Origin of the sequence: Streptomyces sp. D2-8, assembly GCF_023184515.1 — a bacterium.
Lineage (GTDB): Bacteria > Actinomycetota > Actinomycetes > Streptomycetales > Streptomycetaceae > Streptomyces.
In genome coordinates this window covers 110,995-167,101 of record NZ_JAAHBP010000004.1, presented here as the reverse complement: position 1 = coordinate 167,101, position 56,107 = coordinate 110,995, and the positions used below count along the sequence as shown (strand labels likewise).

Annotated in this window: 55 protein-coding genes and 3 pseudogenes (1 of these 58 cut by a window edge); 34 read left to right on the top strand and 24 right to left on the bottom strand. The window is 71.1% G+C overall.

The genetic code is table 11. From position 1 onward, the window contains the following. Together G3I77_RS11810 and G3I77_RS11805 are read left to right on the top strand one after the other, a co-directional pair. Positions 1-626: the final stretch of a glycoside hydrolase domain-containing protein gene (locus G3I77_RS11810; protein WP_248502956.1), read on the top strand. 1,609 nt of this gene lie to the left of the window's left edge; 626 of the gene's 2,235 nt are visible here — the last part of the coding sequence; the start codon falls outside the window, past its left edge; its stop codon occupies positions 624-626. Positions 627-674: 48 nt separating this feature from the next. Beyond that, positions 675-1,490: a twin-arginine translocation signal domain-containing protein gene (locus tag G3I77_RS11805; protein WP_248502933.1), complete on the top strand. Its 816-nt coding sequence runs from the start codon at positions 675-677 to the stop codon at positions 1,488-1,490. 49 nt (positions 1,491-1,539) lie between these two features. Here G3I77_RS11805 and G3I77_RS11800 read toward each other — a convergent pair whose 3' ends face one another. Further along, on the bottom strand, positions 1,540-2,439 hold the full coding sequence (locus G3I77_RS11800) for a D-alanyl-D-alanine carboxypeptidase family protein (protein ID WP_248502931.1): 900 nt from the start codon (positions 2,437-2,439) through the stop codon (positions 1,540-1,542). A gap of 208 nt (positions 2,440-2,647) precedes the next feature. On the opposite strand from G3I77_RS11800, the gene G3I77_RS11795 reads away from it, so the two are divergent. Next, a complete protein-coding gene (locus tag G3I77_RS11795; protein ID WP_031137501.1) occupies positions 2,648-3,298 on the top strand; it encodes a GntR family transcriptional regulator in 651 nt (216 codons plus the stop codon). Next, positions 3,295-4,590, top strand: coding sequence for a nitrate/nitrite transporter (locus tag G3I77_RS11790; protein WP_248502929.1), 1,296 nt, complete (start codon positions 3,295-3,297; stop codon positions 4,588-4,590). The genes G3I77_RS11795 and G3I77_RS11790 overlap by 4 nt, the downstream gene beginning before the upstream one ends. Positions 4,591-4,596: 6 nt before the next feature. Here G3I77_RS11790 and G3I77_RS11785 read toward each other — a convergent pair whose 3' ends face one another. Beyond that, positions 4,597-5,331 carry a cyclopropane-fatty-acyl-phospholipid synthase family protein gene (locus G3I77_RS11785; protein WP_248502927.1) on the bottom strand — a complete coding sequence of 245 codons (735 nt, stop codon included), beginning with the start codon at positions 5,329-5,331 and terminating at the stop codon, positions 4,597-4,599. A gap of 109 nt (positions 5,332-5,440) precedes the next feature. Beyond that, positions 5,441-6,265, bottom strand: a complete 825-nt coding sequence (locus G3I77_RS11780) for a maleylpyruvate isomerase family mycothiol-dependent enzyme (RefSeq protein ID WP_248502925.1) — start codon at positions 6,263-6,265, stop codon at positions 5,441-5,443. Between the two features lie 181 nt (positions 6,266-6,446). Between G3I77_RS11780 and G3I77_RS11775 the strand changes: the two genes are divergently transcribed. After that, a complete protein-coding gene (locus G3I77_RS11775; protein ID WP_248502923.1) occupies positions 6,447-7,244 on the top strand; it encodes a carbon-nitrogen family hydrolase in 798 nt (265 codons plus the stop codon). A 19-nt stretch (positions 7,245-7,263) separates the two neighbouring features. On the opposite strand, the gene G3I77_RS11770 is transcribed toward G3I77_RS11775, so the two are convergent. Further along, positions 7,264-7,755: an LURP-one-related/scramblase family protein gene (locus tag G3I77_RS11770; protein WP_248502921.1), complete on the bottom strand. Its 492-nt coding sequence runs from the start codon at positions 7,753-7,755 to the stop codon at positions 7,264-7,266. Next, positions 7,752-8,099: pseudogene (locus G3I77_RS11765) on the bottom strand (helix-turn-helix domain-containing protein); the annotation flags it as partial. The pseudogene G3I77_RS11765 and the gene G3I77_RS11770, both read right to left, overlap by 4 nt. 62 nt (positions 8,100-8,161) lie before the next feature. Here G3I77_RS11765 and G3I77_RS11760 point away from each other — a divergent pair. Then, positions 8,162-8,620: pseudogene (locus tag G3I77_RS11760) on the top strand (alkyl hydroperoxide reductase); the annotation flags it as partial. 10 nt (positions 8,621-8,630) lie between these two features. Here the strand turns inward: G3I77_RS11760 and G3I77_RS11755 are convergent. From G3I77_RS11755 to G3I77_RS11740, 4 genes are all read right to left on the bottom strand, one after another. Then, positions 8,631-8,876, bottom strand: a complete 246-nt coding sequence (locus G3I77_RS11755; protein WP_248502919.1) for a DUF6458 family protein — start codon at positions 8,874-8,876, stop codon at positions 8,631-8,633. A gap of 88 nt (positions 8,877-8,964) precedes the next feature. Beyond that, entirely contained in the window at positions 8,965-10,263 is a 1,299-nt protein-coding gene (locus G3I77_RS11750; protein ID WP_248502918.1) for a M18 family aminopeptidase, read from the bottom strand. Positions 10,264-10,339: 76 nt separating this feature from the next. After that, entirely contained in the window at positions 10,340-12,166 is a 1,827-nt protein-coding gene (locus G3I77_RS11745; RefSeq protein WP_248502916.1) for an acyl-CoA dehydrogenase, read from the bottom strand. Positions 12,167-12,300: 134 nt separating this feature from the next. Further along, positions 12,301-13,122, bottom strand: coding sequence for an intradiol ring-cleavage dioxygenase (locus tag G3I77_RS11740; protein WP_248502914.1), 822 nt, complete (start codon positions 13,120-13,122; stop codon positions 12,301-12,303). Positions 13,123-13,301: 179 nt separating this feature from the next. On the opposite strand from G3I77_RS11740, the gene G3I77_RS11735 reads away from it, so the two are divergent. Continuing rightward, the gene (locus G3I77_RS11735; protein ID WP_248502912.1) at positions 13,302-13,769 is read left to right on the top strand and encodes an SseB family protein; all 468 of its coding nucleotides are present in this window, start codon (positions 13,302-13,304) and stop codon (positions 13,767-13,769) included. Positions 13,770-13,772: 3 nt separating this feature from the next. On the opposite strand, the gene G3I77_RS11730 is transcribed toward G3I77_RS11735, so the two are convergent. Continuing rightward, positions 13,773-14,513 carry a TetR/AcrR family transcriptional regulator C-terminal domain-containing protein gene (locus G3I77_RS11730; protein ID WP_248502911.1) on the bottom strand — a complete coding sequence of 247 codons (741 nt, stop codon included), beginning with the start codon at positions 14,511-14,513 and terminating at the stop codon, positions 13,773-13,775. Positions 14,514-14,650: 137 nt separating this feature from the next. On the opposite strand from G3I77_RS11730, the gene G3I77_RS11725 reads away from it, so the two are divergent. From G3I77_RS11725 to G3I77_RS11715, 3 genes are all read left to right on the top strand, one after another. Continuing rightward, a complete protein-coding gene (locus tag G3I77_RS11725) occupies positions 14,651-16,150 on the top strand; it encodes an MFS transporter (RefSeq protein ID WP_248502909.1) in 1,500 nt (499 codons plus the stop codon). 180 nt (positions 16,151-16,330) lie between these two features. After that, entirely contained in the window at positions 16,331-17,308 is a 978-nt protein-coding gene (locus G3I77_RS11720) for a pirin family protein (protein WP_248502907.1), read from the top strand. 82 nt (positions 17,309-17,390) lie between these two features. Next, on the top strand, positions 17,391-18,473 hold the full coding sequence (locus G3I77_RS11715; protein ID WP_248502905.1) for an AI-2E family transporter: 1,083 nt from the start codon (positions 17,391-17,393) through the stop codon (positions 18,471-18,473). A gap of 173 nt (positions 18,474-18,646) precedes the next feature. Here G3I77_RS11715 and G3I77_RS11710 read toward each other — a convergent pair whose 3' ends face one another. Then, positions 18,647-20,785, bottom strand: coding sequence for a SpoIIE family protein phosphatase (locus G3I77_RS11710; RefSeq protein ID WP_248502904.1), 2,139 nt, complete (start codon positions 20,783-20,785; stop codon positions 18,647-18,649). A 178-nt stretch (positions 20,786-20,963) separates the two neighbouring features. Between G3I77_RS11710 and aspS the strand changes: the two genes are divergently transcribed. The 3 genes from aspS (at position 20,964) to G3I77_RS11695 (ending at position 25,346) form a co-directional block, all read left to right on the top strand. Next, positions 20,964-22,727, top strand: coding sequence for an aspartate--tRNA ligase (gene aspS, locus G3I77_RS11705; protein WP_248502902.1), 1,764 nt, complete (start codon positions 20,964-20,966; stop codon positions 22,725-22,727). Positions 22,728-22,844: 117 nt separating this feature from the next. Next, positions 22,845-23,831 carry an intradiol ring-cleavage dioxygenase gene (locus G3I77_RS11700; protein ID WP_248502900.1) on the top strand — a complete coding sequence of 329 codons (987 nt, stop codon included), beginning with the start codon at positions 22,845-22,847 and terminating at the stop codon, positions 23,829-23,831. Between the two features lie 159 nt (positions 23,832-23,990). Further along, entirely contained in the window at positions 23,991-25,346 is a 1,356-nt protein-coding gene (locus G3I77_RS11695) for an MFS transporter (RefSeq protein ID WP_248502898.1), read from the top strand. A gap of 67 nt (positions 25,347-25,413) precedes the next feature. Here the strand turns inward: G3I77_RS11695 and G3I77_RS11690 are convergent, their stop codons facing one another. Continuing rightward, complete coding sequence (locus G3I77_RS11690; RefSeq protein ID WP_248502897.1) at positions 25,414-25,659, bottom strand: hypothetical protein; 246 nt, start codon at positions 25,657-25,659, stop codon at positions 25,414-25,416. A gap of 187 nt (positions 25,660-25,846) precedes the next feature. On the opposite strand from G3I77_RS11690, the gene G3I77_RS11685 reads away from it, so the two are divergent. Together G3I77_RS11685 and G3I77_RS11680 are read left to right on the top strand one after the other, a co-directional pair. Then, positions 25,847-26,374: a sigma-70 family RNA polymerase sigma factor gene (locus G3I77_RS11685; protein WP_248502895.1), complete on the top strand. Its 528-nt coding sequence runs from the start codon at positions 25,847-25,849 to the stop codon at positions 26,372-26,374. Then, positions 26,371-27,018, top strand: coding sequence for a hypothetical protein (locus G3I77_RS11680; protein ID WP_248502893.1), 648 nt, complete (start codon positions 26,371-26,373; stop codon positions 27,016-27,018). Before G3I77_RS11685 ends, G3I77_RS11680 begins: the two co-directional genes overlap by 4 nt. Before the next feature lie 68 nt (positions 27,019-27,086). Here the strand turns inward: G3I77_RS11680 and G3I77_RS11675 are convergent, their stop codons facing one another. Next, complete coding sequence (locus tag G3I77_RS11675) at positions 27,087-27,740, bottom strand: hypothetical protein (protein WP_248502891.1); 654 nt, start codon at positions 27,738-27,740, stop codon at positions 27,087-27,089. Further along, positions 27,737-28,465 carry a hypothetical protein gene (locus tag G3I77_RS11670; RefSeq protein ID WP_248502890.1) on the bottom strand — a complete coding sequence of 243 codons (729 nt, stop codon included), beginning with the start codon at positions 28,463-28,465 and terminating at the stop codon, positions 27,737-27,739. The genes G3I77_RS11675 and G3I77_RS11670 overlap by 4 nt, the downstream gene beginning before the upstream one ends. Positions 28,466-28,734: 269 nt before the next feature. Between G3I77_RS11670 and G3I77_RS41165 the strand changes: the two genes are divergently transcribed. After that, the gene (locus G3I77_RS41165; RefSeq protein WP_374385385.1) at positions 28,735-28,911 is read left to right on the top strand and encodes a DUF397 domain-containing protein; all 177 of its coding nucleotides are present in this window, start codon (positions 28,735-28,737) and stop codon (positions 28,909-28,911) included. Here G3I77_RS41165 and G3I77_RS11655 read toward each other — a convergent pair. The 3 genes from G3I77_RS11655 to G3I77_RS11645 form a co-directional block, all read right to left on the bottom strand. Then, positions 28,908-29,273 (bottom strand): PH domain-containing protein, encoded by a 366-nt coding sequence (locus G3I77_RS11655; RefSeq protein WP_248502888.1) that lies wholly within the window; start codon positions 29,271-29,273, stop codon positions 28,908-28,910. The two genes, G3I77_RS41165 and G3I77_RS11655, sit on opposite strands and share 4 nt — an antisense overlap. Before the next feature lie 112 nt (positions 29,274-29,385). Beyond that, positions 29,386-31,101, bottom strand: coding sequence for a methionine--tRNA ligase (gene metG, locus G3I77_RS11650; RefSeq protein WP_248502886.1), 1,716 nt, complete (start codon positions 31,099-31,101; stop codon positions 29,386-29,388). Positions 31,102-31,249: 148 nt separating this feature from the next. Continuing rightward, positions 31,250-33,292 (bottom strand): VWA domain-containing protein, encoded by a 2,043-nt coding sequence (locus tag G3I77_RS11645; RefSeq protein WP_248502884.1) that lies wholly within the window; start codon positions 33,290-33,292, stop codon positions 31,250-31,252. Between the two features lie 280 nt (positions 33,293-33,572). Between G3I77_RS11645 and G3I77_RS11640 the strand changes: the two genes are divergently transcribed. Together G3I77_RS11640 and G3I77_RS11635 are read left to right on the top strand one after the other, a co-directional pair. After that, entirely contained in the window at positions 33,573-35,666 is a 2,094-nt protein-coding gene (locus tag G3I77_RS11640; protein WP_248502882.1) for a PhoX family protein, read from the top strand. Continuing rightward, a pseudogene (locus G3I77_RS11635) lies at positions 35,662-35,792 on the top strand (snapalysin family zinc-dependent metalloprotease); the annotation flags it as partial. The gene G3I77_RS11640 and the pseudogene G3I77_RS11635, both read left to right, overlap by 5 nt. Before the next feature lie 86 nt (positions 35,793-35,878). Here the strand turns inward: G3I77_RS11635 and G3I77_RS11630 are convergent. Both G3I77_RS11630 and G3I77_RS11625 read right to left on the bottom strand, forming a co-directional pair. Beyond that, complete coding sequence (locus tag G3I77_RS11630; protein WP_248502880.1) at positions 35,879-36,880, bottom strand: endonuclease/exonuclease/phosphatase family protein; 1,002 nt, start codon at positions 36,878-36,880, stop codon at positions 35,879-35,881. A gap of 43 nt (positions 36,881-36,923) precedes the next feature. After that, a complete protein-coding gene (locus G3I77_RS11625) occupies positions 36,924-37,733 on the bottom strand; it encodes an alpha/beta fold hydrolase (RefSeq protein WP_248502878.1) in 810 nt (269 codons plus the stop codon). 79 nt (positions 37,734-37,812) lie between these two features. On the opposite strand from G3I77_RS11625, the gene G3I77_RS11620 reads away from it, so the two are divergent. Further along, entirely contained in the window at positions 37,813-39,159 is a 1,347-nt protein-coding gene (locus tag G3I77_RS11620; protein WP_248502876.1) for a PLP-dependent aminotransferase family protein, read from the top strand. On the opposite strand, the gene G3I77_RS11615 is transcribed toward G3I77_RS11620, so the two are convergent. Beyond that, positions 39,056-40,024 (bottom strand): hypothetical protein, encoded by a 969-nt coding sequence (locus G3I77_RS11615; protein ID WP_248502874.1) that lies wholly within the window; start codon positions 40,022-40,024, stop codon positions 39,056-39,058. The two genes, G3I77_RS11620 and G3I77_RS11615, sit on opposite strands and share 104 nt — an antisense overlap. A 149-nt stretch (positions 40,025-40,173) precedes the next feature. After that, a complete protein-coding gene (locus G3I77_RS11610; protein WP_248502872.1) occupies positions 40,174-40,614 on the bottom strand; it encodes a hypothetical protein in 441 nt (146 codons plus the stop codon). A gap of 319 nt (positions 40,615-40,933) precedes the next feature. Here G3I77_RS11610 and G3I77_RS11605 point away from each other — a divergent pair, with 319 nt between their 5' ends. The 5 genes from G3I77_RS11605 to G3I77_RS11585 all read left to right on the top strand — a co-directional run bounded on the left by G3I77_RS11605 (position 40,934) and on the right by G3I77_RS11585 (position 47,009). After that, complete coding sequence (locus G3I77_RS11605; protein ID WP_248502870.1) at positions 40,934-41,995, top strand: hypothetical protein; 1,062 nt, start codon at positions 40,934-40,936, stop codon at positions 41,993-41,995. A 124-nt stretch (positions 41,996-42,119) separates the two neighbouring features. Further along, a complete protein-coding gene (locus tag G3I77_RS11600; RefSeq protein WP_248502869.1) occupies positions 42,120-42,455 on the top strand; it encodes a hypothetical protein in 336 nt (111 codons plus the stop codon). 4 nt (positions 42,456-42,459) lie between these two features. Beyond that, positions 42,460-45,003: a substrate-binding domain-containing protein gene (locus G3I77_RS11595; protein ID WP_248502867.1), complete on the top strand. Its 2,544-nt coding sequence runs from the start codon at positions 42,460-42,462 to the stop codon at positions 45,001-45,003. Further along, on the top strand, positions 45,000-46,409 hold the full coding sequence (locus tag G3I77_RS11590; RefSeq protein WP_248502865.1) for an extracellular solute-binding protein: 1,410 nt from the start codon (positions 45,000-45,002) through the stop codon (positions 46,407-46,409). Before G3I77_RS11595 ends, G3I77_RS11590 begins: the two co-directional genes overlap by 4 nt. A gap of 117 nt (positions 46,410-46,526) precedes the next feature. Next, complete coding sequence (locus G3I77_RS11585; protein WP_248502864.1) at positions 46,527-47,009, top strand: hypothetical protein; 483 nt, start codon at positions 46,527-46,529, stop codon at positions 47,007-47,009. A 190-nt stretch (positions 47,010-47,199) separates the two neighbouring features. On the opposite strand, the gene G3I77_RS11580 is transcribed toward G3I77_RS11585, so the two are convergent. Then, a complete protein-coding gene (locus G3I77_RS11580) occupies positions 47,200-47,634 on the bottom strand; it encodes an ATP-binding protein (RefSeq protein ID WP_248502862.1) in 435 nt (144 codons plus the stop codon). Between the two features lie 86 nt (positions 47,635-47,720). Between G3I77_RS11580 and G3I77_RS11575 the strand changes: the two genes are divergently transcribed. The 6 genes from G3I77_RS11575 (at position 47,721) to G3I77_RS11550 (ending at position 50,449) form a co-directional block, all read left to right on the top strand. Then, on the top strand, positions 47,721-48,569 hold the full coding sequence (locus G3I77_RS11575; protein WP_248502860.1) for a helix-turn-helix transcriptional regulator: 849 nt from the start codon (positions 47,721-47,723) through the stop codon (positions 48,567-48,569). Continuing rightward, entirely contained in the window at positions 48,529-48,723 is a 195-nt protein-coding gene (locus tag G3I77_RS11570) for a DUF397 domain-containing protein (RefSeq protein ID WP_248502858.1), read from the top strand. Before G3I77_RS11575 ends, G3I77_RS11570 begins: the two co-directional genes overlap by 41 nt. Before the next feature lies 1 nt (position 48,724). Then, positions 48,725-48,955, top strand: a complete 231-nt coding sequence (locus tag G3I77_RS11565; RefSeq protein WP_248502856.1) for a DUF397 domain-containing protein — start codon at positions 48,725-48,727, stop codon at positions 48,953-48,955. Between the two features lie 180 nt (positions 48,956-49,135). Then, on the top strand, positions 49,136-49,453 hold the full coding sequence (locus tag G3I77_RS11560) for a hypothetical protein (protein WP_248502854.1): 318 nt from the start codon (positions 49,136-49,138) through the stop codon (positions 49,451-49,453). A gap of 90 nt (positions 49,454-49,543) precedes the next feature. Continuing rightward, complete coding sequence (locus G3I77_RS11555) at positions 49,544-50,140, top strand: DUF3592 domain-containing protein (protein WP_248502853.1); 597 nt, start codon at positions 49,544-49,546, stop codon at positions 50,138-50,140. Positions 50,141-50,167: 27 nt separating this feature from the next. Next, entirely contained in the window at positions 50,168-50,449 is a 282-nt protein-coding gene (locus G3I77_RS11550) for a hypothetical protein (protein ID WP_248502851.1), read from the top strand. Between the two features lie 128 nt (positions 50,450-50,577). On the opposite strand, the gene G3I77_RS11545 is transcribed toward G3I77_RS11550, so the two are convergent. After that, a complete protein-coding gene (locus G3I77_RS11545) occupies positions 50,578-50,730 on the bottom strand; it encodes a hypothetical protein (RefSeq protein WP_179878914.1) in 153 nt (50 codons plus the stop codon). Between the two features lie 128 nt (positions 50,731-50,858). Here G3I77_RS11545 and G3I77_RS11540 point away from each other — a divergent pair, with 128 nt between their 5' ends. The 4 genes from G3I77_RS11540 to G3I77_RS11525 all read left to right on the top strand — a co-directional run bounded on the left by G3I77_RS11540 (position 50,859) and on the right by G3I77_RS11525 (position 55,113). Beyond that, positions 50,859-52,202, top strand: a complete 1,344-nt coding sequence (locus G3I77_RS11540) for a helix-turn-helix transcriptional regulator (RefSeq protein WP_248502849.1) — start codon at positions 50,859-50,861, stop codon at positions 52,200-52,202. 70 nt (positions 52,203-52,272) lie between these two features. After that, entirely contained in the window at positions 52,273-53,280 is a 1,008-nt protein-coding gene (locus G3I77_RS11535; RefSeq protein ID WP_248502847.1) for a permease, read from the top strand. Beyond that, complete coding sequence (locus G3I77_RS11530) at positions 53,277-54,068, top strand: TIGR03943 family protein (protein ID WP_248502954.1); 792 nt, start codon at positions 53,277-53,279, stop codon at positions 54,066-54,068. The genes G3I77_RS11535 and G3I77_RS11530 overlap by 4 nt, the downstream gene beginning before the upstream one ends. A gap of 253 nt (positions 54,069-54,321) precedes the next feature. After that, positions 54,322-55,113: a GAF and ANTAR domain-containing protein gene (locus tag G3I77_RS11525; RefSeq protein WP_248502845.1), complete on the top strand. Its 792-nt coding sequence runs from the start codon at positions 54,322-54,324 to the stop codon at positions 55,111-55,113. Positions 55,114-55,130: 17 nt separating this feature from the next. On the opposite strand, the gene G3I77_RS11520 is transcribed toward G3I77_RS11525, so the two are convergent. Further along, positions 55,131-55,916 (bottom strand): hypothetical protein, encoded by a 786-nt coding sequence (locus G3I77_RS11520; protein ID WP_248502844.1) that lies wholly within the window; start codon positions 55,914-55,916, stop codon positions 55,131-55,133. Positions 55,917-56,107: the final 191 nt, after the last annotated feature.

Genomic DNA, 56,107 nt, shown 5'->3' with positions numbered 1-56,107 from the left:
TGGGCGGCATCGGCAGCGAGGCGCGGCTCTACACCAACGCGCAGGCCGTCGCGGCGATCCAGGACCAGGACGGGCTGATCACCGAGCTGTCGACGACGTACACGATGCGCAAGGCACTGATCCAGACGGTGGTCTACTGGGCCATGCGCGACTACGGCCTCGCCGGCCAGTCCGCCGACCAGCAGGTCGCCGACCACCACCTCACGGGCTCCGGCTCCGTCAGGGACTCGCACACCGGCATCGGCGAGATCAGCGCGAGCGACGCCATCCAGGCCTGGAACCACTGCATCGGCTGGGGCTTCACCAGCGGCGACCACCGCGACCCGGCCAAGGACGCCGACCTGTGGACCGTGTGGCAGCAGCTGAACAAGGACAACGCGTTCAGTGTGCGCACCGCGGCCCTGATCCACCTGTGGGGCACCCGGGGCAGGCCCGGCGGCCGGCTGCCCCCCGGCGACCGTGTCACCACCCCGCGGTCCATGCGCCTCGACCTCGCCGAGTTCGAGATCACCGAACTCCTGCGCCGCTACCGGGCCTGGGACCCCGACGTGGAGTCCCAGACGCACCAGAGCCTGGCCGTCTACCAGATCTTCGAGACGTACAACAGCATCGTCCGCAATGCCTGAGCGCGTGTGCGCAGAGAACTTCAGCAAGAACTTCAGGAAGAGACTCCGTTGAAGCTCAGCCTCCCCCGCATCCCCCGCAGACCGTCAGCGCCCGGTGCCGCGCACCGTCGCGGCCTGTCCCGCCGTGCCCTGCTCGGCCGGATCGCCGCCGTCGGCGGTGCCGTGGGCGTCGCCGCCCTGCCCCTGTCCCATTTCCTGTCCCAGGCGTACGCCGACGCGAACAACCCCATCCCGGCCCGCGTACGGGACGCCCTGCGCAGCGCGCAGGACCGGACCCGGCGGGTGCTGGCGGGCTCGCGCTCCCACAACGGCTGGGAGACGGAGAGCGTCGCCGACGACGGCGGCACCGTCTACACCCGTCCCGTCCCCGGCACCCCGCTCAAGGGAGTCGCCGTGCGGATGGGCGACGTGGAGACTGTTCTCGTCCACCTGGTACGCCGGTTCCACTACGAGGTCGACCCGCTGCGCCGCGGCGACGTCGTCGGATGGCACGACCCCGCCGGCCTCGCCAGGAACGGGCCCGAGTCCAATCTGGCGTCCGGCACGGCCGTGCGGATCCGGCCCGGCTTCTACCCGCGCGGCGCCCGGGGCGGCTTCTTCCCGCAGCAGGAGGTCGTGATCCGCGACATCCTCGCCGAACTCGACGGCGTGGTCCGCTGGGGCGGCGACGACCGTACGCCCGACGAGTCGCTGTTCTGCGTCGACGTACGGCCGGGCGACCGGAGGCTGGCGCAGGTCGCGGCGCGGATCCGCGGCTGGCGGCTGGAGCCGGGAGCCGGTGCGGGCTCCCCGGTGAACGTGCTGTCGGGCGGCCGGCGCAAGGCGGCCCGGGCGGTGGAGCGCCGTCAGCGCACCACCGCGTGACAGACGAGGGGGCCCTGCCGCGGTGTGCGGCAGGGCCCCCTCGGTCGTCCTACTTGGTGAAGCCGTAGTTGAGCAGCTTCGTCGCGTCCGACTTGCGTGCGGACAGGCCGGTCGAGGCGAGGACCGTGCCGATGACCGTCTTGCCGTTGCGGGTGGCGGCGAAGACCAGGCAGTACTTGGCCTCCGGGCCGGAGCCGGTCTTCACGCCGATCGCGCCGGTGTAGCTGCCGAGCAGCGGGTTGGTGTTCTCCCACGGAGCCATCGTCCGCGTGCCACCGGTCTTGGTGGTCGTCTTCGCCGTGTACTTCTTCGTCTTGACGACCGTGCGGAACATGGAGTTCTTCATCGCGGAGCTGGCGAGCTTGGTCAGGTCGCGCGGCGTGGAGTAGTTGGCGCCCTTGCCGATGCCGTCGAACGAGTCGAAGTGGGTGTTCTTCAGACCCAGGTTCTTGGCGGTGGTGTTCATCTTGCCGATGAACGACTTCACGCGGGCCGAGCGCGTCGAGCCCGAGCCGAACTTGTCGGCGAGCGCGTACGCCGCGTCGCAGCCGGACGGCAGCATCAGCCCGTAGAGCAGCTGGCGGACGGTGACCTTGTCGCCGACGATCAGCTTCGCGTTGGACGCGTAGTTGTTGTCGACGATGTAGTCGCTGTACGCCTTCTGGATCGTGACCTTGCTGTCCAGGTTGAGGTTCGACTGCTTCAGCACCACCAGGGCGGTCATGATCTTGGTGGTCGAGCCGGTCGAGCGGCGGGTGTCGGCCGCCTTGGTGTAGAGCGACTTGCCGGTCGCGTTGTTCATCGCGTAGCCGCCCTTGGCGGCGATGGAGGGCGCCGAGGCGGCCTGCGCCGGCGCGACGGTGAGGGCACCGGTCGCGAGCATGGCGCCGGTGGTCACGGCGACGGCCGCGGCTCTGCGGAGGCGAGTGCCCTGAATGCCGGTTATCAAGTGAAGTACCCCGATTACGTCGAATGCCCCAACGGTGCGGCCGAGTTGAGGACGAGGGGAAAGGGGCCGCACGTGTCTGACTCGTAACTAGCACACGTGGTTGTGCTGTTGCCGAGCGGGACCCCCGCATTGCCACAGATGTGTGACATTCAAGTCCGCATATTGGACGTATCCATCCATGCGTACCTGTTGTATCTATGCTGTCGGCATGACTCTGGCAGTGAAGCAACCGCCCGCCGCCGACCGCGTCTACGCCCATGTCAAACAGGGCGTCCTGGAGCGCCGCTACGAGGGCGGGACCCTCCTCACCGAGGGCGAACTCGCCGAAGCCGTGGGGGTCTCCCGCACACCGGTCCGTGAGGCGCTGCTCCGGCTGGAGGCCGAAGGGCTGATCCGGCTCTACCCGAAGAAGGGCGCCCTCGTCCTGCCCGTCTCCGCGCAGGAGATCGCCGACGTCGTCGAGACGCGGCTGCTCGTCGAGGAGCACGCGGCCCGCAAGGCCGTACCCGCGCCCGCCGGGCTCATCGAGCGCCTGGAGGAGCTGCTGGCCCGGCAGAAGAAGCAGGCCGCCGCCGGGGACCTCGCCGGGGCCGCCGTCACCGACCGCTGCTTCCACGCCGAGATCGTCCGCAGCGGCGGCAACGAGATCCTCTCCCGCCTCTACGACCAGCTGCGCGACCGCCAGCTGCGCATGGGCGTCGCCGTCATGCACTCCCACCCCGACCGCATCGCCAAGACCCTCGCCGAGCACGAGGAGATCCTCGACGCGCTGCGCTCCGGTGACGCGGAGGCGGCCGTCGGCCTCGTTCACCGGCACATCGGCTGGTTCTCGCACCTGGCCCGGGGGGAGGTCCGATGAGCGCCACCGCGATACCGGGCGATCCGCCGGGCGGCCGCAGGGCACTGGCCGTCTGGGGCACGGGCGTCTCGGTCTACTTCGTCGCGGTCATCTTCCGCACCTCCCTGGGCGTGGCCGGCCTCGACGCCGCCGACCGCTTCCACGTGAACGCCTCCGCCCTGTCCACCTTCTCCATCCTCCAGTTGATGGTCTACGCGGGCATGCAGATCCCCGTCGGCCTGCTGGTCGACCGGCTCGGCACCAAGAAGGTGCTGGCCCTCGGCGCGGTGCTGTTCACCGCCGGGCAGCTGGGCTTCGCCTTCTCCCCCTCGTACGGCACGGCGCTCGCCTCCCGGGCGCTGCTCGGCTGCGGTGACGCGCTGACGTTCATCAGCGTGCTGCGCCTCGGCAGCCGCTGGTTCCCGGCCCGGCGCGGGCCGATGGTCGCCCAGTTCGCGGGACTGGTCGGCATGGCGGGCAACCTGGTCTCCACGCTCGTCCTGGCCCGGCTGCTGCACGGCATCGGCTGGACGGCGGCCTTCGCGGGCAGCGCGGCGGCCGGGGTCGTGGTGTTCGTCCTGGTGCTGCTGTTCCTCAGGGACCACCCGGAGGGCCACGAGCCGGAGCCGCTCCCGCACCAGGGCGCGGCCTACGTACGCCGCCAGATCGCCGCCTCCTGGCGGGAGCCCGGGACGCGACTGGGCCTTTGGGTGCATTTCACCACCCAGTTCCCGGCGATGGTGTTCCTGCTGCTGTGGGGTCTGCCGTTCCTCGTCGAGGCGCAGGGGCTGTCCCGGGCGGCGGCCGGTGAACTGCTCACCCTCGTCGTCCTGTCGAACATGGTGGTGGGCCTGGTCTACGGCCAGATCGTCGCCCGGCACCACGGGGCGCGGCTGCCGCTCGCGCTCGGGACGGTCGGCACGTCGGCGGCCCTGTGGGCGGCGACGCTCGCCTACCCGGGCGCGCACGCCCCGATGTGGCTGCTGATCGTGCTGTGCACGGTGCTCGGGGCGTGCGGACCGGCGTCGATGATCGGCTTCGACTTCGCCCGCCCGGCCAACCCGCCCGAACGGCAGGGCACCGCCTCCGGCATCACCAACATGGGCGGCTTCGTGGCCTCCATGACCACGCTGTTCGCGATCGGTGTGCTCCTGGACGCCACCGGCGACGACTACTCCCTGGCCTTCTCGGTGGTGTTCGTGCTCCAGGCGGTCGGGGTCTCCCAGATCCTGCGGCTGCGCGGGCGGGCGGCACGACGGGAGCGGGAGCGGCTGGTGGCCAGCCGGGTGGAGACGGTGCACGTGCCGGCGTGACGTACGTCAGGCGGTCGGTACGAGGGTGAGGTAGGCGAGGCCGAGGACACCGCGGTAGGTGAGCCACCTGGCGCGGTGCCGGTCGGCGCGCTCACGGGTCTGGGCCGCCAAGGGGTGGTCGGGGTGCTCGGCGAGCCACACCTCGGTGTCCGCGAGGTATCCCGACTCGAACTCCTCCCACTCGTCGAGGCTCGCGGTCTCCGTCCACTCCGGCCTGAACCCCGCGTCGACGGCCAGGCCGATGAGGGTCGCGAGGTCGGGGTGGTCCGTCACGGCGGCGTCCGGCCACATGCGGGACAGTTCGGCGGGGGTGGGGGTGCGCTGCCAGAAGCCCTCGCCGAGCAGGACGCGGCCGCGGCCGGTGACCAGGCGGCGCAGTTCCCCGAGGGCCTCGGGGAGCCGGTCGCCGAGGGCCTGGCTCGCTCCGACGCAGAGGACGAGGTCGGCGGGGCCGTGGGTGGTGCCCGTGGCGGACTCTTCCGCGAAACGGGTGCGGGACGCCAGGCCGCGGTCTTCGGCGGCCTTCCGCCCTCGCGCCAGGTCGTCGGCGTTCAGGTCGATGCCGGTGCCGGTCGCCTCCGGCGTGGCGGCCAGGATGCGGAGTATCAGTTCGCCCGAGCCGCAGCCGATGTCCAGAACCGAGGTGGGGCGGTGGCGGGTGAGGCGTTGTACGAGGGCGTCTGCCCGGGTTTCGGACAGCGGGCCGTGGAAGGTGAGGCGGGTGCGGTGCGGTGGGGTCATGCCGAGGGACGCTACGGGTGGGGGCGGGGCCGCGGCACGGGGTTTTCGCCCGGCACCGGCGCCCGCCCTGCCGCCCCGGGCGGCACGATCCCCCGCAGCCGGGTGACTCCTACTGCGTCACCGTGAAGTTGCGCAGGATCGCCGCCGTCAGTTCCGGGTCGCCCTCCGTCTTCAGGCGGTCGGAGACCGACTCCGGGCTCACACGGCCGCAGGCCAGGCGGACGTACATCTCCCAGTCGAGGGTGAGGGTCGCGGCGGGGCCGAGGGCGGGGGCCGTCTCGAGGCTGCCGCGGCCCTGGATGTCGACGCGGATCGTGCGCAGGAACTCGACGGGCCCGTGCACGTCGAAGACGATCGCCGAGCTGCGCGGTGCCTGCGCGTCCTCGGCCACCACGCGCGGGAGTTCGCCGAGCAGCACGTCACGGGCGATCAGCGCGCCGGGGGAGTCGAGGTTGCCGGGCCGGCCGAGAGCCGTGCGCAGGTCCTGCTCGTGCACCCACACGTCGAACGCGTGCCGCCGCATCGACTCCTCGAGGGTGAGCTCGCTGCCGAGCGGCCCCCGCACCTTCGTGCCCGGGTCGCGCGACTCGTTCCGCAGCTGCCGGTTGCGGCGGATGATCACGTACTCCAGCTCGGAGGTCATCTCCGGCGCCGTGTGGTGGCGGCGGACGTCGACCTGCATCTCCATGTAGCGCTGGTGCTCGTTGGTGACGTGGAACAGGTCGCGCGGGAGGCTGTGGATGGGGCGCGGGTCGCCGAGCATCTCGCAGTCCAGACCGATGACATGGGAGACCACGTCCCGCACCGACCACCCGGGGCACGGCGTCCGCCGGTTCCATTCGGCCTCCGCGAGCGGCTGGAGCAGCTCGGCTATCGCTTCGACGGAGTGGGTCCAGGCATCGGCGTAGGGCTGGAGGGTGGGATGCAGACTCACGGAACGGGACCCCTCGGCGGTTCGGTCACGGGCAGGTGGTGGCGGCGTTGCCAGTGGGAGGTGGCGGCTGTCGGCGGGCGTCTTGCGAGCTAAGTTACGCTGCTGTGAGGCACCCCGGCAGTGCTTTCGTGTGACGATCGTAGGCCCGTGTGGACGGCTCGAATGCCAGGACGGTGGTAGTGTGCGCGCCTCTGTGATCCAGATCGCCGTAAACGAGGACGAATCGGTTGAAGCGCGCCGCCGACGCGTGGCGGCGATGGTCCGGGAGCAGGCCGGGGCCGATCTCGTCGTCCTGCCGGAGCTGTGGAGCACGGGCGCCTTCGCCTACGAGGAGTTCGGGCGCGAGGCCGAGCCGCTCGAGGGGCCGACGTACGAGGCGATGGCGAAGGCCGCGAGCGACGCGGGCGTGTGGCTGCACGCCGGATCCGTCCCGGAACGGGACCCTGACGGGCCGCTCTACAACACCTCCCTGGTCTTCTCCCCCTCCGGCGACCTGGCCGCCGCCTACCGCAAGATCCACCGCTTCGGCTTCGACAAGGGCGAGGCCGTGTTGATGGGCGCGGGCACCGAGCTGGTGACGGTGCGTCTGCCCGAGACGACCCTGGGCCTGTCCACCTGCTACGACCTCCGCTTCCCCGAACTCTTCCGCGGTCTCGTCGACGCCGGTGCCGAGACGCTCGTGGTGGCGGCGGGCTGGCCGGAGCGCCGCCGGTCCCACTGGACGCTGCTGGCCCAGGCACGGGCCGTGGAGAACCAGTCGTTCGTCCTCGCCTGCGCAACGGCCGGGACGCACGCCGGAGTCCCCCAGTCCGGCCACTCGATCGTGGTCGACCCGTGGGGCGAGGTGCTGGCTCAGGCCGGTGCCGGCGAGGAGGTCCTCACGGTGGAGTTCGACCCGGGGAAGGTCGCGACGACCCGGGAGCAGTTCCCGGCGCTGAAGGACCGGATGCTGGGACTCCGGCCCCCTCGCCGGCCCTGAGAGCGCACCCGCGGGCGGTTCAGTCCTCCCGCTCCTTCTCCGCCAGATGGATCACACACACGGCCACCGCGATCAGCAGCGCGGGATCCGCGTCCTCGTGGACGACGTCCACCCCGTAGGTGTCCCGGACGGTCAGCCACCGCCGGGAGATCACCGCCAGCAGCTCCCCGTCGTACTCGACGGCGAACTCCCGGTCGAGGATCTTGCCGCTGACGTCCAGCTCGTTGCCGTCGGCCAGGGACACCCGGTAGTGGTTGCGCAGCAGGGACAGCCGTTTCCGCCGGATCGTCGCCAGCGGCTCCCCGCTCCGCTGGAGCACCATGGTGTCGCGCAGGGCGAGCATCTTCTGGTGGATGTCGACGAGGACGCGCCCCTGGGTGTCCTTCAGTTCCCAGGTGTCCCGCAGCCGCAGGGCCTTTCCGTCGACGAGGAACACCTTGCTGCCGCGGTCGTCCTCGATCCAGTAGTCGTCGCCGAAGCCGAGGAGCCGGTCGTACACGAGGAATCTCATGACACCAGGGCTTCCCCGCCGCCCGGTCCGAAACGCCGTCTGTAGGCCGACGGGCTGAGGCCGGTCGCCCGCCGCAGGCGCGTGCGCAGGTTGGCGGCGGTACCGAGCCCGCTCCGGGCCGCCACCACGTCCAGCCGTTCCTCACCGCGCTCGATCAGCCGGCAGGCCAGTGCCACCCGCTCCCCGATCAGCCAGGCGAGGGGTGTCGTGCCGAGCTGGTTGCGGAAGCGCCGGTGGAGCGTGGAGGGGCTGACACGCGCGCGTCCGGCCAGGTCCGCCACCGTCAGCGGCTCGCCCAGCCGCTCCTGCGTCCACCTGTCCTCCCCTGGGACGTCGCCCACCGGCAGGGCAAGCTCTGGATCGCCATGGCCGGTGTCCATCAACCGTGGGCGTACGCCCCGGAACGTCATTCGTGGTCGTGGAGTCGGCCCGGCACCGGCTGACCCGGCTGCGGCTGCCGGAGGAGGCGGTGACGGTGCCGGACGTGGCCCACCGTACGCGGCGGGAAGCGACCGAAGTCGCGCCCGGGCGGCTCCGGTTGGACGTGATCTTCCAGGCGCCGCCCGGGCAGAAGCCGGACACCCGGTACGGCCCCTCGACCCGCCTGCTCGTCTCGTCCACCCCGCCGGAGCTGCTGCGCAGCGGCGAGGGCGCGGGAACCGATCCGTCCCGCGCCCTCGAACTGGACCCTGCCGTACCGGAGGGCGTGCTGCATGTGTCCGCGATGGCCGCCTCCTGCGACGACGACCCGTCGAACGAGTACCCCGCCTGTCATGTCCACCAGCAGGACTGGGGCGTGCCCGTCCGCCTCACCGAGGCGGGGTCGGACCGGCTTCCCCTGGTGCCGGCAGGGATGGACGCCTGATCGTCAGGCGTCACACTCCGTATCCGCCGTGGTAGCCGTCGCGGCGTGCCGCCGGGTCGTCCACGACCGGCGTCGTGGGGGGTACCACCACACGCCTGCGCCGGTAAATGCTGCTGAAGACCGTGACGCCAATCAGTCCGACAATCATGAAGATGACTCCGACCAGGTCGAGGTTGACCCCCTGCATGTCCCAGTCGGTCGCGAACGTGAGGATGGCTCCCACGGCGATGAGGATGATGCATCCGCCGAGGCCCATGTGTGTCGCCTCCCTGTACGGTCCGGTCGTTCCGGTCCCGGAACACCGGGTACCCCCGAGGGGAACACCCATGCGGTGACGGCCTGTTCTACCTCTCCAGGAACGCGGTCAACGCGTTGGCGAGCAGGAACGGGTCGTCCGCGCCGCACAGTTCGCGCGCGCTGTGCATCGACAGGATGGCCACACCGATGTCGACGGTCCTGATGCCGTGCCGCGCGGCGGTGATCGGGCCGATCGTGGTGCCGCAGGGCATGGAGTTGTTGGAGACGAACGACTGGAAGGGCACGTCGGCCGCCTCGCAGGCCGCCGTGAACTCCGCGCGGCCCGAACCGTCCGTGGCGTAGCGGTTGTTGACGTTGACCTTGAGGATCGGGCCGCCGTTGACGCGCGGGTGGTGCGTCGGGTCGTGCCGCTCCGCGTAGTTGGGGTGGACGGCGTGGCCCGTGTCCGAGGACAGGCAGACCGTGCCGGCGAAGGCGCGGGCCCGGTCCTCGTAGGAGCCGCCGCGGGCGAAGACCGAGCGCTCCAGCACGTTGCCCAGCAGCGGCCCGTCCGCGCCGGTGTCCGACTGGGAGCCGTTCTCCTCGTGGTCGAAGGCGGCCAGGACCGGGATGGAGGCCGGCTGCGACGACGACGAGGCGACGGCCGCGAGGGCCGCGGTGCCGGCGTGCACCGACAGCAGGTTGTCCATGCGCGGCCCGGCCAGCAGTTCGCGGTCGCGGCCCAGGTACGCGGGCGGTTCCACGGAGTGCGTCATCAGGTCCCAGCCGGTGACCTCGCCGGCCGGGATGCCGGCCGTCTCCTCCAGGAAGGCGATCAGGTCGCCGTCACGGACGTCGCGGCCGAGGCCCCAGACCGGCTGCATGTGCCGCTGCTTGTCGAGCTTGAGGCCGTCGGCCGTCACCGAGCGGTCCAGGTGGATGGCGAGCTGCGGGACGCGCAGCAGCGGCCGGTCGACGTTGACCAGGCGCGTCGAGCCGTCGCGCAGGGTCAGCCGGCCCGCGAGGCCCAGATCGCGGTCCAGCCAGGAGTTGAGCAGCGGTCCGCCGTAGATCTCCACGGCCACCTGGCGCCAGCCGTGCGCCCCGCTGTCGGGGAGCGGCTTGACGCGCAGGTTGGGGGAGTCGGTGTGGGCGCCGACGATCCGGAACGGCGTGTGGGGTGCGGCGCCCTCCGGCACGTACCAGGCGATGATCGCGCCGCCGCGCAGCACGTACTTGCCGCCGCTCGTCCCGTCCCAGGCGTCCGTCTCGGCGACCTGCTTGAAGCCTGCCTTCTCCAGTCGCTCGGCGGCTGTGGCCACGGCGTGGTACGGCGACGGACTCGCCGCCAGGAAGGTCATCAGGTCGTCGGTGTGGCCGCGGTCGAAGCGGGCGGGTTCGGTCATGGGGACACCTTAACGACGGACGAGGGCCCGTTCCCCTGGGAAGGGAACGGGCCCTCGAACAGCGGACGTGGGAGATCTAGAACGCGGCCTCGTCCAGCTCCATCAGGTCCAGCTCGACGCCCTCGGCGACCTTGCGGGCCAGAGTGACGCCCGGCAGGACGTTGGCGGCGAAGAACTTCGCGGCGGCGATCTTGCCGGTGTAGAAGGCCTTGTCCTTGGCGGAGGCCGTCTCCAGCTTCTCGGCGGCGACCGTGGCGCCCTTGAGCAGCAGGTAGCCGACGACGACGTCACCGGAGGCCATCAGCAGGCGGGTGGTGTTCAGGCCCACCTTGTAGATGTTCTTGACGTCCTGCTCGGTGGCGGCGAGGTCGGTGAGCATCAGGCCGACGATGGCCTCCAGCTCGACGGCGGCCTTGGCGAGGTGCTCGCGGGCACCGGCCAGCTCCTCGCCGCCCGTGCCGAGCGCCAGGAACTTCTTGATGTCCTCGGCGAGGGAGTTCAGCGCGGCGCCCTGGTTGCGGACGATCTTCCGGAAGAAGAAGTCCTGGCCCTGGATCGCCGTGGTGCCCTCGTAAAGGGTGTCGATCTTGGAGTCCCGGATGTACTGCTCGATCGGGTACTCCTGCAGGAAGCCGGAGCCGCCGAAGGTCTGCAGCGACTGGGCGAGCTGCTCGTAGCCCTTCTCGGAGCCGTAGCCCTTGACGATGGGCAGGAGCAGGTCGTTCAGGGCCTCCAGGGCGGAGATGTCCTCGCCCGCCGCTTCCTTGACCTGGATCTCGTCCTGGATGGAGGCCGTGTAGAGGACCAGCGCGCGCATGCCCTCCGCGTACGCCTTCTGCGTCATGAGCGAGCGGCGCACGTCGGGGTGGTGGGTGACGGTGACCTTGGGCGCGGTCTTGTCCATGAAGTTCGCCAGGTCGGGGCCCTGGACGCGCTCCTTGGCGTACTCCAGCGCGTTCAGGTAGCCCGTGGAGAGCGTGGAGATCGCCTTCGTGCCGACCATCATGCGGGCGAACTCGATGATGCGGAACATCTGGCGGATGCCGTCGTGCTTGTCGCCGATCAGCCAGCCCTTGGCGGGGTGCTGGTCGCCGAAGGTCATCTCGCAGGTGTTGGAGGCCTTCAGGCCCATCTTGTGCTCGACGTTCGTGGCGTAGACGCCGTTGCGCTCGCCCAGCTCGCCGGTCTCGAAGTCGAAGAGGTACTTCGGGACGAGGAAGAGGGACAGGCCCTTGGTGCCGGGGCCGGCGCCCTCGGGGCGGGCCAGCACGTAGTGGAGGATGTTCTCCGACATGTCGTGCTCACCGGACGTGATGAAGCGCTTCACGCCCTCGATGTGCCAGGAGCCGTCCTCCTGCTGCACGGCCTTGGTGCGGCCGGCGCCCACGTCGGAGCCCGCGTCGGGCTCGGTGAGCACCATCGTGGAGCCCCACTGCTTCTCCGTGGCGAAGGTGGCTATGTGCTTCTGGACCTCGTTGCCCTCCTCGAAGAGGATGCCGGCGAACGCCGGGCCCGAGGAGTACATCCACACGGCCGGGTTGGCGCCCAGGATGAGCTCGGCGTACGCCCAGATCAGGGAGCGGGGCGAGGTGGTGCCGCCGATCTCCTCGGGCAGGCCGAGGCGCCAGTACTCGGAGTCCATGAAGGCCTGGTAGCTCTTCTTGAAGGACGCGGGGACCGGCGCGGTGTTGGTCTCCGGGTCGAAGACCGGCGGGTTGCGGTCGGCGTCGATGAAGGATTCCGCCAGCTCGTTCTCCGAGAGGCGGGTCAGCTCCTCCAGGATGCTCTTCGCGGTCTCGACGTCCATCTCCGCGAACGGGCCGGTGCCGTACACCTTGTCGCGCCCGAGTACTTCGAAGAGGTTGAACTCGATGTCGCGGAGATTCGACTTGTAGTGCCCCATGGCGACGGCTCCCGGCTCCCTAGAGAGATCGGCGAGGCACTGGATCCTCGCGCTAGTTCACGTACCAACAAGTAGCTACGATGATGCTACCCGTCGGTAATAAGAAGCAACCCCGATCCCTCATCTGTGACAGGTCACACCGGAACGGTCAGTGTCGCCGTGTAGCCCTCCGTCGCGCTGCCCTTCATCGCCGCCAGTTGCCGGCCGTAGCCGTCGCTGAAGATGTTGTCCGTCTCCAGGGAGACCCGGTCGAGGTTCGTCACGCTCTGGCTGTAGCCCTCCGCGGCGTACACCTCCTCGCAGCTGTCCTTCGGGAAGGCGAGCTGCGAGGTGTTCGTGATGGAGGTGGCCGCCGTGGCGTCGGCCAGGCTGCCGTAGACCTCGAAGTGAATGTGCGGCCAGCGGCCGTCGTAGCAGCCGGGGAAGACGCTCTTGAACGTGACCTGGCCCTTGTCGTCCGTCTCCTGCACGCCCCGCAGGTAGTTCTCGTCCGTGACACCGTCCGAGTACAGGGAGTACTTGCCGTCCCGGTCGGCGTGCCACAGGTAGACGGCGGCGCCCTTCTTCGGCGTGCCGCAGCCGGAGGCGGCGTCCACGACCGTCAGCGTGACCGTCAGGGGCACACCCTCGGCGGTGCCGCCCGCGGAGTCGCCGAAGCTCTTGGTGATGTCGCTGCGGACGACACCGCTCTCCTTCAGGACGTTCACGCCGTTCGAGCCGTCGCCGGGGTAGGGGCCCGCGGTCTCGCTCGGGATGGTCGCGCACTCGGCGGACGAGGCGGACGAAGAAGACGAGGAGGAGGACGCCGAGGTGCCCTCGTCCGAGGTGCAGCCCACCAGCGGGACCAGGCTCGCGCCGGCCAGCAGCCGGATCATGCGGCGGCGGGCGAGGACGGGAAGGTCGTAGGAGAGACCTCTGTCGTGCTCGTGGACCTCGTCGTCGTGGTGTCGGTGCATGGCTGTCTCCTTGCTGGTGTGCTGCCGTGTCAGGTGCTCGCCCGTGCACGGCAGACGCTAGGAGCGGCAACTGTGGGAAGCCAGGGCAGCGGCTGTCGGTTCGCTGTCGAGCCGCTGTCGGTTCTGCCAGGGTGCCCGTCCCGGCCCGGCGCCCGGTCGCTCTCGGTACGCTTACGCCCATGTACGGCTACGACCAGACAGCGGGCCCGCAAGGGCAGTACGCCCCTCCGCAGCAGCCGATGTCCGGCGGGTACGGGCAACAGCCGCCGCTGTACCCCGAGCCGTCCCCGCCGTCCCTGACGGACGCGGTGCGCGCGTTCACCACCGGGCAGGTCACGGCCGAGGACTTCCAACAGGTCTTCGCCACGTCGAAGGTGTACTGCCCGCGCGGCGACAACCCCGGCTTCCTCGCGCTGCACAACACCCAGCAGCCGGTGATCCCGATGTTCAGCACGCTCAAGGAGCTGCGCCGGTACGCGGGCAAGGAGTCCAAGTACTTCGTGATCACCGGCGCCGAGGTGCTGGACCTGCTGCCGACCGGCTACGGCTTCGTCCTCGACATGGAGGGCGAGCACCGCATGGTGTTCGACGCGAAGGCCGTGGAGCAGATGGTCGAGTTCGCGATGCGCCGGATGTATGGCGGCTGACCTCTACTGCTTCGGCAGCCGCAGCGCCAGGCCGTCCAGGACGACCTCCAGGCCGTAGGCGAACTTGTCGTCGCGGAGCTTGACCGGGTCCCCTGCCTGGGCGGCGGTCCCGGCGTCGGCGGCCGCCAGGTGGTCGTAGCCGGCGGAGACCTGCCGGGCCGTGGGCAGCAGCCGGGCGACGAACTCCGACTCGCTCTCGCCGGAGCGGGCGACCGTGGTGAGCCAGGCCGCCTCCGTGGTGCTCATGCCGATGACGTACGAGAAGACCGCGTCGATCGCGCGGCTCGGCTCGGGGAAGCCCGCGGCGGTGAACAGGGCCGCGAGGCGCTCGGAGAAGGTCATGTAGTTGGGCCCGAGGTAGGCGAGCCCGGCTTGGCCGAGGACCAGGGTCAGCCAGGGGTGCCGCAGCGCCGTCGTACGGAACGATCCGGCCGCCTCGGTGACGGCCGCGCGCCAGTCCGGGCTGCCGGCCGGCGGGACGTGGATCTCGGCGGCGACCTCGTCCACCGCTAGCTCCATCAGCTCGTCCTTCGTGGCGACGTGCCGGTACAGCGAGGTCGCGCCGGCGTTCAGGCGGGCGCCGAGTTTGCGCATGCTGAGCGCCTCGATGCCCTCGGCGTCGAGCATCGCGATCGCCTCGCGCACGATCGCGTCCCGGCTGAGCGCGGGCTGGTCGGTCCGGCGCTGCTCACGGGCCCAGACGGAGGGGATCGGGTTCTTGTCCGTCGTCCTGTTCCTGCTCATGAGCGCTCCTCCTGAATGACCCTCTGCGTGCGAACAGCGTGCGCAATCAGCGTACAGAACCCAAGCATTGCGCACACTGTTCCTCTGTGCGTACAGTGTGCGCATCGCGGGAACGGTGTTCGCAGGAGGGGAACGGAATGGATACTCGCAACCCACGCCGCTGGTGGATCCTGATCGTGCTGTGTCTGAGCACGCTGGTCCTGGTCGTCGACAACATGGCGCTGACGGTCGCGGTGCCCGCGCTGACCGAGGACCTCGGGGCGAGCGCCCAGGACATGCAGTGGATCCTCGACTCCTACACCCTGGTCTTCGCCGGGCTGCTGCTGACCTCGGGGAGCCTCGGGGACCGCTTCGGGCGCCGGAAGGTGATGCTGATCGGGCTGCTGCTGTTCGGGGCGGCCTCGCTGGGGGCGGTGTTCTGCTCCACTCCGGGTGAGCTGATCGCCGTGCGGATCGCGATGGGCGTGGGCGGGGCGCTGATCATGCCCTCGACGCTGTCGATCCTGATCACCGTCTTCGACGAGGACGAGCGTCCCAAGGCGATGGCCGCGTGGGGCTCGGTGTCGATGCTGGGGCTGGTCGGCAGCCCGGTGCTCGGCGGCGTGCTGATCGACCACTTCGCCTGGCAGGCCATCTTCCTGATCAACGTCCCGATCGTCGCTCTCGCGCTGCTGGCCGGGGTGCTGCTGATGCCGGAGTCGAAGGCGCCGTGGCAGAAGCCGGACCCGCTGGGCGCGGTGCTGTCGGCGGTGGGCATGACGGCCCTGGTGTGGTGGATCATCGAGATCCCGCAGCACGGCGCGTTCGAAGGCCGCTCCCTCCTCGTCCTGGCCATCGCGGTGGCCGCCCTGGCCGGTTTCGTGATCTGGCAGAACGTGACGCCCTCGCCGATGGTCCCGCTGGTCCTCTTCAAGCACCGCGACTTCAGCGGCGGCTCGCTCTCCCTGGCCCTCGTCCAGATCGGCAACGCCGGCCTGCTGCTGGTGCTGACCCAGTACCTCCAGTTCGTCCTCGGCTGGTCCGCGGTCAAGGCGGGCCTGGCCTTCCTGCCGCTGGCCGTGGCCGCGCTGGCCGGCAACGCGGCCGGGGCGCAGCTCGCCGTGAAGGCGGGCAACCGGTTCGTCATCCTCGGCGGGATGCTGCTGATGGCCGCGTCCTTCGGGCTGCTGACCACGCTCAGCGCCGACAGCGGGTTCACGGTCCCGGCCGTGGCGCTGGGGATCCTGGGGCTGGGGGCAGGCCTCGCCATGCCGGCCGCGGTGGCCGCGCTCATGGGCACCATCCCGGAGGACAAGGCGGGCGTCGGCTCGGCCCTCAACGACACCATCCAGCAGTCCGGCACAGCCCTCGGCATCGCGATCCTTGGCTCCCTGCTCTCCGGCGGCTACACGGACGAGATGCCGGCCGGCGCCCCCGAGCAGGCCAGGGAGTCCATCGGCGGGGCGCTGGCGGTCGCCGGTGGCGACACGGGCCTGGCGCGGGCGGCCCGGGAGGCCTTCACCGCCTCGATGTCGACGACCTTCACGATCAGTGCGGCGGGCGTCCTGGCCGCGGCGGTCGTGGCCACGCTGGTGATGCGGGACCGCAAGGCCGGGCCCGCCGGGGCGGAGCGCGAGGAGCGCGAGCTGGCCGCCTGACCTGTCCCGGACGTCCGAGGGCCGTCACCCTGCTGCGGGGTGACGGCCTTCCGCCGCGCCGGTCTCCCGTGATTCGCTGCGCCGTCCCCCGGGGCGGGAATGCCCTCCGGCTTTTCTCTGTTGGGGGTGGCAGGAAGTTCAACGCTCAACTAAACTGGGCGTACACGAGGAGGAACCGACATGCCTGCAGTGACCGTCGAGAACCCGTTGACGCTGCCCCGCGTGACCGCGCCGGCCGAAGCCGTGGCACGTCCCGTGCTCGCCGTCACGACCGCTCCGAGCGGTTTCGAGGGCGAGGGCTTCCCGGTACGCCGGGCGTTCGCGGGGATCAACTACCGCCATCTCGACCCGTTCATCATGATGGACCAGATGGGTGAGGTGGAATACGCGCCGGGCGAGCCCAAGGGCACACCGTGGCACCCGCACCGCGGCTTCGAGACCGTCACCTACATCATCGACGGCATCTTCGACCACCAGGACTCCAACGGCGGTGGCGGCACCATCACCAACGGGGACACCCAGTGGATGACCGCGGGCTCGGGCCTGCTGCACATCGAGGCGCCACCGGAGCATCTCGTCGTGTCCGGCGGGCTCTTCCACGGCCTGCAGCTGTGGGTGAACCTCCCGGCCAAGGACAAGATGATGGCCCCGCGCTACCAGGACATCCGCGGCGGCTCCGTCCAGCTGCTCAGCACCCCCGACGGCGGCGCGCTGCTGCGGGTCATCGCCGGTGAGCTGGACGGGCACGCGGGCCCCGGCATCACGCACACCCCGATCACGATGGTCCACGCGACCCTCGCGCCGGGTGCGGAGCTCACGCTGCCGTGGCGCGAGGACTTCAACGGACTCGCGTACGTCCTGGCCGGCCGGGGCAGTGTCGGCCCCGACCGCCGCCCGGTCCACATGGGCCAGACGGCCGTCTTCGGCGCGGGCTCCGCGCTGACCGTCCGTGCGGACGAGAAGCAGGACTCCCACACGCCGGACCTCGAGGTGGTCCTGCTCGGCGGACAGCCCATCCGCGAGCCCATGGCCCACTACGGCCCGTTCGTCATGAACACCAAGGAAGAACTCATGCAGGCCTTCGAGGACTTCCAGAAGGGCCGCCTGGGCACGGTGCCGGCGGTGCACGGGATGACGCCGAGCGGTCCGCAGGACTGACGCGGCACCGGGGCTGACGCCCCGTCACCCTGGCGGGCCTCCCTGACGGGACGGCCCGCCGGGACCGTGGTCGGGTGGAGAGGTGCAGGTCTCCACCCCGCTGCTTCCCGAAGCCGCCCGGCGTTTCGCCGCCTGGTGTGCCGTACTGCTGCTCGCCGCCGGGGTCGTCTACGTCGGGATCCGGCTGGTCGTGGAGTTCCGGACCGCCGTCGTGCCCGTGCTGCTCGCGTTGCTCGGGACGGCGTTGCTCGGGCCGCTGCACCGGCGGCTCGTGAAGGCCGGGGTGCATCGGTCGGTCGCGGCCGGGCTGACCTGTGTCGCGGTGGTCGCCGTGGTCGGCGGGGCCGTGTACATCGTGGTCGCCGCGCTCATCGACACCGGTGACGACATCGTCGCGTCGCTCAGACAGGCCGCCCGGGGCCTCTCCACCCACTTCGGGGCGGCCGGGACCTCGCTGGACGACCTCGCCTCCAACGCCCGGGAGCTGCTGGGCAAGTTCGGCGGTACGGCCGCCTCCGGCGTGATCAGCGGCGTCAGCGTGGTCGGCGAGTCCATCGCCATGGCCGTCCTCGCGCTGCTGCTCGTCTTCTTCTTCCTGCGCGACTCCGACAAAGCCGCCGGGACACTGCGGTCCCTGTCGCCCCGCGGGTCAGCCGACACCCTGGAGGCCATGGCGCGGCGGGCCCTGAGGGCCGTCGAGGGATTCATGCGCGGCACGACCTTCATCGCCCTCATCGACGCCCTGCTCATCACCCTGGGACTGCTCGTCCTCGACGTGCCCGGCGCGGCCGGGCTGGGCGCGCTGGTCTTCGTCGGCGCGTACATCCCCTACCTCGGCGCCTTCATCTCGGGAGCCCTGGCCGTGCTGGTCGCGCTCGCCGACCGGGGGTTCGTCATCGCGCTGTGGGCGCTCGGCGTGGTCCTCGCGGTGCAGGTACTGGAAGGGCACGTGCTCCAGCCGATGATCCAGAGCCGGACCGTGCAGATGCACCCGGCGGTGGTGATGGTGACGATCACGGCCGGGGCGTCCGTCGCCGGCGTGCTCGGCATGCTGCTCGCCGTCCCGCTCACCGCCGCCGCCTTCGGCGTCGTCCAGGAGCTGCGCATCCGCTACGGGGACCAGGAGGCGTCACCGTCCGGGACGTCGCCGACCGGGCAGTCGTGATCCGCTGCGGCCTTCCGGGGGCGTCGCCGGGTGGGGGCGTGGCTTCTGCGGCGCCTCGTGTGCGTTTGCTGACGGGGGCCGCGTGACCGCTGCGACGCCCGGTGCGCGTAGCCAAGCGGGGGTCGTGATCCCCTGCAGCGTCCCGGTGCGGGGCCGGTCGGGGTGCCGGCCCGCTACGGCGACCAGGAGCCGTCGCCCGAGCCGTTCACGGACTCGTAGAGCTCGAACCAGATGCTCTTGCCCTGGCCGCGCGGATCCACCCCCCAGGCGTGCGCGAGGAGTTCGGTCAGCACCAGGCCGCGGCCGGAGGACGCCAGCTCCCCGGGGCTGCGCCGGTGCGGCAGGTCGTCGCCGGCGTCGGTGACCTCGATCCGCAGCCGCCGCTCACCCACCTCGCCCGTGATCTCGGCGACCAGCAGCGCGTCGGAGTCGGTGTGCACGAGGACGTTCGTCAGCAGCTCGGACAGCAGCAGCACCGCCGAGTCGACCTGGTCGGGCGAGGCCCAGTCGTGGAGCAGCTCGCGCAGTTGCTGCCGGGCGACCGCGACCCGCTCGGGCTCGGCCTGCGCGACGGTCAGCACCGAACGCCGCACCGGAGGCCGTACGGTCATCGCGTCACCGCAGCCGCAGCCCCCGCCCTCCCGGCTCAGCAGCAGCATCGCTATGTCGTCCTCGCGGCGGTCCGCCAGCGGGCCGGTGGTGTGGTGCGAGGACGGCCCGTGCACGGCCTGCACCAGGGTGTCGGCGAGTTCTTCCAGATCGCCCTTGTGGTCCTCCAGGATCAGGCGCAGCCGCCGCCAGCCGGTGTCCAGGTCGTGGCCGCCGGTCTCCAGCAGGCCGTCCGTGCAGATCAGCATGGTCTCGCCGGGTTCCAGCGCGAGCCGGGTCGTGGGGTAGTCGGCGTCCGGGTCGATGCCCAGCGGCAGACCGCCCGACGTCGGCCGTGTCAGCACCGTGCCGTCGGCCATCCGGATCGCCGGGTCCGGATGCCCGGCACGGGCGATGTCCAACACCCCCGTCGCCGGGTCGACCTCGACGTAGACGCAGGTCGCGAAGCGTGCGTCGGCCGGGTCCTCGTCGCTGATGCCGTGCAGGAAGCGGGAGGCACGCGTCAGCACCGCGTCCGGGCGGTGGCCCTCCGAGGCGTAGGCCCGCAGGGCGATCCGCAGCTGGCCCATCAGCCCCGCCGCCCGTACGTCATGGCCCTGGACGTCACCGATGACCAGCGCGAACCGCCCGCTGGGCAGCGGGATCACGTCGTACCAGTCGCCGCCGACCTGGAGTCCGCCACCGGTGGGGACATAGCGGGCGGCGACGCTCATGCCCGGGATGCGCTGCGGCCCGAGCCTCGGCAGCATCGTGCGCTGCAGGCCGTCGGTCAGGGCCCGCTCGCTCTCGGCCACACCCGCCCGGGTCAGGGCCTGCGCCAGCATCCGTGCCACCGTCGCCAGCACGGACCGCTCGTCCGGGGTGAACGCGACCGGGTAGGTGAACGCCGCCATCCACGCGCCCATGGTGCGCCCGGCCACGGTCAGTGGCAGGAACGCCCAGGAGTGGCGGCCGAAGCGCTCGGCGAGCGGCCAGGTCAGCGGATAGCGGGCCTTGTACTGCTCGGCGGAGGACAGGTACACGGCCCGGCCGGTCCGCACCACCTCGGCGGCCGGGTAGTCCGTGTCCAGCGGCATGTCCGAGAAGGGGCTCTCGGTGCCTCGCTGCTGCCCGTGGTGGCCGATGATCGTCAGGTGGTCGCCCGAGATTCCGAACACCGCCAGCCCGTCCGGCGAGAACCCGGGCATCGACAGATTCGCCGTGACCCGCAGGACCTCCTGTGTGGAGCGCGCCTCGGCCAGGGCCCGGCCCGCGTCCAGCAGGAACGCCTCCCGTGAGCGCCGCCAGTCCCCGGTGACCGCGCTGCGCCCGGCCGGGGTGCCCGGCGTCGGCTCGGTGACCTCCTGGAGGGTGCCGATCAGCCGGTACGCCCTGCGGGCCCGGTCGAAGGACGGTTTGGAGCGGCTGCGGACGACCCGGACGACCCGGCCCTGCTCGTCCATGATCCGGATCCGGACCTCGGCGAGGGTGCCCTCGGCCACGGCCAGCTGGATCACGCCGGTGATCTCGTTCCAGTCGACCGGGTGCAGCCGGGCCCGGGCCTGGGCCTCCGTGAGGCTGACCTGCTCGGCGGGCAGCCCGAGCAACCGGGCTGCCTCGGCATCGACCGTGACCAGCCCGGTGGCGGTGTCCCAGTGCCACAGGCCGGTCGCGAGGGCGGCGAGAGCCTCCCCCACGGCGGGCAGAGGCTCGCCAGTGCGCATTGCCCTACTTTAAGAAGACGCGCTCGAACGCTGCCACCCATAGCGGACGTGTGCCCGAACGACGGTGGTGCGTGCTCGATCGATAACTGTGGAGAGCCGATCTTCGCCTGCCCGGTACGCTGGGGAGGCGTTTCACGTGAAACACAGACCCCGATCAGCGAAGACTGGATGAACGACGATGCATCGGTACAGGTCCCACACCTGCGGCGAGCTCCGCTCCTCTGACGTCGGCAGCGACGTCCGGCTGAGTGGCTGGCTGCACAATCGGCGCGACCTGGGCGGCATCCTCTTCATCGATCTGCGCGATCACTACGGCATCACGCAGCTCGTGGCCCGTCCTGGCACCCCCTCCTACGAGGCTCTCGACAAGCTCTCCAAGGAGTCGACCGTCCGTGTCGACGGCAAGGTCGTCTCCCGGGGCGCCGAGAACATCAACCCCGAGCTGCCGACCGGTGAGATCGAGGTCGAGGTCGGCGAGGTCGAGCTGCTCGGCGCGGCCGCCCCGCTGCCGTTCACGATCAACACCGAGGACGGTGTCAACGAGGAGCGGCGCCTGGAGTACCGCTTCCTGGACCTGCGCCGCGAGCGCATGCACCGCAACATCCTGCTGCGCACGTCGGTCATCTCGGCGATCCGGCACAAGATGACGGCGCTGGGCTTCAACGAGATGGCGACGCCGATCCTGTCCGCGACCTCCCCCGAGGGCGCCCGCGACTTCGTCGTCCCCTCTCGCCTGAACCCGGGCAAGTTCTACGCCCTTCCCCAGGCGCCCCAGCAGTTCAAGCAGCTGCTGATGATCTCCGGCTTCGACCGGTACTTCCAGATCGCGCCCTGCTTCCGTGACGAGGACGCCCGCGCCGACCGCTCGCCGGGCGAGTTCTACCAGCTCGACATCGAGATGAGCTTCGTCGAGCAGGAGGACGTCTTCCAGCCCGTCGAGAAGCTCATGACCGAGCTGTTCGAGGAGTTCGGCGGCGGCCGCCACGTCACCTCGCCGTTCCCGCGGATCCCGTTCCGCGAGGCGATGCTGAAGTACGGCTCGGACAAGCCCGACCTGCGCGCCCAGCTCGAACTCGTCGACATCACCGACGTCTTCGAGGGCTCGGAGTTCAAGGCGTTCGCCGGTAAGCACGTGCGGGCCCTGCCCGTGCCGGACGTCTCCGGCCAGCCCCGCAAGTTCTTCGACCAGCTCGGCGACTACGCCGTCTCGCAGGGCGCGAAGGGCCTGGCCTGGGTCCGTGTCGCCGAGGACGGCTCGCTGACCGGCCCGATCGCGAAGTTCCTCACCGAGGAGAACGTCGGCGAGCTGACCAAGCGCCTGTCGCTGGCGGCCGGCCACGCGGTCTTCTTCGGCGCGGGCGAGTTCGACGAGGTCTCCAAGATCATGGGCGCGGTGCGGGTGGAAGCCGCCAAGCGTGCCGGGCACTTCGAGGAGGGCGTCTTCCGGTTCTGCTGGATCGTCGACTTCCCGATGTACGAGAAGGACGAGGACACCGGCGCGATCGACTTCTCGCACAACCCCTTCTCGATGCCGCAGGGAGGCCTGGAGGCCCTGGAGACCCAGGATCCGCTGGACATCCTCGGCTGGCAGTACGACATCGTCTGCAACGGTGTCGAGCTGTCCTCGGGCGCGATCCGGAACCACGAGCCCGAGATCATGCTCAAGGCCTTCGAGATCGCCGGGTACGACCGTGAGACCGTCGAGGAGAAGTTCGCGGGCATGCTGCGCGCCTTCCGCTTCGGCGCCCCGCCGCACGGCGGCATCGCCCCGGGCGTCGACCGCATCGTCATGCTGCTCGCCGACGAGCCCAACATCCGCGAGACCATCGCCTTCCCGCTCAACGGCAACGCCCAGGACCTGATGATGGGCGCGCCGACGGAGCTGGAGGAGACGCGGCTGAAGGAGCTGCACCTGTCGGTGCGCAAGCCGCAGCCGAAGTAGACGATCCCTCGGGAGTGGCTCGGAACCGGCACCGGTTCCGAGCCACTTTCGTACCCAGGGCTCTCACCCAGCTCTTCCCCAGGTTCCTGACAGCCGCGCTCCCTAGCTTCCTTTCCCATGACGGGACACGAGACGGCTCAAGGGCCGAAACACAAGCGGGATCTGACACGCCGTAAGGTCGTCGTCGCGGGCGCCGGTGCGGTGGTGGCTGCGGGCGTCGGCGGTTCGTTCGCGGCGGGCGCGTTCGCCGGCGAGGGGACGACGGCCGCCAAGGGGACGACGGCCGGTACCTCCGGTGAGACCTCCGGTGAGACCTCCGGTGAGGCCTGCTACAAGCTGACCTCCGAGACGACCGAGGGCCCCTACTACATCGACGCGGACAAGCTCCGCCGGGACGTCACCGAGGACCAGGAGGGCATCCCGCTCACCCTGCGTCTGAAGGTGATCGACTCCGACACCTGCAAGCCGCTCGCCAACGCCGCCGTCGACATCTGGCACTGCAACGCGCTGGGCGTGTACTCCGGGTACGAGTCGATGGGCAGCGGTGGCGGGGGCGGCGGCGGTACGCCCCCCTCCGGCACGCCGACCGGGACCCCCACGGGCGCACCTCCGGGCGGCGGAGGCGGAGGCGGTGGCGGGGTGCACGAGGGGCCAACCGACGACAAGCGCTATCTGCGCGGCACGTGGCGGACGGACAAGAAGGGCGAGGTCGTGTTCCGCACGGTCTTCCCCGGCTGGTACCAGGGCCGCTGCGTGCACATCCACACCAAGGTGCACGTGAACGGCACCTGGACCGACGCGGGTTACGAGGGCGGCACGACCTGCCACACCGGGCAGCTCTTCTTCGACGAGGCGTCCGTGCTGGCCACGGCCGAGGTCGAGCCGTACTCCACCAACACCGCGGCGCGCACCACCCTCGACGAGGACACCATCTACCCGGGCAACGGCACCGAGGGCGGGCTGCTGAAGCTGAAGTACAAGAAGGGCGCCATCGCGAAGGGCGTCGTCGCCACGCTCACCATGGGCGTCGATCCCGAGGCGACGCAGGACGGCACGGGGGACTCGGTCCAGCCGGGCGCCTCGGCGTCGGCCTCCGCGAGCTGAGGGAGACGGGTGGGGCGGACGCGTACATGTCGTCCGCCCCTATTCACATACATGGACTTCGATCCAACCCGTTGACCCGGAAGATGAGCCTCCATAAGGTCCCTTCGAGAACGCGTACGTGATTGCTGTTCATGTACGCGTACAGCAAGGGAGACAACGATGTCAGACACCGCGACAGCGATACCCGAAGCCGAGCAGCGTGCGGTGGGCAAGTTCCTGCGCCGCATGCTGCCGATCCTGGTCCTGATGCTGCTGGTCAACCAGATGGACCGGACGAACGTGGGCTTCGTCCAGGACGAACTGCGGGCCGACGTCGGCGTCAGCGCCACGGCCTACGGGCTCGGCGCCGGCCTGTTCTTCATCGGGTACGCGCTGTTCGAAGTCCCGAGCAACATGTGGCTGGAGCGGTTCGGCGCCCGGGTCTGGCTGACGCGCATCATGATCACCTGGGGTCTGGTGATCGTGGCGATGTGCTTCATCCACAACGTGTGGATGTTCTACGGCCTGCGCTTCCTGCTCGGTGTCGCGGAGGCCGGCTTCTTCCCCGGTGTGCTGCTCTACTTCACCCAGTGGCTGCCGGACTCCAGCCGGGGCCGGGCGAGTGCGATCTTCCTGGGCGGCTCGGCGACGGCGTACATCGTGACCGGCCCGATCACGGGCGCGCTCCTCGAACTGCACGGCGCGGGGGGCATCGCCGGCTGGCGGTGGATGTTCGCCCTGGAGGGTGCCTTCTCGATCCTGGTCGGGTTCATCGCCGGGTTCTTCCTCGTCTCGCGGATCCAGGACGCGAAGTGGCTCACGCAGGAGGAGAAGGACGCGCTGGGCGAGGCGGTGGCACGGGACAGGGAGGCCCGGGACCGGGCGCCGTCGGTGTCCCGCATGAAGCTGATCTTCCACCCTCAGGTGGCCGTCCTGACCGCGGTCTTCTTCGCGATGGCGCTCACCGGCTACGCGATCACGTTCTGGCTGCCGAGTCTGGTGGAGGAGATCGGCGGGCTGTCGCCCTTCCAGATCGGGCTGCTGTCGGCGATCCCCTGGATCTGCGCGGTGATCGCGATGTACACGATGAGCCACTTCACCGACCGCGCCCCGGACCGCCGCCCCTACCTGGCGATCGCCCTGGTCCTGTCCGCCACCGGCACCTTCCTGGCCACGCTCGGCTCCCCCTGGTTCGGCCTCGCCGCCCTGACCCTGGCCGCGGTCGGCGGCAAGTGCGCGGCCACCCTGTTCTGGCCGATGGCCCAGTCGGGCCTCGACCTGAAGATCGCGGCACCTGGGCTGGCCCTGGTCAACTCCCTGGGAAACCTGGGCGGGTTCGTCTCTCCCACGCTCTTCGGCTACCTGAAGGACACGACGGGCAGCACGAACGGGGGCCTGTACACGCTCTCGGCGGCGTCGCTCCTGGCGGTGCTGGGGGTGGCGTTCGTACGACACACCCGCAGGGGTGCGCAGACGGTCTCGGGTGCGGAGAGCGTGGCGGTGACGGGGCAGCCGGTTGCCCCGGAGGCCCGCTGACCCGAGTCTCGACGGAGGTTCCGGGCCCGCTCCCTGCGATGGGGCGGGCCCGGGCTGTGGGCTCCGATCACCCGTCGGTGAACAGGTCCTGCGCGGTGGTGGCCGTCAGGGAGCGGTCGAACCAGAGGGTGAGGGTGTTGAGGTCGGCGCAGGTGGTGATGTTCTCCAGTCCGACTTCCAGCCATTCGCACCAGTACTTCGCTGTGGCTCTGTCGAACGACGGCATCCCGCGGGCCAGCGATTCCAGTATGGCGGCCGCGTTCGGGAGCGAGAACCTCCGGATGGTCCTGGAAGATCCGGTGCGAGCTCTCATGGGTTGATGTGACCATGTGCGCAAGCCAGGCCCAGCGGAGAGGGTGCATCCGATGAACGGGTTGCGTTCACTCTTCCGGGAGCGGCAAAAACGTTCCCCTCAGGTGTTCGACGGCCGGTGGAAAAGGTGACCGAAGACAGTGGCCGATCGCTGTAAGGATCTGACGGGTTCAGGACATGTACCGGGCGTGGAGACCTTTGAGACCGGGAACGACCGTGTCCGCGCCGAGCGGTTCACGGCCTCTTACCTGCGTGAGTACCCTCGCGTGTCCGCGTTCCTGTACCGCCGGACGGGCGACCGGAGCGCGGCGGAGGAACTCGCGGCGGAGGTGTTCCGGATCGCGTGGGAACGCGAACTGGCCGGGGAAGAGACAGGTTCGGGGTGGCTCTTCGTCACCGCCCGCAACCTCCTCGGCAACCACTACCGCGCGACGCTCCGGCTCAGGGACCTGCACCGGCGTATCACCGAGGAACTGGACCGCCCGTCGGCCACGGACGAGGACGCCGACGTGCTGGACACCCTGGACGCCCTGCCCGAGCGACACCGCCAGGTGCTGGTCCTGACCTACTGGGACGGGCTGAGCGCCTCCGAGGCCGGCGAGGTCCTCGGCTGCCGGGGTTCGGCGGTGTGGGTCCGCCTGCACCGTGCCCGCAAGGCCTTCCGCGACCTGTACGCCTCCCCGATGCCCTCGCCCACCTCCCAGGAGCTGTCGTGAACCGTACGAAGTCGCTCATCAAGCACGCCGATCCCGTTCCGGGCTCGTTCGCCGGGGAGGCGTCCCTCCGCGCGGTGGAGCAGCTGACCGGCAGGGCCGCGGGTGCCCCACCGCAGCGCCGCTCCGCCTGGCGCCGGCGGGGCCTGCTGGTCGCCGCCGGACTGGCCGCGGCCGGGGCGGGCGTGGTCGCCGTCGTCGTCGCCCTGAACGGCAGCCCCGGGTCCCCCGGCGGGAGCGGCATGGCGGACGAGATCCAGTACTCCACCACCCCCGAGCTCGAGGACGCCGCGCAGCTGATCGTCCGGGCCCGCCTCGGCGCGGGCCGTGAGGAGACCACCGACGGCTACAGCAAGACGATCGCCGAGGCCGGCGTGGTCGCCACCGCGAAGGGCCGGGCGCCGGGCGGTTCGATCGAGGTGTCCTACACGACGCCGGGGAGCGGGCCGGAGACGGCCGCCCTCGCAGAGGGGAGGGAGTACGTCTTCCTGCTGGAGAAGGAGGAGGACGGTGACGGGTACTTCCTCGTGAACTCCACTCAGGGCGCGTACGGGATCGAGGCGGACCGTCCGGTCGCCGGTCCGGCCAACGACGTGGCCCTGAGCGCGGGCGTGCTGAAGGCCCTTCGGCTGACCGGGACAGGGTGACGGCACGCCGAGAGGGCCCGCGCACTTCGCGCGGGCCCTTGCCCGAACCGGCTCACCGGCCTTCTGCCCTACTGCTGGACGGCCGCCTCGGCCGCCTCGGCCAGCTCGTCGACCGTACCGACGTCGTCGAAGCCCTCCTCGGCCACGGGCTCGACCTGCTCCTCACCCTCGACCGTGTAGAGCCCCTGCTCCGGGTTGAGCAGGTCGTAGGGGGCAGCGTCCCCGTGATCCGCGAGCATCAGCACGTACTCCGTGCCGTCCTTCGACAGCGTGGTGGTGCTCTGCTCCTCGTAGGCGACCCCGTCCAGCGTGCCGCCGAGCTGGCTGACCTCGACGGTGTCGCCGACGACGACCTTCCCTCCGCCCGACAGCACCTCGGAGACCTTGACGGTGGAGACCGTGATCACGACCGGATCCGTCTCGGCGGCCTCCTCGGCAGAGAGACCGGCCTGCGGGTTCGTGAGCGGGTCACCCTCGGTCGAGACCTCGGGCTTCGACTCCGTGACCCGGGAGTCGACGACGGTACCGCGGACGATCACGTCGGCCGTACCGACGATGTCGTCGAGCGAGTCGTAGGCGGGATAGTCGGCCTCGTACACGACCGCGTCGGCGGGCTTCGCCTTTGCCGGCTCGCCCTTCCCCGTGTCCGCCGCGCAGCCGACGAGGGCGAGCGGAACGAGAAGAAGAGAGCCCGGTACCAGGAGTTTCCGCAGCGCGCTCATCCGTAGATCCTCTTCACCTCGGCCACGTCGTACGACTGCGGCTTCTGGACTTTCGCCCGGTTCCGGCTGTGCTTCATCAGCGACGCCTTCCTGGTACCGGGGTTGTCGTCGAGGCTGAGCGCGTGCCCCAATTCATGGGTGGCGGTGCTCCGGCACCACTCCGTCATCTTCGAACCGGCCTTGGCCTCGATCTTCTTCGCGTTGACCTTGATCTTGAACACGCGGTTGATCGAGCGGAATCCGGAGGGTGAATAGAGACCGAGCCAGCTCTCGTTGTACCGGCCGGCCGTGAACGTGGCCTTGGCGCTCGACTTGCGTCCGATGCTCGCCCCGGCCCGGCTGTTGTTCCAGTTCTTTCGCCCGGTGTCGAGGAACCCCACCCAGGTATCGTTGATTCCGACAGCCTTGACATTGAACGACCGGCCCGGCATTCCGCCGTCGTAGTAGTCGGCCTGCGCCGAGGTCGTCATGCCGAACGTGACGGCGACGGCGATGGCGCCGCAGGTGGCCGCACGTGCTGCGGTGCGTTTTCCGGGATTGAATCCCGCGGATGTTCGTGCCACTGATTTCCCCCTGTTTTTGCGCAGAGCGATGCCCGGCGCGTGCCAGGTCCTTCTGGCAGCTGCGAATTGGTCGATTCGCGCATGAATGAAGGTGACCGAAAGGCGGAGAGGGGCCGTCCGCTTATGGCTGAAGCGTTGCGTGGCCCCCGTTCCACTGATCAACTGGGCAGACCGTAACATTGCGAGAATCCATGGGCAACGCTTTTCTTGCAGCAAGTACCTGGCATGCCGGGGGAATTGATGAGCGGTTGGATTCCGGATCCGCGCGGACGAGCGATGGTCATGGCGTTCGCTTCCCGGCGCATCCCTGGCAGTTGCGTGGGCCGGGGCCGCGGTAGCCGCGGTCGCAGGAGTCGTAGTTGCGGAGTGGGTGCCGGATGGGCGGGGGTGGTTCGGGGGTGCGGTACGGCGGCAGGGGCGGTAGCTGTGCGGTGAGGCGGTGGGCCAGGAAAGCGGCCGGGCGCCGCAGGGGTTCTGGTGGCAGGTCGCCGGTCAGGGACCCCGGCACCGTGCACGTCCGCGACTCCAAGAACGTCGAGGGTCCCCGTCTGGCGCTCACGCCCCGCGCGTGGGCGGACTTCCTGCCCTGCACCGCGGAAAGCCGTTAACGCGCCACGAACTGGGTCAGGATCGCCTGGACCTCGTAGATGTCGACGCCCTTGGTGAAGGTCTTCTCGATGGGGGTCGGGGTGCCGGAGATCCAGATCTTCAGTTCGGCGTCGAGGTCGAAGGTGCCGGCCGTCTCCACCGCGAAGTGGGTGATGCTGCGGTAGGGGACGGAGTGGTACTCGACCTTCTTGCCGGTGATGCCCTGCTTGTCGATGAGGATCAGGCGGCGGTCGGTGAAGAGGATGGTGTCGCGGATCAGCAGGAACGCGGCGTGGACCTGCTCGCCGTGGCCGAGGAGACGGGCGTAGTCCTGCTGGGCCGAGGCCGGGTTCACGGTGTGTGCGTTGCCGAACAGTGCCATGGGTGATCCCCCCGGGTGGTTGGCCGGTGCCTCGGTCATCTTAGGAACAGGGGCCCGGAAACGGGACCGCCCCCGGGAGGAGATTCTCCCGGGGGCGGGCGAGAGGCGGGCGTTACGCGGACTCGCCGCCGAAGCGCTCCTTGTACGACTCCAGGTCCTCGTCCGTGAGCTTGGCGAACAGGACCGGCGGGATGGTGAAGGGGGTGCCGGCGGGGACGGCGGTGAGGGAGCGCGCCTCGTCCTGGGTGACCCAGACCGCCGTGTCGTTCTCCAGGGAGAACGCCTCGCGCATCTTCTTCGCCGACGTCGGGATGAACGGCTCGGAGACCACCGAGTAGAGGTGGATCAGGTTCATCGCCGTACGCAGGGTGAGCGCGGCGCCCTCCGGGTTGGTTTTGATCTCCAGCCAAGGGGCCTTCTCCTCCAGGTAGGAGTTGCCCGCCGACCACAGGGCGCGCAGCGCGGCCGCCGCCTTGCGGAACTGGATGGCCTCCATCTGGGACTCGTACTCCGCGAGCAGCCGGGCGATCTCCTCACCCAGCTTCGCCTCCGCATCGCCGGGCTCGGCGCCCGCCGGGACCTCTTCGCCGAAGCGCTTCTTGGAGAACGACAGGACGCGGTTGACGAAGTTGCCGAGGGTGTCGGCCAGGTCCTTGTTCACCGTGGCGGTGAAGTGCTCCCAGGTGAACGACGAGTCGTCCGACTCGGGGGCGTTCGCCATCATGAAGTAGCGCCAGTAGTCGGCGGGCAGGATGTCGAGGGCGTCGTGCGTGAAGACGCCTCGGCGCTGCGAGGTGGAGAACTTGCCGCCGTAGTAGTTCAGCCAGTTGAAGGCCTTGATGACGTCGACCTTCTTCCACGGGGCGCGGGTGCCCAGCAGGGTCGCCGGGAACATCACGCTGTGGAAGGGGACGTTGTCCTTGCCCATGAACTGCGTGTAGTGGACGTTCGCGTCCGACTCCCACCACCAGGAGCGCCAGTCGCGGTTCTCCGGGTCCTGGTCCGCCCACTCCTTCGTCGCGCCGATGTACTCGATCGGGGCGTCGAACCACACGTAGAAGACCTTGCCCTCCGCGGCGAGGTCCGGCCAGGTGTCGGCGGGGACCGGGACGCCCCAGTCCAGGTCACGGGTGATCGCGCGGTCGTGCAGGCCCTCCGTGAGCCACTTGCGGGCGATGGAGGAGGCCAGCACCGGCCAGTTGTCGGCGCGCTCGTCGACCCATGCCTCGACCTCGCCGGCCAGGGCGGACTGGAGGAGGAAGAGGTGCTTGGTCTCGCGGATCTCCAGGTCGCTGCTGCCGCTGATCGCGGAACGGGCGTCGATCAGGTCCGTCGGGTCCAGGACGCGCGTGCAGTTCTCGCACTGGTCGCCGCGGGCCTTGTCGTAGCCGCAGTGCGGACAGGTGCCGATGATGTAGCGGTCGGGCAGGAAGCGGCCGTCGGCGTTCGAGTACACCTGGCGGATCGAACGCTCCTCGATGAAGCCGTTCGCCTTCAGCTCGCGGGCGATCTCCTGCGTGATCTCGTGGTTCTGCGGGGAGGAGCTGCGGCCGAAGTAGTCGAAGGCCAGGTTGAAGCCGTCGTAGATCGCCTTCTGCTGGTGGTGCGCCTCGGTGCAGAACGCGTCCACGGGCACGCCCTGCTCCTTCGCGGCGAGCTCCGCCGGGGTGCCGTGCTCGTCCGTCGCGCAGATGTAGAGGACCTCGTGGCCCCGCTGGCGCAGGTAGCGGGAGTACACGTCCGCCGGGAGCATGGACCCCACCATGTTGCCCAGGTGCTTGATCCCGTTGATGTACGGAAGGGCGCTGGTGATGAGGTGTCGAGCCATCGCGGGCTGCTCCCAAGTCGCTACGCGGGGTGACGATCTCGTGGTCTCGGTCGTCTACGGAACCTTGAAATCGTAGCTGACACGGGTACGCCGCCCGCCTCCCCTTTTACGGGGTGAGAAGCGGGCGGCGTCGGTGGGCCGGGGAGGGTTACGGGCGCCAGTTCGCCAGTACGCCCTCGTAGAGCTCCTTGTCCGTGAGCTCGCGGGGGGTTTCGCCGGCGAGGAAGTGGGACGTGTTGGGGGTCTTGAGCTTGCGGAGGTAGTCGAAGGCCTTGTTCTCCGGGTCTCCGAAGGCGACGAAGGAGAAGAACACGGCGGGGTGGGTCTTGGCCGCGTCGGTGAGGGCCTGGGTGGCGGGGGTCTTCGCGTCCGGGGCGCCGTCGGTCTGGAAGATCACCAGGGCGGGGGCAGTGGGTTCTGCCGTCTTGTCGTGGTGAGCGAGGACCGCTTCCACCGCTGCGTGGTAGCTGGTGCGGCCCATGCGGCCGAGGCCGGCGTGGAGGTCGTCGATCTTGTTCTCGTGGTCGGTGAGGGTGATCTCGCCGGTGCCGTCGAGTTCGGTGGAGAAGAAGACGACCGGGACGGTTGCCTCGGGGTCGAGGTGGGCCGCGAGGGCGAGGGTCTGCTCTGCGAGGGCCTGGGCGGAGCCGTCCTTGTAGTACGGGCGCATCGAGGCGGAGCGGTCGAGGACGAGGTAGACCTTGGCTCGGGTGCCGGTGAGGGCGTTGGTCTCGAGGGTGGTGGTGGCGGCCTTGTAGGCGGTGGTGAGGCCGGGGGCGTGGGTCTTGACGCGGGTGAGGGGGAGGGCGGGGCCGGCCTTGGCCTCGGCTTCGCCTTCGGCCGTGTTGTTCCCACCCGCACCACCCGTGCCGCTTTCGTCGTCGGGTGCGGGTGGCCCCTGCGGGGCCTGGTCGCCGTCGGCGGCCGCGGGTGCGGGGGCCGCGGGTTCCGGGGCCGCATCGGCCTCGGCCTTCGGCTCGGCCTCCTGTGTGGCCTTGGGGGCGGCCTTCGGCTTCGCCTTGGGCTCGGGCTTCGGCTTCGCCTTGGCGGACGCCTCTTCGGCGGGCACGGCGTCGGCCTCGGCCTCGGCCTCAGGGGTCGTCTCGGGCTTCGCCTTCGTGCCGGCGGCGGCCTTCGGCGCGGCCTTCGGCTTCGCCTTGGCCTCGGCCTTCGGCTTCAGGTCGGCGGTGGGCTCGGCCCCGGCCCCCGGCTCGGGCTCGGGTGTCGGCTCGGCCTTCGGCTTCGCGTCGGCGGTGGGCTCGGCCCCGGCCCCCGGCTCGGGCTCGGGTGTCGGCTCGGCTGTGGGCTTGGCCTCGGGCTCAGCCTCGGCCGTCGGCTCGGGCTTCGACTTCGTTTCGGGCTTGGCCTCGGCTGCCGGCTTCGCCTCGGGCTTGGGGGCCTTCGCCGGGGCATCGGCCCCTGCGGCTGCCGGTTCCGGTGCCTTCGGCTCGGTCGGGGCGGGGGCGGGCTTCGGCTCAGCGGGCGTCTCGGCCCGCGGCTCGGGCTTGGCTTCCGGCTTCGCGCCCGCGCCCGCCGGTGCGTCGGCCTCGGCCGTGGCCTTCGCGTCCGCCTCCGCCGGTGCGTCGGTCCTGGCCGTGGCCTTGGCGTCAGCTTCCGTCGTGTCTGTGTCCGTGCCCGCCGGTGCGTCCGCCTCGGGTGCAGCCTTCGCTTCCGTCTTCGCCGCGGGCTCGGGCTGTGCCTCGTCCGCCGGCTCCGGCTCCTCGGTCGTCGTGGCGGTCGCGGTCGGCGTCTCCGCCGCTTCCTCCACCGGCTCCGGCTTCTCCGCCGTGGCCTCGTCCTTCACCGTCGGCTCCTCGGCGACCGGCGTCTCCGCCTCCGCCGCTCCCGGCTCCCCCTCCGCCGACCGCGCGGGACGCGGAACCGCCAGACGGTCGAAGGCCGCCGACACCAGGTCGTGTTCCCCGGAGTCCGACGTGCGGGGCTCAGGAACGTTGGCCGTCGGTGTGGGCTTGGGTTCCGGGGAGGGGGACGGGACCTTCGGGTCCGCGGAGGTGTCCGCTGCCGGCCGGTCGGCGGGCGCGAGGGTGTCGCGGCTGGTGGGACCGCCGCTCTGTTCCTCGATCCCGCCGGTCTCATCGGCGGTCGTCGTCCGCGCCGCACCCTCCGCCTCGGCGGTCCGTGACTTGCGTGACCGTCCGAACGCGTTCCGCAAGAGAGTGAGAATGCCCATGTGCGCGCAACCCTTCGCGTGAGTTGAAGCCCGTCAATCCCTGGCCAGGACGGACACGTAAGGTTAGCGGCCCTCCTGTGTGATCTTGGGCAGGGTCTGTTGTGCCCGGTCCACCCTGTCAAGGGGGACATCCGGCCGGTGCAGGTTTCGACGGGCTGAATCACCGCAACCCCCGTACGGCAGCCGGGGGTTCATTCGTTGTTCACCCGGGCGCCCGGCTACCGCACGTATGTGCCCCTACGGTCACGCTGACACCAAGGGCATTCATGGGGAGAACAAAGTGCGCAAGCTGCTGCCGTTGATCGGAACACCGTCCGGATCGCACCCTGGCGGCCGGTCCGCCATGACCTGTCGTTTCCGGTGTGGTGACGCCTGCTTCCACGAGGTGCCCAACACCAGCTCCAACGAGTACGTCGGTGACGTGATCGCCGGTGCGCTCAGCCGCCGGTCGATGATGCGTGCCGCGGCCGTGGTGACCGTGGCCGCCGCCGGAGCGGGAGCCGCGGGTGTCGCTCGGGCCCCGCAGGCCGCCGCCGCCCCGGCCGCCGCCCCGGCGGGCGGTGCCGCCTCCGAGGCCGCCCGGCGTACACACAAGGGTGCGCGCGGACTGCGCTTCGCGCCCGTGGCGCCCAACACCGCCGACGCCGTGACCGTGCCGGACGGGTACCGGCAGAACGTCGTGATCCGCTGGGGCGAGCCCATCCTGCGCGGCGCGCCCGCCTTCGACCCGGAGAAGCAGACCGCCAAGGCCCAGGCCGCGCAGTTCGGGTACAACTGCGACTTCCTCGCCCTGCTTCCGCTGCCCGGGGAGCGGAACAGGCAGCTGCTCGTCGCCAACCACGAGTACACCGACGAGATCCTCATGTTCCGCGGGTACGACGCCGCCAACCCGACCCGTGAGCAGGTCGAGGTCGCCTGGGCCGCGCACGGGCTGTCCGCCGTCGTGGTGGAGGGGGACCGCAAGAGCGGGAAGCTCACCGCCGTCTCCCGGCACCAGCTGAACCGGCGCGTCACCGCCACCACCGAGTTCCGGCTCACCGGGCCCGTCGCCGGGTCCGAGCTCGTGAGGACCTCCGCCGATCCGACCGGCACCAAGGTGCTCGGCACCCTCAACAACTGCTCCGGCGGTGTCACCCCGTGGGGCACGACCCTGCACGGCGAGGAGAACTTCAACCAGTACTTCGCCAACGGCGGCCGGGCGACCGACAAGCGCTACGGGATCGGCACCGGCGCCACCGAGCGCAAGTGGGAGAGGTTCGACAAGCGGTTCGACCTCGCCCAGGAGCCGAACGAGGCGCACCGGTTCGGGTACGTCGTCGAGTTCGATCCGTACGACCCCACCTCGACGCCCCGCAAGCACACCGCTCTCGGGCGGTTCAAGCACGAGGCCGCCACCGTGCGGCTGACGCACGACGGGCGGCCCGTCGTGTACTCGGGTGACGACGAGCGGTTCGACTACTTCTACAAGTTCGTCGGCAGCAAGCGGATGAAGCACGGCAGCAGCCGTGCCGCGCGCGAGCACAACCTCTCCCTCCTCGACGAGGGCACGCTGTACGTCGCCAAGCTCACCGGTGACTCCCCGGCCATCGAGATCGACGGCACGGGCAAGCTGCCGAAGGACGGGGAGTTCGACGGGAGCGGTGAGTGGATCCCGCTGGCCACCGCCACCGCGAAGGGCGCCGTCTCGCACGTGGCGGGGATGAGCGCCGAGGAGGTGTTCGTCTTCACGCGGCTCGCCGGTGACAAGGTGGGCGCGACCAAGATGGACCGGCCCGAGGACATCGAGCCCAACCCGGTGACCGGCAAGGTGTACGTGGCGCTGACCAACAACACCAACCGTGGCGTCGGCTCCAACGCCAAGGCGGACGAGGCCAATCCGCGCCACGCCAACAAGCACGGGCACGTGCTGGAGCTCACCGAGCGCTGGAACCGGCCGGAGAGCACCCGGTTCGCCTGGTCGCTGTTCCTGGTGGCCGGTGACCCGGAGGACCCGGCGACCTACTTCGCCGGGTTCCCGAAGGACGCCGTCAGCCAGATCTCCTGCCCCGACAACGTGGCCTTCGACCCCTACGGCAACCTGTGGATCTCCACCGACGGCGCCCAGCTCGGCTCGCACGACGGCCTGTTCGGTGTGGCGACCCGGGGCGAGCGGCGCGGTGAGCTCAAGCAGTTCCTGACCGTGCCGAAGGGGGCCGAGACCTGCGGCCCGATCATCCAGGACCGGCGCGTCCTGGTCGCGGTGCAGCACCCGGGCGAGATCGACGGGGCGTCCGTGGAGAAGCCCGCGAGCACCTGGCCCGACGGGCCCGGGACGTACGTCCGCCCGGCGGTGGTGGCCGTGTGGCGTGCCGACGGGTGCGACATCGGAATCTGAGCTGATGTCCGGTGGCGGGCCCGGCCCGGCCCGTCCTGCGCCAACGCCGTCCCGAACGCGACCGAGCGGTCCCGTGTCGACCGGCTGTGGGCCAACGGTCTGGCGGCGGCGATGGACAAGGCCCTGGAAATCGGCCCGTTGAGACCCCCACGCGGATACGGCCGCCCTGCCACGAGGGGCGGCCGTATCCGCGTGCGCGAACAGGGCCCCGGTCAGCGGCGCTCGTGCAGCGTGAGGTCCGTGACGACCGCGCGGTGGTCGGTGTCGGCCAGGTCCAGGATGCGGGTACTGCTCGCCCCGAAGTCGTCCGACACCAGGACGTGGTCGATCTGCGCGCCGAGCGTGGGTGCCGTCCGGGCCGGCCAGGTGGCCGTGCGGTCGGCGCCGTCCAGGCGGGAGGCGTCGCGCAGGCCGGTGTCGAGGATGCGGCGGAAGGCGGCGTGGTCCTGGGAGGCGTTGAAGTCACCGGCCAGGACGAGGGGGGTGCCGGGGTCGGTGGCGGCCGCGTCGCGCAGGGCGCCGAGCTCCCGGCGCCAGAGGTCCACCTGGCCGGGCAGCGGGGGCATGGGGTGGGCCAGTTGCAGCCGTACGGCGTGCCCGTCGACGTCGGCGACCGCCCCGGGCATGCCCATCGTGCCGGGCACGCCCTCGGTGGGCCGGAGTGGGAAGCGGCTGAGGATGACGGAGCCCTCCGAGCCGCCGCCCTCCACGGCCGCGCGGTGCGGGTAGTCCTTCGAGAGGTCCCGCTTCAGCAGCACGTCGCACTCGTAGTCGCATTCCACCACGAAGACCACGTCCGGTTTCTCCCGGCGGACGGCGGTGACCAGGGAGCCGGTGCCCTGGCCGAACTCGACGTTGGAGGTCAGCACGCGCAGTGCGGCGACCGGGCGGCCCTCGGGGTCGCCGACCTTGCCGTACGGCTCGATGTACCAGGCCAGCAGGCCGAGCAGGACCACGCCCCAGACGGTCCCGGGCCACCAGCGGGACAGCAGGGTGAACAGCAGCGCCACGGCGGTCGGGGCGAGCAGCCAGGGGAGGAAGGCGAGGAACTGGGTGACGGGGGTGATGCCGTCGCTGTCGGCGGCCCGGAAGCCGACGACCACGCTCACCCCGGCGAGCAGCAGGCCGGCGCACCAGGTGCCGAGCCGCCGTCCGGGCGGACGGTGCTCCCGCCCGTCGTCCCTGGCGGTCCACTCGGCAGCGGCGGTGTCCAAGGCGCGGCCTTCCGTTCGCGGGGTGGGATGCCCGAATCCTCCCTCAAAGACGGGGTGGGGCGGAGGAAGGTTGCCGTGCATCGACGCGGGCCAGGAATTCCTCCAGCGCATGGTCGAACACGTCCGGGCGTTCCAGGTTCGGCATGTGTGCCGCGCCCTCGATGATGTGCAGCTCCGCGTCCGGGAGGGCCGCGTGCATGGCCCGGGCGTCGGAGACCGGCGTGAACGTGTCGTCGGCTCCCACGACGACCAGGGCCGGTACGCGGACGCGCGGCAGCAGGGCGCCGTAGTCGGGGCGCCGGGCACGGGCGCGCAGGGCCGCGGCGGCGCCCTCGGGGGCGGTGGCGGTCATCATGGCGTGGACATGCGTCTTGACCTCGGCGGACGCGTACGGGGCGACCATCCGCTCCAGGACCTCGTCGGCGTAGCCGCGCATGCCTTCCGCGAGGAGACGGTCCGCCATGGCGTCGCGGGTGCGCACGCCCTGAGGGGTCTCCGCCGAGGGGAAGGTGTCCGCGAGGACCAGGCCCCGGACGCGCTCGGGGAACAGGCGGTAGCAGTCCATGACGATCTGCCCGCCCATCGACAGGCCCGCGAGAACGAACGACTCCACCTTCAGCTCGTCCAGCAGGGCCTCGATGTCCCGGGCGAATCCGGAGAAGTCCGTGACGGCCGGGGCCGTGGGGGAGGTGCCGTAGCCGCGCAGGTCGGGGGCGATGACGCGGCGGGTACCCGGGAACCTCTCGAGCTGCGGGGCCCACATCGTGCGGTCGAAGGGATGGCCGTGGACGAGGACCAGGGGTACCCGATGCGTATCGGGTCCTTTGTCCTCGTATGCGAGGAAGGGTGCCATGGTGTCGACCCTAGGCCGCCCAACTACTCGGTGCAATAAGATCTTTGCTCTCGGTGCAATCCAAGGGGGAGACCGGCCGATGAGTGACTACCGGCGTATCGCCGACCGCATCGCCGACGACATCGCCACCGGGCGGCTGCGGCCCGGGCAACGGCTGCCGCCGCAGCGGGCGTTCGCCCGGCGGCGGGGCATCGCGCCGTCGACGGCCGGGCGGGTGTACGCGGAGCTGGTGCGGCGCGGACTGGTCGTCGGGGAGGTGGGGCGCGGCACCTTCGTACGGGCCGCACCGGCCGGGCCGGCGGGGCAGGCGCTCGTCGAGCCCTCTTTGGCCGCCGCGCCCGTCAACCTGGAGCTCAACTACCCTGCCGCGCCCGGCCAGCCGGAGCTCCTCGCCCCCGTTCTCGCGCCGCTGCTGCGCCCCGACGTGCTGGCCGAGGCGCTGTTACCGGCGGCCGCCACCGGCACCGAGGCCGCCAGGGAGGCCGCGGCCACGCTGCTCAGCACCCCGGGCTGGCGCCCGGTCCCGGAGCGGCTGCTGTTCACCGGCAACGCCCGGCAGGCCATCGCCGCCGTCCTGGCCTCGCTGGTCCGGCCGGGCGGCCGGGTGGGTGTGGAGCAGCTGACGTATCCGCTGGTCAAGGAGATCGCGGCGCGGCTCGGCATCACGCTGGTGCCGCTGGCCGGGGACGCGGCCGGGCTGCTCCCGGAGGCCGTGGCGGCCGCGCACCGTACGGCGCCGCTGTCCGCCCTCTACGTGCAGCCGACGCTGCACAACCCGACGTCCCTGACGACGGGCAGGCCGCGGCTGCTGCAACTCGCCCAGCTGGTCCATGACCTGAACCTGCCGGTGGTGGAGGACCGCATCTGGTCCTTCCTCCGGGAGCCCGGTGATCCGCTCGCCGTGCACGCCCCGGCCCTCACCCACGTCGTCGAAGGGCTCTCCAAAAGGGTCGCCCCGGGGCTCACCGTCGGGTTCCTCGTGGTGCCGCCGCACCGGGTCGGTGCCGTGGCCGGGGCCGTGCGGTCGGGCGGCTGGAGCGCGGGGCGGTTCGCGCTGGAGGCGGCCGTGCGGTGGACCGCGGAGGGGACGGTGGCGCGGCTGGTGGAGGCCAAGCGGGCGGACGCGGCACGGCGGCAGCGGATCCTCGCCGAGGAACTCGCGGGCTTCGCCGTACGGTCCGACCCGGGTTCCTGCTTCGCCTGGTGGGAGCTGCCCGCGCCGTGGCGCGCGGACACCTTCACGGCCGCTGCCGCGGCGCACGGCATCGCCGTCACACCCGGCCCCGCCTTCGCCGTCGCCCCCGGGCACACGCCCGACGCCGTCAGGCTCGGGCTCGCGTCGGCTCCGGAACCGGATCTGCGACGGGCACTGCGGACCCTCGCGCATGTCGCCGCGCGGCGAGCCGGGGACCGTACCGGCCCGTGATCCAGGCGCCGGCCGCCACCGCCAGGCCCAGCACGCACAGCAGCCAGGACACCGTGCGCAGGGTGGCCGTGAGGGCGTCGTAGACCGCGCCCGCGGCGGGGCGGTGGAGGGCGTCGGGCAGGTCGGCGAGGGTGAGGCGGCGGCCGATCGCGACGGCGAGGGCCAGCAGCGCGCCGCCCAGGGCCGTGCCCAGGCCGAGGGCGGTGACCGCACGGCGGCGGCACGCGGCGACGGCGATCCCGGCGACCGCGAGGACGGCGGTGGCGGGCGGCAGCCAGAAGGCGGCGATGTCCAGCACGTGGTACCCCTTGCGCAGTCGGTCCACGTCCTCGGCCAAAAGCACCGGGATCCGCGTGTGCGTGACCGGGATGCGGTGGGCGAACGGCACGTGGTCGTCGGAGAGTTGCTGTTTGACCCGGGCGATGACGGGGGCGGGGTCGACGGTGACCGGGGCTCCGTGGGCGCCGTCGTCGCGCAGGGCGCGCAGCACCGCGTCGTGCACGGCCCGGTTCGCCGCGTCCCAGGCCGTGCGATACGCCTCGGTGCGGGTGAAGGAACGCGCCGCGTCGTGCACGAAGGGCCCGACCGCCCCGCGCAGCGGGCCGGTGTCGACCTTGCGCCCGGCCTCCCGCATGACGCCCTCCCCGACGGCGTCCGCGACCGCGCGCCGCACGTCCGGGTCGGCGGCGAGCGGCGCCATCGTCCGTACGTAGCGGCCGGTGTCGGTGAGTCCGTGGGCCGCCCAGGACGCGAGCGCCCCGAACGGCACGAGCAGGCACGCGAAGGTGAGCAGAACGGCCGACAGGACGTTCCGCCATCGTGGGGGCGCCCTCTCGGGTACGGGCGCCCGGTCGCGCTTGGACACCCTTCCAGGCAAGGCGCCCGCGGCCCGGCCCGCGAGCGCAACGACGGGGTCCGGCCGCACATCGGTCGCCCCGCAGCGCGTTCCACCTGCGAGAAGCGGCTGTCACGGGCCCCTCGGCGGACTCACCCGAACGGGTGTCCTGATCTCCGTCAGCCGATCCGTCGGCCCGCGGCGTCCTCGTGCGTGTAGTAGCGGTAGAACACCATCGCCAGGACGCCCGCACCCACCGCGAGTCCCAGACCGCTGGAGCTGTACACGGACGCACCGGTCTGGCTGTAGAGGAAGCCGACCGCGCAGCCCGTGAAGACGAACCAGCACAGCGCGTGCAGTTCGCGGGGCAGCAGCGGTGCCAGCGCGCACACGGCGGCGAACAGTACGGCGAACACGAGCGCCGTGACGAAGCCGAACAGCAGGTTCCAGCCGGTGATGGGCCCGCCGTGACGCTGGTTGGCAGCGGCCCAGAAGCCGTAGACCAGTCCGAGCACCACGGGCAGGCCGACCTTCACGGCGGTGTGGATCCGCGGGCCGAACACATCGGGCCTACGGCGTTGCGTGATCATCTTGCGTGAGGCGGGTGCCGCATGAGCCATGACAGCTCTCCTCTCTGTCCCTGCCCCTGGATCCAGGGCACACCGGCGGACAGCCCCTGGCAAGTCGGCGGAGCGGCGGGATAGGGATGCGGCCGGTGCGGCCCGTGTTTCGCCAGGACCTCCTGGATCGTGCTGGTGCCGGCCATCGCCGCCTCGATCTGCGGGGTGTGGGGCACGGCGATGACACGACGGTGTTCGCCGTCCGCGGGAGACCCGGGGGCGAAGCCCCCGAAGGCGGACGTTTGCGGTCCTGAGACCCACCTTTGCAGCCGCAGCCGTTACGGTGCTGATGTACGTGATCGACACAGGGGGTGGGGCGATGCCCGGAACCGTGCTGCTGCTGGCGGCCTCGCCGGTGGGCAGGGGGCGCCTGGTGGACGCCGCCTCGGTACTCCCCGTCCTCGCCGCCGTACCGCCCGCGGTGCTGGCCGGCACCGACACCGCGAACGTCGTCGAACTCGCCGACCCCCTGGAGCCGCAGGCCGTCCTCACCCGGCTCCGCGCCGCCGCAGCGGCCCCCGGCCCCCTCACCGTGTACGTCACGGGCCAGCTCCAGCTCGACCGGAGGCAGCGCCTGCCCCACCTCGCGCTGGCCCGCACCACCGCCTCCACCGCCCGCTACACGGCCTTCCCCTGGCACTGGTTCCGGGAGGAACTGCGGCTCAGGCCCGCCGGCGCCACCACCCTCCTGCTCGACCTGCACGCCGACGCCGAGACCTGGGAGCTGCTGCGCGGCACCCCGCTGGACTCGGGACGGGGCAACGCCGTGCACGGCCGCATCGCGCCACCGCCGTCCAGACGCACGGTCGCGGCACCCGCGTACATGAAGGCCGTCGCGACGATCCTGCGCAGCGGGTTCCGGCCGCCCGTCGAGCAGTTGCACCAGCAGGCGCTGAGCCGGATCGCGCCGGAGAGCGCGGGCGCGGACCTGGTGCTGAGCACGCCCGGCCCGACGGCCGGGGATCCGCACGCCGCCATCACCGCCGCCGTCCAGTCCGGCCGGCACGCCGACGCCGACGCGCTCGCCGCCCGGCACGAGCAGGCCGCCGTGATCGCGCACGGTCCCGCGTCCGAAGAGGCCCTGCACTGGGCCGAGGTACGGGCCGACCTGGCGATGTTCGCCGGGGACGCCGCCCGCAGCTGCCGCACCTGGCTGATGATCGCCACCGCCCGCCTGAACGCCGGGCAGGCGCCGGACGCCCCGGCCGTCGAGGCCGCCGTGGACCGGGCGCACCACCAGTGGGGCCAGGTCCGTGACACCACCCCCGCCCGCGAACTGGGCGCCGCGCTCGCCGCGTTGCGCGGGCGGGTGCCCGGCCGGCGCCACGGGGCGCTGGACCATGTGCAGCGGCAGTTGCGGCAGTTGCAGACCCAGGGCTGAGCCGCGTGCGCCGTGTGCGCGTGGCGTGAAGGGGGCGTGCCATCGCTTTCGCGGGTCACGTCACGGGTCTGCCGCTGGGGCCTGACCCGGTGTCATGATGTCGGACATGGCAGAGGGGGACCGAGTGGCTGTCTTAGGCGTGCGCGTCCGGCTGGGCGCCGACGCGACCGTGGATGATGTCAGAGCTCTGAAGACGTGGCTGGAGCGCGAGGAGCAGCTGGCGGAACTGCTCGCCGGCGAGCAGCTGCGCATCGAGGTGCAGACCGGCGCGGACGGGACCGAGGGACGCCTGGGGCCCGACCTCGAACTCGTCCTGAAAGTGCTCGGTGACGTCGTCACGGTCGCGGCACTGACCGAGTACACCGCACGCGCGGTGAAGACCTGGACGAACAACCGCCGCAGGCTGCAGGGCGGCCATCCCGATCCGCAGATCCGCCCACTGGACCCCGACGGGGAGTAGGCCGGTGAGCCGCTTCGACCCGCGCCACATGGGGAACCGGGCGCTGCTGGTCGGTGTGTCCGAGTACGACCACACGGCACCGGATCCCCAGGGCGTCAGCGGTCAGCTCCCGGCCGTGCGGCACAACCGGACGACACTCGAGGACGCGCTGAACCGGGGCGGGGTGTTCGGCGCGGGCGAGGTGAGGACCCTGGCCTCGCCGGCCCCGGACGACTTCACGGGGGCGCTGCGCCGCGCCTGCCGTGAGGCCAAGGGGCTGCTGCTGCTCTACTTCGCCGGGCACGCCGTCACCTCCACCTCCGGCAACGAACTGCATCTCCAGATGCGCACCGCGCGGGTGCTCACGGGCCACGGCCTGCCCGGCTCGGTGAGTTTCAGCCAGGTGCTGGGCGAGCTCGCCGAGAGCCACGCCGAGCAGGTCGTGGTGGTCCTCGACTGCTGCTACGCGGGCAATGCCGCGGGGATCTGGCACCGCCTGGACGATCCGAAGCGGAAGAAGCACAAGATCCTGCTGCTGATGAGCGTGCAGCCCAACCGCTGCATCCTGGGCGGGACCGCCGACGTGGCGACACCGTTCACCCGCGAGATGGCGCGCGTTCTCGACGGGGGCGGCGAGGTATGGCTCTCCCAGTTGTACGCCGCGGTGAAGGAGCGGATGGCCGCCGCGAAGTACAAGGCGGAGGCCGACGACCCGCAGCGGCCGCAGGCACTGGCTCCCCCCTGGGACTCGGACGATGTGCTGCTGGCGGCGGGGCCGGGCCCGGTCACCACCGGGCCCGGCCCCGCGGACAGCAGCTGGTTCCCCTGGCTCCGGAGTCTGCTCGCCCGCGCCAAAAGGGCCGTCGCCCGGTCCGGCCGCACCGCGCCGGCGGCTGTGCTCGCCCTGCTCGCCACCGGCGCGGGCGGCTACGGCATCCTGGCCCTGACCGGCGACTCCGGCCCTTGCAGACCGCCTCTGGAACTGCGCGTCCTCACCGACCCCGACCTGGAGCCGACGATTCGGGCGGCCGCGGACGCCTATGTCACCTCGGCCGCCAACACCACCGGCGAGGACTGCCGGCGCAGCGGCGTCACCGTCAACAGCGCGGGTGCCGCCGCCGTGGTGACCGCCCTGGGCGAGCGGACGGACGCCTGGCAGCAGCCCCGTGAGGACGACAACCCGCAGCGGGACATCGGCCCGCAGCCGGACGTGTGGATCCCCGCCACCCGGGCCGACGTCGACCGGGTCACCGGGGCCGCGGCCAAGGAGGACCGCGTCTTCGCCCGGCTGGAGCCGGAGGCCGAGCCGATCGCGTACTCGCCGGTCGTGCTGGCCGTACCGAAGGCACTCGGGGCCGGCCTCGAACCCACCGGGCAGTCACTGTCCCGGCTGCTCGACACCCTCGAACAGGCCGACGGCAAGGCCGAACTGCACCGTGCCGACCCGGAGTTCACCGACTCGGCACTGCTGGCGACCATGGGCCTGTACGGCGACGAGCCCGGCGCGCGCGGTGCAGCCGACGCGCGCGACGCCGAGCTGCGCCTCGCCCGGACCGGGCGGCCCGAGCCCTCGGCCGCGCGGCTGCTGTGCGCGCTGCCCGGCGACGAGGCCGTGGACAACCGCGGCACGGCGCTGGTCCCGGAGTTCCTGCTGAGGAGCGGCATCGGCTGCCACCCGGTCACCCGTGCCGAGCGGGTGGCCGCCTATCCCGACGACGTGCCCGGTCTGGAACCGGCGTTCGTACGGGTGCGCTGGGAGGACGGCGACCGGGACGCCGACGCGCGGGACGACGCGGTGGACCGCTTCCGCGGGTGGCTGACCGGGAAGGAGGGCCGGACGGTGCTCGGCGAGCACGGCTTCAGGTCCGCGACCGGTGAGCGCGGCCTGATCGAGGCGGCATCGGCCGCCGAGGGCCTGACCGAGTCCGTCCGCCCGGCCGGGAGCGCCGACCCCTCGACGATGGCACGGGCACTGGAGCGCTACGGCAACGCGCACGGGCCCGGCCGGGTCCTGTTCCTCCTCGACAGCTCCGGCTCGATGGCGGGCCGGTGGGACGGCCCCAGCGGCGGCCCGGGCATCCTGAAACAGACCCTGCCCGGGCTCGGCGGGGAGGACGAGTACGGCGTGTGGGCGGTGCACGGCACCGGCGACCGTACCCACACGGAGCTGCTGCCCTTCGGCACGCACCCGGCCTCCGATGCCGAACACGCCCTGGACGACGCCGAGGTGCGGGACGCGGAGGCCGATCCGCACGGCGCCCTGCGGGACGCCCTGGCGTTCATGCGGGAGCGCGGCACCGACGACGAGCGGCCGCAGCTGATCGTGTACCTCACCGACGGCGAGGACGACGGCCGCCTGACCGGCAAGGCCCTCGAGGAGGTCCTCGACCGGGCCGGCGACGCGGGCGTCCCGGTGGCCATGGTGTCCCTGAGCAGCTCGGGCTGCGACCGGGGCCGCCCCGCCACGCGCATCGCCGCGGCGGGCCGGGGCCGCTGCCTGGACGCCGGGGACGACCTCGTGCCCGCCCTGCACGACGAGGTCGCCCGCACCGGAATGGGGGAGGAATGACGGCCCGCCGCCCGACCGCCGCCGCACTGTCACTGCTGTCCCTGCTCGCGCTCACCTCCTGCACCGGCACGGACGCGCCGCAGGAGCCGCAGGGCGCCGCCGAACCGCCCCGGATCGTGGTGGCCAGCGGCCAGGACGTCACCGGCAAGAACGGCATCCGCCAGCAGCTCATCGACGCCTGGAACGCCAAGGAGGGCGAACACGGCTACCGGGCCCGCCTGGTGGAACTCCCCGGCTCCGCCGACCAGCAGCGCAGCCAGCTGCTCGGCGCGCTCCAGTCCGGCGGCGCCGAGTACGACGTGGTGAACCTGGACGTGACCTGGGTCCCGGAGTTCGCCGACGCCGGACTGATCCGCCCGCTGACCGGCGCGGCGGTGAAGTCGCCCGGCGACATCATCCCGTCCGTCGACCGCACGTCGTTCTGGGACGGCGAGCGGTACGCGGTCCCCTTCAACAGCGATGTGGGCCTGCTGTACTACCGCAAGGACCACCTGCGCCGCGCCGGCACCTCCCGGACCGAACTGGGCCGCGGTGTGACCTGGGACGACCTGCGGGAGCTGATCGACGCCGTCAACGACCGGCCGAAGCCCAAGGGTTACAAGGACGGGTGGACCACGCAGCTCGCCGCCTACGAGGGCCGTACGGTCAACGCGATCGAGGCGTTCGCCTCGGCCGTCCCGGGCTTCGCGCTGACCGACCAGGACGGCCGGTACACCGCCGACGAGGCGCAGTTGACGGCCGGGGTGACCGAACTGCGGGAGCGCACGGGCTCGCCGTACATGCTCGGGGAGGCCGCCGGGTCCCGCGAGGCCGAATCGCTCAGCGCCTTCGCGGAGGGCCGCACGACCTTCCTGCGGCACTGGCCGTACGTCTACCCGGCCCTGTACGAGACGTTCAAGGGGGATCTCGGTGTGACCCGGCTGCCCGGCAAGGCCGTGCTCGGTGGGCAGAACCTGGCCGTCACCTCGTCCACGTCCGAGCAGCGGGCCGCCAAGGCCGCCGAGCTGATCGCGTTCCTGACCGACCCGGACAGCGAACGCTGCCTGCTGCGCGCCGGGTTCGCCGCGACCCGCACCTCCGCCTACCGGGCTCCCGGCAGCACCCCGGAGTGCCGGCACGCCTCCGCCTACTCCGAGAGCGCCTCGGCGTCCCCCACCGGCGAGAGCGCCGAGCTCAAGGCACCCGACCGGCTCGCGGGCGGCGTCAGCTACCGGGACATCCTGCTGCGCGCCTTGAGCGAGGCCGTGCAGCGCCCCCGCACGCCCCTGTACGGCGCCGTCACCCAGACCCTCATCACCGAACTGGACGCCCTGTACGGCCCCCGGCCGGCGGGCGCGGCTCGGCCGGGTGACGCGCAGGTGGCGAAGAGTCTTGACGAGGCATTGAGCAAGGTTTTGCCAGGTTGAACCGGTCGAATTTCCTCCCGGCGATGTTCACAATTTCTCCATTGCGAACGCCTGTCCCTCGTGGGTAGCCTCAATTTCGCACTGACCATGCAAACCATGCAATTCAAGTAAACGGGGATGGACTTCGTGAGCGTACGAAGCAAGGGAATTTCTTCCGTAATCGCCTTCGCCATGACCGGCGCGTTGTGCGGTGTCGGAGCACAGGCCGCACAGGCGGCTCCGGCGCAGCCGGAAGTGCGCGCCGGAGCGGACGAGATCTGCGCGGTCCTGGGGATCGGCAGTGGCGCGGCAGGCCTCACCAAGGCCCTGGCCAAGGGCGCCTCGTGGGTGGGGATCGGCGCGAGCGTCGGGTGCTACGCGTACACGAAGGCGAAGGAGGCCACGCCTGCGGAAAGGCGGGCCGCCATGATCGCGTCGTACAAGAAGTACCAGGCCATGAGTGACATCAAGAAGCTCGATGCGCTCGGCTACTACTGCCGGAAGGAAAGCGGCGGCGGCGGTGGAACCGATGTCGCCCCCGCCGATGCTTCGGTGATGGCGGGATGGCGCGACATCAAGATGAAGGGCGTGACGTACAAGTGCACGGCCAACAGGGACTGACCGGCCGTCGCGGCCCGGGCTATGGGGAACGGCTGCTGTTCTCCATAGCGCTGGTCGTGGTGAGCCTGCTGTGGATCACCCAGGACATGGCCACGTGGGCGACGGCGACGTGCGCGGCAGGCGCCGCCGTCGGTGCCGCTGGAATTGTATATTTCGGCCGACGCTATATTCGCTCACGCGGGAATGCGCGCTAACCGAATTCCTTGAGCGCGTCACATTCGAACCAGACGGTCTTGCCGGGCCGGTGGGGGAGCGGATCCCACCCCCATCGGTCTGTGACGGCGTCGACGATCAGCACGCCGCGTCCCGCCTCGGCGAGTTCGTCCACAGCTGTGGACAGCGGCGGTCGCGGGCATGTGTCCGTGACCTCCACGCGCAGTCCCCGCCCGTCCGGCCGCCGCAGCACCAGCACCGCGGCGCGCCGGTCGGGCGTGTGGCGTACGACGTTCGCGACCAGCTCGGTCAGGGCGAGCGAGGCGGAGTCGCACAGTTCGGCCATCTCCCAGGCGGCGAGATACACCCTGAGGATGCGGCGCAGATGCCGGGCGGAGTGCTCACCGAGGGTGAAGTCGACGCCGTACCGGGCGCCAAGCCCTGCCCCCGGCTGGTGGGTTGCGTGATTCATGCCACCAGAGTGGAGTCGTCCGGTTACTCTCGGCTACAGACCGAAGTGAACGCCGCGCGGCGTTCGGACCCGGGGGTGACCGCACCATGCCCAACATCCGCCGACTCGACCCCACCGCCTCGCCGTTGGACTACTTCGGCTCGGAGCTGCGCCGCTACCGGGAGAGCGCGGGGCTGTCCCAGCAGGAACTGGGCAACAGCATCTTCTGCACGGGTTCTCTCGTCGGCCAGATCGAGACCGCGCACAAGGTCCCGACCAGGGAGTTCGCGGAGCGGGCGGACGCTGCGCTGATGACGGACGGGTGTTTCTCGCGGTTGGTGGGGCTGGTTCTGCGGAGTCAGTTGCCGACGTGGTTCCAGGCGTATGCGGAGATGGAGGCGAAGGCGAGCTATATCTCCACGTTCCAGTGCCAGTTGGTGTACGGCCTTCTGCAGACGCCGGAGTACGCACGGGCGGTGCTGGGCGCAATTCAGCCGGAGAACCTCGATGAGCTGGTCGAGGCCCGCATGGAGCGCCAACGCCTCCTGCGGAAGGAGAAGCCGCCGCTGGTGTGGGTGGTGCTGGACGAGGCGGTGCTGTACCGCCCCATGGGCGGCCGGGAGGTGATGCGAAACCAACTGGCGCACCTGTTGAGCTTCCGGAAAGAGAGGCGCCTGAAGATCCAGGTGCTGCCGTTCTCGGCGGGGGAGCACCCGAGTGTGCAGGGCTCCTTCAACCTCCTGCGCTTCGATGACGACCCGGACATCGTCTACACCGAGGACTTCGTCCAAGGGCACATGACGGCCAATCCGGATAGTGCCAGCGAGGGTTGGCTCCATTACGATCAAGTGCGAGCTGCTGCCCTCTCGGTACGGGAATCGGCAGACCTGATCGCCCACGTGATGGAGGAGCGCTATGGAGACCAGCCAGCAGCTGAGAAGCGCGACGTGGCGTAAGTCGTCGTACAGCGGGAGCACCGGCGGTGATTGCGTAGAGGTCGCCGACCTCGGTCTGCCCGGCGTCGCCGTCCGCGACTCCAAGAACCCCGAGGTCGGCCTACTCACTCTCTCGCCGCAGGCGTACGCCGCCTTCGTCGCCCATGTGAAGTGACATGACCCCACGACGCGCGCCACAAGGCACGGGAAGCAGCCAGAGCCTGACCAACACGCGGTGGCGTAGATCGTCGTACAGCGGCTACACCGGCGGCGAATGCGTAGAGGTCGCCGACCTGGGACCCCGCGTCGCCGTTCGCGACTCCAAGAACACGGAGGCCGAGGCCGGCATCCTCACCGTCTCCCCGGAGGCCTACGCCGCCTTTGTGACGTACGTCAGCGCGTACTGAAGAGACGGGTCAGCCGGGCCATACGGTCCTGGTCGAGCCGTACGTCTAACTCGTTCGACGGCGCCGGGCGCGGTCAGAGGGGCATCGCGGGTATCGCTGCTTTCCAGCCGGCCGACGTGGATCAGTACAACTGGGGCCTGTTGCGAAAGTGCTGGTCGCACGGGTTGTTAGGGTCCAGGCATGACGCGCCTGAAGATCGAGATATCCGTCCCCGAGAGTCATGCGGAGCTTGTGATCGAGGCTCTCCACGCGGCCGGTGCAGGGCGGGTGGGCGAGTACGCACGGTGTTCCAGCATCTGGAAGGTGACCGGAAACTGGCAGGCCCTGCCTGGCGCGCAGCCGTACGACGGCGAGGTGGGCATCGTTCAGCACAGCGAAGAGTGCCGGATCGAATCGGTCTGTGACGCGGATCAGACCGGCGCCGTACAGCAGGCTGTCCGCGATGCCCATCCCTACGAGCAAGCGGTCATCCACTTTCTGCCGCTGTACGAGCCGTAAGCAACGTCGGTGGGCGTGCCCGTCACAGCCAATCGTGCGTCAAAAAGGTCGACGGCTGGCTAGGATTTTAAGTGACAGGAACCAAGGATCATGGGGAAGAAGAAAAAGAGGCGTTCCCGAAGCGACTGGACACTCCCTCCGGGTATAGTCAAACGAAATGCCGACCAACGGAAGGCGCTTGATGCCATTGCCGATAGGCGACGGAAAGTGCCGCAACGACGATTGATAATCGGACTGTTTGCTGCATTCATAGCGACGTTCGGACTATTTCTCGGCTTCTTTATTTCGTCACATTCACTAGTGACCGACTTGCAGTCCCGTGGAGCTTCCGCCTGGGCCGAGGTCACGTCCTCCCCCAGGGACAGGTACGGCAGCCCGGGTAATATCAAGGTCAAGTTCGATGGTCCAGAGGGGGATGTCGAAACGCAGCTACATGACTGGGGAGGCATGCGCCCTGAGGGGTTGACTCCAGGTAGCCGTATACCCGTGGTCTACGACCCCCTGGATCCCAGTCGAGTGTTGACGGCACAGTGGGTGAATGATCCGCCTGCTGTAACGCCACCCATGCTCGTCGCACTGCTGGTGTCGCTCTTCTTTCTGACTGGCGTGATCGTCGGCACGGTACGGCGACGCATCTTGTTGAATGAAAAACGCGATATGGAGGCAACTCCGGAGCGCGAGCGGTGATGTTGGTGGCTGATTCCGAGCCTTAAAGTGGATAACCCGAGAAAAGCTGACCTGGAGAAACTGCGTCGCGATCTGGCGAAAGAGATCGAGCAACTCAAGAAGGCGCTGAAGGGGCCGACCGAGGATATCGGGGGCGACAAGGTCTGGGTCGGTGAGAACGCTCGCGCCTGGCGCCAGGAACTGCAGGGGCGTCATAAGAAGGTGGGTGAACAGGTCGAAAAACTTCTTCCCCTGATTGACGCCGCCATCCGAAACAAGCCCGACAAAGTGTCCACGAGCGAGGCCCGCTTGTACAACAAGGGCGTCTGAAATCAGAGTGCTGCCGATAATTTACACGTCAACGCGGTATGCGCTCCTGGCCGGCCCGAAAGATCGGCTCAATCTGGTCCAAGATCCCTCACGCCGAGTGGGAGCCGAGGGGCTATGAGGCCGGGCGATCAGCGGGAGTCGGCAACCGTCCGCTGCTCAGGCTGCGGAGCTTCCGCTCTCGCGGGCCCCGCGTTCGCCGCGAGCAGCAGGGTCGCCACGGCGACGAGGGCGGCGGTGAAGCCTCGGGCGTACCGCTCGGCGGTGCGTGTGCGTTCGAGCACGGCGACCTCGCAACTGGGGCGGCGACTACGGCGGCAACGTATTAAGCGGGTTCGACAATTCGGCTTAACACTCCGTTTAACCTAGGGGCAGTCCAGGCCGAACGGCAAGAGGCGCAGGGGGAGTTGGCGTGGGGGAGCGTGACGATCCGGCGACCATCGGCCGCCGGGTGCAGCGGCTGCGTGTGGAACGCGGACTGACACAGCGGCAGTTGGCGGAGCCTGTGTACACACCGGCCTACATCTCCACCCTGGAGTCGGGCCGGGTGCGGCCCTCCGACGACGCCCTGCGGCATCTCGCGCACCGGCTCGGCGTCGCCTTCGACGAGCTCGCCAGCGGGCATTCCGCGCGGCTCGTGACCGAGCTGCGGCTGCGGATGACCGAGGCGCAGCGGACCCTCGCCGTCGGCGAGACGGAGGCGGCTGCCGAGCAGTACGCCGAGCTGCTCGTCGAGGCCGAGACGCACGGCCTGGCAGCAGAACAGTCCGCCGCGCTGCTCGGGCTCGGCGAGTGCGCCCTGGAGACGGGCGAGCTCGGGGCCGGCCGGCAGTACTTCGAGCGGGCCGAGGAATGCCTGGCCGGCGCACCGCTGCCCGCCCGTGTCCCGGCCCTGCGCGGCCGGGCCGTGGCGCACTACCTCGCCGGTGAACTCCGGTACGCCGTCTACCTGCTGGAGACCGCCCTCGACGAACTGAACCGCGGCGGCCTGCACGACCCGGACGCCCTGCTGCTGCTCTACGCCAGCGCCATCGGCCCGTACATGGACATGGGCGCGCACGCCCGCGCCGCCCAGGCGGCCGAGTTCGCCCTGGCCCTCGCCCCGCAGTCCGGCGACCCCGCCCTGGTCGCCCGCATGCACCGGTCCGTCGCCCGCACCCTGGTCGCCGAGGGCCGCCTCGCCGAGGCCGACGCCTCCCTGGCCAAGGCCGCCGAGCTGTACCGCGGGCTGCAGATCCGCACCGAACTCGCCAACTGCCACTGGATGCGCGGCTACGTCTACGCCCAGGACGGCCGGCTGGAGCGCGCCGAGGAGGAGCTGCGGCTGGCCCTGGGGATGCTGTCGGCCAGGCGCGCCGCCCTCTACAGCAGCCAGGTCACCGTCGAGCTGGCCGACGTGCTGCACCGGCGCGGCAGGTCCGACGAGGCGGCGGCCCTGCTGCACGACGTCCTCGGGCACCTGTCCCCCGAGCGCGGCGCCGTGCACTCCGCCGCCGCGCACCGGCTGCTCGGCATCATCGCCGAGGACGCCCGCCGCACGGAGGACGCCGAGGAGCACTACGTCCGCGCCCTGAGCCTGCTGGAGCGGGCGGGCGCCGCCGGTGACCTGGCCGACCTGTCCCGGCTGCTCGGGGACCTGCTGCGGCGGACCGGGCGGGTGGAGGCGGCCCTGGACGCCTACCGGACGGGCCTCGGGCACCGTACGGCCCCCGGCACCACCACCCTCGGGCCCGCGCCCGCACAGCCTCCTCTGTGAGGAAGCAGGGTCCTCGCACAGCCGTGCGGGTTAACCTCCCTCCCGGGATGTGAACGACCGGGGCGGGCGCGTGGAGAACCAACGGACGATAACCGACGGCATACGGCTGGGCCTGCGGGCCCTGGTGTACGCCGTCCTCGGGGGTGCCGCGCTGCTGGCCATAACGACGGTGGTGTCGGTGCTCGGGCCCATGCTGGCGCTCGACCTCTACACCCCGCCGGTCGCGGCCTGGTGGACGGTGTTCACCGCGATCACCGTCCAGGGCGTGCCGTTCCTGCTGCTGGGCACGGTCGTGTCGGCGGCGATCGGGGCGTTCGTGCCCGAGCGGGTGTTCCAGCGGGTGCTGCCGCGCCGTACGGTGCTCGCCGTGCCGGTCGCGGGAGCGGCGGGGGTCGTGCTTCCCGGCTGCGAGTGCGCGTCCGTGCCGGTGGCGGGGAGCCTGATGCGGCGGGGTGTCGCACCGGCGGCCGCGCTCGCCTTCCTGCTGTCGGCGCCCGCGATCAACCCCGTCGTCCTCGTGGCGACCTCGATCGCCTTCCCCGGGCAGCCGGAGATGGTCCTCGGCCGGCTGGTCGCCTCGCTCGGCACGGCCGTGGTGATGGGCTGGCTGTGGGCGCGGTTCGGGAAGGAGCAGTGGCTGCGGCTGCCGAAGCGGCGCGGCGGGCGGACGCCGGCCGGCGGTCCGCGGGCCTTCGTCTCCGGGCTTCAGCACGACTTCCTGCACGCGGGCGGGTTCCTCGTCGTCGGGGCGGCGGCCGCGGCGACCTTCTCCATCGTCGTACCGCGGTCGCTGCTGGAGGTGTTCACCGGGTCGGCCTGGCTTTCGGTGCTGCTGCTCGCGGTGCTGGCGGTCGTGCTGTGCGTGTGCAGTGAGGCCGACGCGTTCGTGGCGGCGTCGCTGAGCGGCTTCTCCCCGACCGCGCGGCTGGCGTTCATGGTGGTCGGGCCGATGGTGGACCTGAAACTGATCGCGCTGCAGACGGGCACGTTCGGCAGGACCTTCGCGGTGCGGTTCTCGGCGGCGACCTGGGTGGTGGCCGTGACGAGCAGTGTCCTGGTGGGGTGGTGGCTGCTGTGAGGCGCTACGGACCGGCCGTTCTCCTCGCGCTCGTGGGCGCGGCGATCCTGCGGGTGTCGCTTTTCAGCGAGCTGTATCTCCGTTATGTGCAGGCGGCGCTGCGGCCGTACCTGGTGGTGTCCGGCGTGGCGCTGGTGCTGCTGGGGGCGGCGGTGGCGGTGGTGACCCGCAGGGCGGCCGACCACGAGACCGCTGACCACGAGCACGAGCAGAAGCAGGAAGGTGAGGACGAGCAGGAGGACGAGCACGAGGACCGGGACGACGGCGGCCACGCAGGCCACAGTCACGGCCCCGCCGGTCCCCGCGTCGCCTGGTTCCTCACGCTCCCCGCCCTCGCCCTCCTCCTGTTCCCGCCGCCCGCCCTCGGCTCCTACAGCGCGGAGCGCGAGGCGGCCCAGCGTGCCAACCGGGGCATCGGCACCTTCCCGGCCCTGCCGGACGGCGACCCGGTCGACCTCGCCCTCGGAGAGTTCGGCTCCCGGGCGGTCTACGACAGCGGCCGCTCCCTGAAGGGCCGTACGGTCCGGCTCACCGGCTTCGTCACCCGTGACGACGACGGCACCTGGTACGTCACCCGCCTCCTCGTCTCCTGCTGCGCCGCCGACGCCTCGGCCGCCAAGGCCGAGGTACGCGGTGCGCAGGCTCCGCCGGTCGACACCTGGGTGACGGTCACCGGCACGTGGCACCCCGAGGGCGAACTCGGCTCGGCCGCCGCCTGGCCACCGGTCCTCGACGCCACCTCCGTACGACGGGTGCCGCAGCCGGACAACCCGTACGAGAAGCGCTGAGGCCGAACCGTCGCGGTGACGGCCCCGCGCAGGGGTTTTGCCCCACCTGCTACGGGTAGTCGGGGCACCAATCAGCAAGGGCCCGGAGTGATCCGGGCGGGTGCCGGGCCCGGTGCTCGGCGGGCATCGGGCCGGGACCCACCCGGCTGGTCGCACCACGGCTCCGTGGGAGCGGTCGCACGACGGTCTGCCTCGCCCGTGGGCCCGCCCCGGAAACCGTCGGCGGTGCAAGCCGCGGTGATCGAAGGAGGCGGTGGTCGTGCGGCCCAGGGACGATCCCCGAGGCGCCTCCGACGGCGACCCGGGCCCCGGCCGCACCGGGGGCGGTGGTCCGGAACCGGACGGAGCCCGGGCCGCCGACGTGATCGCCAGGGGCGTACGGGGCGCCGAGCCCGGCGAGGTGCCGGGGCGGCTGTGCGAGGCGGCGGTGGAACTGCTGCCGGTGATCGGCGCGAGCGTGTCGCTGCGCAGCGAGGGCATGCCCGTGCAGCTGAGCGCGAGCAGCGCGCAGGCCGCGCACCTGGCGCAGATCCAGGCCACGCTGGGCGACGGCCCCTGCCAGAGCGCGCTGGCGAACGGCGCGCCCGTGCTCGCCTGCGACCTGACCACGGGCCGGGACGCCGGACGCTGGCCGGTCTTCGCCCAGCAGGCGACGGAGGCCGGAGTGCGGGCGGTGTACGCGGTGCCGCTGGGCAGCGGCACGGTGTGTGTGGGCACGCTCGACCTGTACCGCGACCGCCCGGGCGGGCTCACCGACCGCCAGTTGCACGTGGCCCGGATCGTGGCCGGTGTGATGACCGTGGCCCTGATGGCCCTGCCGCACGGGGACGAGCCCGAGACGCAGGACGGGGAGGACTGGCTGAGCGGGCTGGCCGCGGACCACGACGAGGTCTACCAGGCCGTCGGCATGATCATGGCGCAGCTCGGTGTGGGCGCGGACGACGCACTCGCGCGGCTGCGGGCCGACGCCTTCGCGCGCGGGTGTACGGCCCTGGACGTGGCGCGGGACGTGATCGCCCACCGCGCGCGTTTCGACCGGTACTGACGCCCGGGGCCGGGGCGTCAGATCTGTGCCCTGCCCTGCTTCCTGATCTCGGCCAGGCGCTGCGCCCCGAGCTGTACGGCCTGCTGGGTGACTTCCGCGTACACCTCGTCGAGGCCGGCGTTGGTGAGGCTGATCGCCTCCTCGCCGACGCGGACCGCGGCGAGGTCCATGGTGAGGTACGTCAGCTCCCCCTCCTCCGTCTCGCCGGCCAGCATGACCCGCAGGGCCTGCCGTGCGTCCCCCACCGGCGGCAGCGGCAGTTCGCGGACCTCGACGCCCTGGACGCCGTGGCGGGTGGTCGCGGCCGTGAACTCGCCGCATCGGCCGGGCAGCGACCTCATCCAGTCCAGCGCGCGGTCCACGTCGGCCGGGGGATGGGCGGCGACCCGGTAGCGCAGCTGGGCGTCGGTGTCGCCGTCGTCGAGTGCGGACGTCGCCTGCGGGCCCTTCGGGGCGCCGAAGGGTTCCTCGGTGTAGAGGACGTCCAGCAGCCGCTGACAGTCCCGGTCCTCCGTGGTGGCCTTGAGCAGCCCGTCCCGCCAGGTCCGTGCGCCCCGGGTCGGCCCCCACGGCTCCCCGAGGTCGGCCGCGGTGACCAGTGCCGCCTGGGCCTGTGCCTCGGTGAGGGCGGCCCCGGAACCGGACGGCTGCTCGACGGCGGGTGACGCGCCGGAGGCGGAGGCGGAAGCGGAGAACCACCGGGGCCGCGGCTCGTCCTCGGCGGAACAGCCGGCGGCGGCCAGCAGGGCGGTCACGGACAGCGCGGAGGCGAGGAGGGCACGGGTGGCCGGGGGGCGGGTCATCGGGGTGCCTCCTGCGGGGGGGCTCATGGAGGCGCCTGCGGGCGGGGCGGGCTCTCCAAGATCGGGTGGGTGCTCTTACGGCACCACCGCGACCGCCCGCCCACCAGCGACAACGGTCCGTCCGGGTGAGTGGGCCGGACTACGCACCGCCACCCCTGTCCGAAAACCCGTCGCCCCGCCCCTTCCTCCCT

Coding starts and splice junctions, on each gene's coding strand:
- G3I77_RS11795 (WP_031137501.1), top strand. CDS start 2,648: ATGACTCTGGCAGTGAAGCAACCGCCCGCCGCCGACCGCGTCTACGCC.
- G3I77_RS11790 (WP_248502929.1), top strand. CDS start 3,295: ATGAGCGCCACCGCGATACCGGGCGATCCGCCGGGCGGCCGCAGGGCA.
- G3I77_RS11785 (WP_248502927.1), bottom strand. CDS start 5,331: ATGACCCCACCGCACCGCACCCGCCTCACCTTCCACGGCCCGCTGTCC.
- G3I77_RS11770 (WP_248502921.1), bottom strand. CDS start 7,755: ATGAGATTCCTCGTGTACGACCGGCTCCTCGGCTTCGGCGACGACTAC.
- G3I77_RS11755 (WP_248502919.1), bottom strand. CDS start 8,876: ATGGGCCTCGGCGGATGCATCATCCTCATCGCCGTGGGAGCCATCCTC.
- G3I77_RS11750 (WP_248502918.1), bottom strand. CDS start 10,263: ATGACCGAACCCGCCCGCTTCGACCGCGGCCACACCGACGACCTGATG.
- G3I77_RS11745 (WP_248502916.1), bottom strand. CDS start 12,166: ATGGGGCACTACAAGTCGAATCTCCGCGACATCGAGTTCAACCTCTTC.
- G3I77_RS11740 (WP_248502914.1), bottom strand. CDS start 13,122: ATGCACCGACACCACGACGACGAGGTCCACGAGCACGACAGAGGTCTC.
- G3I77_RS11735 (WP_248502912.1), top strand. CDS start 13,302: ATGTACGGCTACGACCAGACAGCGGGCCCGCAAGGGCAGTACGCCCCT.
- G3I77_RS11730 (WP_248502911.1), bottom strand. CDS start 14,513: ATGAGCAGGAACAGGACGACGGACAAGAACCCGATCCCCTCCGTCTGG.
- G3I77_RS11725 (WP_248502909.1), top strand. CDS start 14,651: ATGGATACTCGCAACCCACGCCGCTGGTGGATCCTGATCGTGCTGTGT.
- G3I77_RS11720 (WP_248502907.1), top strand. CDS start 16,331: ATGCCTGCAGTGACCGTCGAGAACCCGTTGACGCTGCCCCGCGTGACC.
- G3I77_RS11710 (WP_248502904.1), bottom strand. CDS start 20,785: ATGCGCACTGGCGAGCCTCTGCCCGCCGTGGGGGAGGCTCTCGCCGCC.
- aspS (WP_248502902.1), top strand. CDS start 20,964: ATGCATCGGTACAGGTCCCACACCTGCGGCGAGCTCCGCTCCTCTGAC.
- G3I77_RS11700 (WP_248502900.1), top strand. CDS start 22,845: ATGACGGGACACGAGACGGCTCAAGGGCCGAAACACAAGCGGGATCTG.
- G3I77_RS11695 (WP_248502898.1), top strand. CDS start 23,991: ATGTCAGACACCGCGACAGCGATACCCGAAGCCGAGCAGCGTGCGGTG.
- G3I77_RS11690 (WP_248502897.1), bottom strand. CDS start 25,659: ATGAGAGCTCGCACCGGATCTTCCAGGACCATCCGGAGGTTCTCGCTC.
- G3I77_RS11675 (WP_248502891.1), bottom strand. CDS start 27,740: ATGAGCGCGCTGCGGAAACTCCTGGTACCGGGCTCTCTTCTTCTCGTT.
- G3I77_RS11655 (WP_248502888.1), bottom strand. CDS start 29,273: ATGGCACTGTTCGGCAACGCACACACCGTGAACCCGGCCTCGGCCCAG.
- metG (WP_248502886.1), bottom strand. CDS start 31,101: ATGGCTCGACACCTCATCACCAGCGCCCTTCCGTACATCAACGGGATC.
- G3I77_RS11645 (WP_248502884.1), bottom strand. CDS start 33,292: ATGGGCATTCTCACTCTCTTGCGGAACGCGTTCGGACGGTCACGCAAG.
- G3I77_RS11625 (WP_248502878.1), bottom strand. CDS start 37,733: ATGGCACCCTTCCTCGCATACGAGGACAAAGGACCCGATACGCATCGG.
- G3I77_RS11620 (WP_248502876.1), top strand. CDS start 37,813: ATGAGTGACTACCGGCGTATCGCCGACCGCATCGCCGACGACATCGCC.
- G3I77_RS11610 (WP_248502872.1), bottom strand. CDS start 40,614: ATGGCTCATGCGGCACCCGCCTCACGCAAGATGATCACGCAACGCCGT.
- G3I77_RS11605 (WP_248502870.1), top strand. CDS start 40,934: ATGCCCGGAACCGTGCTGCTGCTGGCGGCCTCGCCGGTGGGCAGGGGG.
- G3I77_RS11590 (WP_248502865.1), top strand. CDS start 45,000: ATGACGGCCCGCCGCCCGACCGCCGCCGCACTGTCACTGCTGTCCCTG.
- G3I77_RS11585 (WP_248502864.1), top strand. CDS start 46,527: ATGGACTTCGTGAGCGTACGAAGCAAGGGAATTTCTTCCGTAATCGCC.
- G3I77_RS11580 (WP_248502862.1), bottom strand. CDS start 47,634: ATGAATCACGCAACCCACCAGCCGGGGGCAGGGCTTGGCGCCCGGTAC.
- G3I77_RS11575 (WP_248502860.1), top strand. CDS start 47,721: ATGCCCAACATCCGCCGACTCGACCCCACCGCCTCGCCGTTGGACTAC.
- G3I77_RS11570 (WP_248502858.1), top strand. CDS start 48,529: ATGGAGACCAGCCAGCAGCTGAGAAGCGCGACGTGGCGTAAGTCGTCG.
- G3I77_RS11565 (WP_248502856.1), top strand. CDS start 48,725: ATGACCCCACGACGCGCGCCACAAGGCACGGGAAGCAGCCAGAGCCTG.
- G3I77_RS11560 (WP_248502854.1), top strand. CDS start 49,136: ATGACGCGCCTGAAGATCGAGATATCCGTCCCCGAGAGTCATGCGGAG.
- G3I77_RS11555 (WP_248502853.1), top strand. CDS start 49,544: ATGGGGAAGAAGAAAAAGAGGCGTTCCCGAAGCGACTGGACACTCCCT.
- G3I77_RS11520 (WP_248502844.1), bottom strand. CDS start 55,916: ATGACCCGCCCCCCGGCCACCCGTGCCCTCCTCGCCTCCGCGCTGTCC.